General features: G+C 46.6%; 39 protein-coding genes and 3 pseudogenes (2 of these 42 cut by a window edge). 34 read left to right on the top strand and 8 right to left on the bottom strand.

Features of this window, described 5'->3' with window-relative positions:
* The 10 genes from BMZ79_RS25010 to BMZ79_RS24960 all read left to right on the top strand — a co-directional run.
* Positions 1-172 carry the final stretch of an FAD-binding oxidoreductase gene (locus BMZ79_RS25010; protein ID WP_090645497.1) on the top strand. It extends 1,187 nt beyond the left edge of the window, so the window shows 172 of its 1,359 coding nt (coding positions 1,188-1,359); the start codon falls outside the window, past its left edge; the stop codon is at positions 170-172.
* 37 nt (positions 173-209) lie between these two features.
* On the top strand, positions 210-1,334 hold the full coding sequence (gene hppD / locus BMZ79_RS25005) for a 4-hydroxyphenylpyruvate dioxygenase (protein WP_090645495.1): 1,125 nt from the start codon (positions 210-212) through the stop codon (positions 1,332-1,334).
* A 17-nt stretch (positions 1,335-1,351) separates the two neighbouring features.
* On the top strand, positions 1,352-2,533 hold the full coding sequence (locus BMZ79_RS25000; RefSeq protein WP_143089074.1) for an aminotransferase-like domain-containing protein: 1,182 nt from the start codon (positions 1,352-1,354) through the stop codon (positions 2,531-2,533).
* Positions 2,534-2,578: 45 nt separating this feature from the next.
* Positions 2,579-3,289: a thioesterase II family protein gene (locus BMZ79_RS24995; RefSeq protein ID WP_090645489.1), complete on the top strand. Its 711-nt coding sequence runs from the start codon at positions 2,579-2,581 to the stop codon at positions 3,287-3,289.
* A 19-nt stretch (positions 3,290-3,308) separates the two neighbouring features.
* Positions 3,309-5,774: a non-ribosomal peptide synthetase gene (locus BMZ79_RS24990; RefSeq protein ID WP_090645486.1), complete on the top strand. Its 2,466-nt coding sequence runs from the start codon at positions 3,309-3,311 to the stop codon at positions 5,772-5,774.
* A gap of 13 nt (positions 5,775-5,787) precedes the next feature.
* On the top strand, positions 5,788-15,915 hold the full coding sequence (locus tag BMZ79_RS24985) for a non-ribosomal peptide synthetase (RefSeq protein ID WP_177222325.1): 10,128 nt from the start codon (positions 5,788-5,790) through the stop codon (positions 15,913-15,915).
* 40 nt (positions 15,916-15,955) lie between these two features.
* Positions 15,956-17,335 (top strand): MFS transporter, encoded by a 1,380-nt coding sequence (locus BMZ79_RS24980; RefSeq protein WP_090645480.1) that lies wholly within the window; start codon positions 15,956-15,958, stop codon positions 17,333-17,335.
* A gap of 23 nt (positions 17,336-17,358) precedes the next feature.
* On the top strand, positions 17,359-18,093 hold the full coding sequence (locus BMZ79_RS24975) for a 4'-phosphopantetheinyl transferase family protein (RefSeq protein ID WP_090645477.1): 735 nt from the start codon (positions 17,359-17,361) through the stop codon (positions 18,091-18,093).
* A gap of 1,268 nt (positions 18,094-19,361) precedes the next feature.
* Complete coding sequence (locus BMZ79_RS33780; RefSeq protein ID WP_143089073.1) at positions 19,362-19,547, top strand: hypothetical protein; 186 nt, start codon at positions 19,362-19,364, stop codon at positions 19,545-19,547.
* Positions 19,548-19,968: 421 nt separating this feature from the next.
* Positions 19,969-20,211: a chloride channel protein gene (locus BMZ79_RS24960; RefSeq protein ID WP_371263791.1), complete on the top strand. Its 243-nt coding sequence runs from the start codon at positions 19,969-19,971 to the stop codon at positions 20,209-20,211.
* Positions 20,212-20,306: 95 nt separating this feature from the next.
* On the opposite strand, the gene BMZ79_RS24955 is transcribed toward BMZ79_RS24960, so the two are convergent.
* Positions 20,307-21,791, bottom strand: a complete 1,485-nt coding sequence (locus BMZ79_RS24955; protein WP_090645466.1) for an alpha-L-fucosidase — start codon at positions 21,789-21,791, stop codon at positions 20,307-20,309.
* Positions 21,792-21,817: 26 nt separating this feature from the next.
* Complete coding sequence (locus tag BMZ79_RS24950) at positions 21,818-23,878, bottom strand: beta-galactosidase (protein ID WP_177222324.1); 2,061 nt, start codon at positions 23,876-23,878, stop codon at positions 21,818-21,820.
* Positions 23,879-24,047: 169 nt separating this feature from the next.
* Here BMZ79_RS24950 and BMZ79_RS24945 point away from each other — a divergent pair, with 169 nt between their 5' ends.
* The 5 genes from BMZ79_RS24945 to BMZ79_RS24925 all read left to right on the top strand — a co-directional run bounded on the left by BMZ79_RS24945 (position 24,048) and on the right by BMZ79_RS24925 (position 30,925).
* Positions 24,048-25,700 (top strand): extracellular solute-binding protein, encoded by a 1,653-nt coding sequence (locus BMZ79_RS24945; protein WP_177222323.1) that lies wholly within the window; start codon positions 24,048-24,050, stop codon positions 25,698-25,700.
* A gap of 82 nt (positions 25,701-25,782) precedes the next feature.
* Entirely contained in the window at positions 25,783-26,694 is a 912-nt protein-coding gene (locus tag BMZ79_RS24940; protein ID WP_090645457.1) for an ABC transporter permease, read from the top strand.
* 18 nt (positions 26,695-26,712) lie between these two features.
* Positions 26,713-27,582, top strand: coding sequence for a carbohydrate ABC transporter permease (locus BMZ79_RS24935; protein WP_090645455.1), 870 nt, complete (start codon positions 26,713-26,715; stop codon positions 27,580-27,582).
* Between the two features lie 30 nt (positions 27,583-27,612).
* Positions 27,613-29,367 (top strand): sensor histidine kinase, encoded by a 1,755-nt coding sequence (locus BMZ79_RS24930; protein WP_090645453.1) that lies wholly within the window; start codon positions 27,613-27,615, stop codon positions 29,365-29,367.
* A complete protein-coding gene (locus BMZ79_RS24925; protein WP_090645450.1) occupies positions 29,348-30,925 on the top strand; it encodes a response regulator transcription factor in 1,578 nt (525 codons plus the stop codon). Before BMZ79_RS24930 ends, BMZ79_RS24925 begins: the two co-directional genes overlap by 20 nt.
* A gap of 148 nt (positions 30,926-31,073) precedes the next feature.
* Here the strand turns inward: BMZ79_RS24925 and BMZ79_RS24920 are convergent, their stop codons facing one another.
* A complete protein-coding gene (locus tag BMZ79_RS24920) occupies positions 31,074-31,901 on the bottom strand; it encodes a helix-turn-helix domain-containing protein (protein WP_218154777.1) in 828 nt (275 codons plus the stop codon).
* A gap of 473 nt (positions 31,902-32,374) precedes the next feature.
* Between BMZ79_RS24920 and BMZ79_RS24915 the strand changes: the two genes are divergently transcribed.
* The 3 genes from BMZ79_RS24915 (at position 32,375) to BMZ79_RS24905 (ending at position 36,011) form a co-directional block, all read left to right on the top strand.
* Complete coding sequence (locus BMZ79_RS24915) at positions 32,375-34,057, top strand: type 2 periplasmic-binding domain-containing protein (protein ID WP_090645444.1); 1,683 nt, start codon at positions 32,375-32,377, stop codon at positions 34,055-34,057.
* Between the two features lie 121 nt (positions 34,058-34,178).
* A complete protein-coding gene (locus BMZ79_RS24910) occupies positions 34,179-35,090 on the top strand; it encodes an ABC transporter permease (protein WP_256253097.1) in 912 nt (303 codons plus the stop codon).
* An 18-nt stretch (positions 35,091-35,108) separates the two neighbouring features.
* A complete protein-coding gene (locus tag BMZ79_RS24905) occupies positions 35,109-36,011 on the top strand; it encodes a carbohydrate ABC transporter permease (RefSeq protein WP_090645440.1) in 903 nt (300 codons plus the stop codon).
* A gap of 135 nt (positions 36,012-36,146) precedes the next feature.
* Here BMZ79_RS24905 and BMZ79_RS24900 read toward each other — a convergent pair whose 3' ends face one another.
* Positions 36,147-37,007: an AraC family transcriptional regulator gene (locus BMZ79_RS24900; RefSeq protein WP_177222322.1), complete on the bottom strand. Its 861-nt coding sequence runs from the start codon at positions 37,005-37,007 to the stop codon at positions 36,147-36,149.
* Positions 37,008-37,471: 464 nt separating this feature from the next.
* On the opposite strand from BMZ79_RS24900, the pseudogene BMZ79_RS35665 reads away from it, so the two are divergent.
* From BMZ79_RS35665 to BMZ79_RS24855, 9 genes and pseudogenes are all read left to right on the top strand, one after another.
* Positions 37,472-37,959: pseudogene (locus BMZ79_RS35665) on the top strand (amidohydrolase).
* Between the two features lie 22 nt (positions 37,960-37,981).
* Complete coding sequence (locus tag BMZ79_RS24890) at positions 37,982-39,460, top strand: tagaturonate reductase (protein WP_090645435.1); 1,479 nt, start codon at positions 37,982-37,984, stop codon at positions 39,458-39,460.
* Entirely contained in the window at positions 39,453-40,946 is a 1,494-nt protein-coding gene (locus BMZ79_RS24885) for a UxaA family hydrolase (RefSeq protein WP_090645432.1), read from the top strand. Before BMZ79_RS24890 ends, BMZ79_RS24885 begins: the two co-directional genes overlap by 8 nt.
* Position 40,947: 1 nt before the next feature.
* Positions 40,948-41,898, top strand: coding sequence for an aldo/keto reductase (locus BMZ79_RS24880; protein ID WP_090645430.1), 951 nt, complete (start codon positions 40,948-40,950; stop codon positions 41,896-41,898).
* Positions 41,898-42,914 carry a zinc-binding alcohol dehydrogenase family protein gene (locus tag BMZ79_RS24875; protein WP_090645427.1) on the top strand — a complete coding sequence of 339 codons (1,017 nt, stop codon included), beginning with the start codon at positions 41,898-41,900 and terminating at the stop codon, positions 42,912-42,914. Before BMZ79_RS24880 ends, BMZ79_RS24875 begins: the two co-directional genes overlap by 1 nt.
* Positions 42,915-43,152: 238 nt before the next feature.
* Positions 43,153-44,055 carry an IS110 family transposase gene (locus BMZ79_RS24870; RefSeq protein ID WP_256253096.1) on the top strand — a complete coding sequence of 301 codons (903 nt, stop codon included), beginning with the start codon at positions 43,153-43,155 and terminating at the stop codon, positions 44,053-44,055.
* A 220-nt stretch (positions 44,056-44,275) separates the two neighbouring features.
* Positions 44,276-44,788 carry an AAA family ATPase gene (locus tag BMZ79_RS24865; protein WP_090645424.1) on the top strand — a complete coding sequence of 171 codons (513 nt, stop codon included), beginning with the start codon at positions 44,276-44,278 and terminating at the stop codon, positions 44,786-44,788.
* A 217-nt stretch (positions 44,789-45,005) separates the two neighbouring features.
* Positions 45,006-45,425 (top strand): SMI1/KNR4 family protein, encoded by a 420-nt coding sequence (locus BMZ79_RS24860; protein WP_218154776.1) that lies wholly within the window; start codon positions 45,006-45,008, stop codon positions 45,423-45,425.
* 337 nt (positions 45,426-45,762) lie between these two features.
* Complete coding sequence (locus tag BMZ79_RS24855) at positions 45,763-46,530, top strand: class I SAM-dependent methyltransferase (RefSeq protein WP_090645419.1); 768 nt, start codon at positions 45,763-45,765, stop codon at positions 46,528-46,530.
* 213 nt (positions 46,531-46,743) lie between these two features.
* On the opposite strand, the gene BMZ79_RS24850 is transcribed toward BMZ79_RS24855, so the two are convergent.
* The 3 genes from BMZ79_RS24850 to BMZ79_RS24840 form a co-directional block, all read right to left on the bottom strand.
* Positions 46,744-48,942 (bottom strand): M56 family metallopeptidase, encoded by a 2,199-nt coding sequence (locus BMZ79_RS24850; RefSeq protein ID WP_090645417.1) that lies wholly within the window; start codon positions 48,940-48,942, stop codon positions 46,744-46,746.
* On the bottom strand, positions 48,939-49,316 hold the full coding sequence (locus BMZ79_RS24845) for a BlaI/MecI/CopY family transcriptional regulator (RefSeq protein WP_090645414.1): 378 nt from the start codon (positions 49,314-49,316) through the stop codon (positions 48,939-48,941). The genes BMZ79_RS24850 and BMZ79_RS24845 overlap by 4 nt, the downstream gene beginning before the upstream one ends.
* 339 nt (positions 49,317-49,655) lie before the next feature.
* Complete coding sequence (locus BMZ79_RS24840; protein ID WP_090645411.1) at positions 49,656-50,309, bottom strand: carboxylesterase family protein; 654 nt, start codon at positions 50,307-50,309, stop codon at positions 49,656-49,658.
* Between the two features lie 217 nt (positions 50,310-50,526).
* Between BMZ79_RS24840 and BMZ79_RS24835 the strand changes: the two are divergent.
* From BMZ79_RS24835 to BMZ79_RS33765, 6 genes and pseudogenes are all read left to right on the top strand, one after another.
* Positions 50,527-51,814, top strand: a pseudogene (locus BMZ79_RS24835) (IS110 family transposase).
* A 663-nt stretch (positions 51,815-52,477) separates the two neighbouring features.
* A complete protein-coding gene (locus tag BMZ79_RS35660) occupies positions 52,478-52,600 on the top strand; it encodes a stalk domain-containing protein (protein WP_371263790.1) in 123 nt (40 codons plus the stop codon).
* Between the two features lie 519 nt (positions 52,601-53,119).
* The gene (locus tag BMZ79_RS34425) at positions 53,120-53,278 is read left to right on the top strand and encodes a hypothetical protein (protein ID WP_177222321.1); all 159 of its coding nucleotides are present in this window, start codon (positions 53,120-53,122) and stop codon (positions 53,276-53,278) included.
* 50 nt (positions 53,279-53,328) lie between these two features.
* Entirely contained in the window at positions 53,329-54,150 is an 822-nt protein-coding gene (locus BMZ79_RS24830) for a hypothetical protein (RefSeq protein WP_218154775.1), read from the top strand.
* Positions 54,151-54,320: 170 nt separating this feature from the next.
* Positions 54,321-54,611 carry a hypothetical protein gene (locus BMZ79_RS33770; RefSeq protein WP_143089070.1) on the top strand — a complete coding sequence of 97 codons (291 nt, stop codon included), beginning with the start codon at positions 54,321-54,323 and terminating at the stop codon, positions 54,609-54,611.
* A gap of 174 nt (positions 54,612-54,785) precedes the next feature.
* Positions 54,786-55,121: a hypothetical protein gene (locus BMZ79_RS33765; RefSeq protein ID WP_143089069.1), complete on the top strand. Its 336-nt coding sequence runs from the start codon at positions 54,786-54,788 to the stop codon at positions 55,119-55,121.
* A gap of 444 nt (positions 55,122-55,565) precedes the next feature.
* On the opposite strand, the pseudogene BMZ79_RS24825 reads toward BMZ79_RS33765, so the two are convergent.
* A pseudogene (locus BMZ79_RS24825) lies at positions 55,566-56,818 on the bottom strand (IS110 family transposase).
* Between the two features lie 489 nt (positions 56,819-57,307).
* On the opposite strand from BMZ79_RS24825, the gene BMZ79_RS24820 reads away from it, so the two are divergent.
* A protein-coding gene (locus BMZ79_RS24820) for a helix-turn-helix domain-containing protein (RefSeq protein WP_143089068.1) crosses the window boundary here: on the top strand, positions 57,308-57,671 show its 5' portion. The gene runs 1,946 nt beyond the window's last position; only the first 364 of its 2,310 coding nucleotides appear in the window; it begins with the start codon at positions 57,308-57,310; its stop codon lies off the right edge, out of view.

The raw sequence follows: 57,671 nt of genomic DNA, 5'->3' as shown, positions 1-57,671 counted from the left end.
GATCGTCCGCTTTGCATTGGAGCGAGGCGGAACCTGTACGGGAGAACACGGCGTGGGGCTTGGAAAAAGACAATATCTAACCGAAGAGCATGGCGACGCTGTCATGTGGATGAAGAGAATAAAAGAGCTATTTGATCCTAGCGATATCTTGAATCCAGGGAAGATCTTTTAAAGGATTTAGTTTCATATTACGGAGGAGGAGAAAAAAGATGAGCAACGCAAAAATAGAGATGAAAACAGAGCAGTTTGTGAGCGATGTGTTTCCGATCGAGGATATCGATTATGTTGAAATTTTGGTAGGCAATGCAAGACAAGCCGTTTTCTATTATAGCAAGCTGTTCGGTTTTCGAATCGCTGCGTATAAAGGGCTGGAAACCGGTCATCGTGATGTGTGCTCCTATTTATTGCGGCAAGGCGAGATCAATCTTATTCTTACCTCCGCTTATGAACCGGAGCATCCAGTCGCGCGGTTTGTTCATACCCATGGAGATGGTGTGAAGGATATTGCCTTCCGAGTCAAAGAGATCGAAAAGCTCTATCAAACCGCGATTAAAAATGGCGGCATTCCGCTTGAGTCGCCGCATACGATCGAAGATGAATATGGCAAGGTGAAGGTTGCAAGGATTGGCGCTTATGGCGAAATGGTTCATACGTTAGTCGAGCGTACGGAATATGCAGGCTTATTTTTACCTGACTTTAAAGAAGTCAATCAAAGCGTTTCCTCTTATGATACGTGCTTAACCCGCTTTGACCATCTTGCCATTAATGTCGAAAGCATCGACGAGTGGGCGGGCTATTATGCAAAAGTATTCGGTTTCCATTTATTAAATTCATTTGATAAAGATGAAATAAGCTCTGATACCTCCTCATTGATGACCAAGGCGATGCAAAATGATTCGGAACGGGTGAAATTTCCGATCGTTGAGCCTGCCCCAGGAAAAAAGAAATCCCAAGTACGGGAGTTTCTCGACTATAACCGGGGGGAAGGGGTCGGACATATCGCGCTAGAAACAGACGATATTATTAAGTCTGTAGAGAACTTGGAGAAGAATGGATTGAAGTTTCTTTATACGCCGGATGCATACTATCATTTGCTGCCTGAACGTGTTGGGGAGATCGATGAATCCGTCGATAGGTTGAACCGGCTTAATATATTGGTTGACCGGGATGAGGAAGGCTATCTCTTGCAAATATTTGCTCAACCGATGGAAGATCGTCCGACGCTCTTCTTTGAAGTCATTCAACGGAAAGGATCGCGTGGATTCGGGAACGGGAACATTCGGGCTTTATTTGAAGCGATCGAGCGTGAGCAATTAAAAAGAGGGAATCTATAAAGACAGGAGAGGTTCACGTGGCTCATCGGTTAGCGGCTTGGACGAAGGATACAAAGCGTTCTGCCTTACAAGATATGCTTGAGTTAACAAGTGGTCCGGAGTATATCTCTTTTGGTTTGGGATTACCCAATGCCGAGTGTTTTCCGACGGAACAACTGGCCGTATCGGCACATGAAGCGTTGCTCCGGCAATCGGATCCGCTTCAGTATGCGCCTCCGACGGAGCAGTTGAAACGGCAAATTCAATTGTTGATGCGTCAGCGTGGTGTCGAGTGCGGCATTTCCCAAATCTTTCTCACGGCCGGGGCGCAGCAAGGAATCAATTTATTGGCACGTCTCTTGCTTGATCCAGGCAGGGCGGTGCTAGCCGAAGAAGTGACTTATACCGGGTTTCTTCAAGTGCTGGAGCCTTTTCAGCCAAGAGTGCTGACAGTACCAACCGATCCAGTATCGGGGATTGATGTGGACCAGGTAGAGCAAGTCTTGCAATCCGAAGAGCGTCCGGCTTGTATGTATGTGATTCCAAGCGGTCATAATCCGCTCAGCTATACATTGAGCAAAGAAAAGCGGCAAAAGCTGGCTCAATTGGCCGCGGTTTACGAAGTGCCTATTATTGAGGATGATCCGTATGGTTTCTTGGCTTATGAAGATAGTGAGATTCCAGCGATCAAGTCCTTTCAGTCCGATTGGGTATTTTATGTGGGATCGTTCTCTAAGATACTTGCACCTGGCTTGAGATTAGGATGGATCATTGCAAATGACGCGATAATCGAGAAGCTGTCTATCGTAAAGGAAGCAACGGATATTAATACTGCAACGCTGACTCAGCAGATTGCCGCTAATTTCCTCCAAAAAGACGAGTTTACCGAACACCTTCATCATTTGCGCCAGGAATACCGTTTGCGGAGAAATGTCATGATAGATCATTTAGCTAGGCAGTTGGGTGAGGTTGGAGCATGGACGGTTCCTTCAAGCGGTTTGTTTATGTGGGTTCGCTTCCCTGAATCTATCAACACGATGGAGTTATTCAAAGAGTCGATTGCGACGGAGAAAGTGACCTTTTTCCCCGGCAGCGTATTTGCCGTGAAACCCAGCCAAATGGCTTCTTCATCGGTCCGTTTGAATTTTTCATTTAACAATCCGGACAAGATTGAAGATGGGATTGCAAGGTTGTCCCGATTGGTGAAAAGGCATCTCTAGCATAAGAGGATCCGTAGGTCGGTCTAGAACCAGGAAGGGGAGAGCATGGAACGGAAAATAAGGCTGTATTGCTTTCCTTTTGCCGGGGGAACAGCGCAAATGTATCACAGCTGGGCTGCACATGTGAATGCAGCGATTGAACTTGTACCAATTGAGTTGTCGGGGCGAGGGAGGCGGTTCCCTCAACCTCTATTTACTCATTTGGCTGATATCGTAGAAGATGTGCGGTCGTTGCTTCAGCCTGAAATCGATCAGAAGCCTTATATGCTATTTGGCCATAGTATGGGGAGTTTGATTGCCTATGAACTTGCAAAAAAAGTCATGCAGCATGGTAATCAGGGTCCGCTGCATATTTTTTTCTCTGGGAGATCCAGTCCGAACCAGTCTACGGATACAAATCGTTCTCGACTGCCTGACGAGGAGCTGAAGAAAGAGATTATCCAATTTGGCGGTACGCCGAAGGAACTGCTGGATGACCCCGGATTTATCCGTATGTTTCTGCCGATCATCCGAGCGGATATGAAAGCGGTTGAAACCTATCCAACCGAAGAAGAGATTACGCCATTACCTTGTAACATCTCCATATTCAATGGAAAACAGGATCATTTGGTTACGCATCTGGAAAAGTGGAAGCCCTATACAACCAAAGAAATTGAATATCGCTTTTTTGAAGGGGGTCACTTTTATCTTCTCGATCATACAAGGGAAGTTGTGGATGCAATAAATCAAAAGGCGCTTGAATTCTATAACGAATAATCGATCAGAGGAGGGAATTATGATTACGAATTATCGTTATCAATCCATTCGTTTCCCGAACGAGCTTGTTGATGATCTGATTTCGTTTTGTCATAAAGAACACATCGAGGTTCAAGTTGCCTTCTTGGCGGTTTGGGCGAATTTATGGTATCGATATACAGGGTTGGAACAACTCGTTATTGGCGTGGCGAGAGAAGGAAGTCCTGACAAGGTGAGTCCATTGTCTTTTGATTTTTCAGAAATGCACGCTCTTGTCGCCCAAGTACAAGCGGTGCATACGTTGTTGCAAACGAGCTTGAATGAACCACAGATTCACGAACCACACATTTTCCATGCCGGATATCTTGTGCGGGAGGATACTGATTCTGCATGTAGGGATTCTACCGATTCCCTTCGTCATCTGCGAAAAGAAAAAATAGTAACGCTGGAATTAGTGCGGACGGAGACAGAATGGACGGGGTCGCTGTTCTATCATGAAGATCACGTGGAAGAAGCTGCGATTTCACGCATGGCAGGACATGTCCAACAACTGCTCGAAGGCTGCCTGAAGCAACCGCAGGTACCGATCGACGAAATTTCGCTGCTCACCGAACACGAAGCTTCGCAGATGCTGATGGAATGGAATAGCGCAAGCACGAAGCCGGCGGAACATCAATCTATCTCGGATTGGTTCAAAGCGCAAGTCATGCGGACTCCGGATGAAGTGGCAGTCGTTTACGGAAAAGAAAGGCTCACTTATGCTGAACTGGACCAACGCGCGAACCAAACAGCCAATTATTTATTGCAAAAGGGGATTGGTCCTGAGGCCTTGATTGGTGTTCATTTAGAACGATCGATTGACATGATGGCCGCAGTCCTAGGCATTTTGAAGGCTGGCGGAGCTTATGTTCCGCTCGATCCTACGTATGCGACGGAGCGGCTCTCCTATATCTTGGAGGATGCGAAAGCTCCCGTATTGATAACGAAAGAATCATTGGCAGCATCGTTTGTTGCGCATGAAATAGAAATTGTTTATATGGATCGGGATCGGGATGCCATTATGGAGGCAGGCAGCCATACTCCGCGTACTTCGGTGCCGATTACAGGAGATCATTTGGCGTACGTTACGTATACCTCAGGCTCTACCGGAAAACCCAAAGGCGTTGCTGTCGAACATGGGAGCGTCATTGCTTTGATTCAATGGGCCCAAGAAATCTATTCGGCAGCGGAGATCGCTGGTGTATTAGGCTCTACCTCCATTAATTTTGACCTATCCGTTTTTGAAATGTTCGTCACCTTGAGCATGGGTGGAAAACTAATTTTGGCAGAGAATGCGCTGCAGCTCCCTCATTTGCCGGCAGCCGGCGAGGTAACCTTAATCAACACCGTGCCATCCGCGATCAGAGAATTGGTCCGAATGAAGGGGATCCCTGCTGGGGTGCGAACGGTGAACTTATGCGGGGAACCATTAAAGCGCGAGCTTGTTGAACAAATCTACGACGTAGAGACGGTTGAGAAGGTCATCAATTTATATGGACCCTCCGAAGATACAACGTATTCTACATACTGCTATGTTAAGCGGGGGCCAGATCTTCCCGTATATATCGGTCGCCCCATTCACAATACACAAGCTTACGTATTGGATAAACACCTGCACCCTGTTCCGGTCGGAGTGGCAGGAGAGCTGTATTTGGGTGGAGCCGGTCTGGCACGCGGGTATTTGAATCAAGAAGAACTTACGAAAGAAAAGTTTATTCCTAATCTATTTAGTGAGCAGCCGAATGAACGATTATACCGTACAGGTGACTTGGTTCGGTATACGGCGGACGGAAGCCTGGAATACCTGAGCCGAATGGATCACCAAATCAAAATACGGGGATTTCGGGTTGAGCTTGGAGATATTGAATCGACTTTAATGAAACATCCCGACGTGCACGAAGCGGTAGTTGTTGCTAAGGAATTCAGTGCTGCCGATTTACGGTTAATCGCCTACTTTACAACAAAGATTGCAAGTCAAGGTGAACAAGAGAAATCTGATTATCCACAATTGGCGCAAGATTTAAGGGGTTATTTACAGCAAAATCTGCCGGACTATATGATTCCATCCCTGTTCATACCGCTAGAACAAGTTCCATTAACGGCCAACGGGAAGATTGATCGTAAGGCTCTGCCGGAGCCGCAACGGATTCCAGGATCTCTTGCCGCTCCACGAAATGAAATCGAAGAGAGACTGGTTACGATTTGGTGTGACGTGTTACAGCTAGAATGCGTAGGGGTGGAGAATCATTTCTTGGATGTGGGCGGTCAATCGCTATTAGCGGCACAAATCTTGGTGAGGATGCGTACGGCGTTTCAAACCGATTTGACGCAGAGCGCGATTTTTGAAGCGACAACGATTGCTAAGCAGGCGCAGGTCATCGCTGAAGCGCAGAAGCAAGAAATCATGAACAAGACTTCCAATGCCATCGTTGCCCGAAAAAGGGTTGCGCGCCAACTTCAACGATAAGGAGCGGCAAACAATGAGCGAACAAAACAAGCCTGTAAACCAGCAGGATCTAGCAGATCCTGAACATTACTATGTGTTTCCGGCCTCGTATGCCCAGCAAAGCCAATGGCTATTTCATGAAATGGCTCCTGAAAGTCCTTTGTACAATCTGCCTTATCTGATTCACATGCAGGGTGCATTGGATAGTGAAGCCCTAAAAAATAGCCTGCAAGCCGTTGTCGATCGGCATGAATCGCTTCGAACTTCATTTCGTATGGAGCAGCATCAACTGGTTCAAGTCATTGCGCTCGAGCAAGCGATTTCTCTGCCAGTCACCTCTATCGATCGTTCATCCGATATCGATCAGGAAGGCTGGATTGAGGCTTGGGCGCTGGCGGAATCCAGTCGATTATTTGATTTGCATCACGGTCCTTTGCTCCGGGCACACCTCCTGAAAGTGTCGGAGGATGAGCATTATCTAGCCATTACCATGCATCATAGCATTACGGATGGCTGGTCGATGTCTATTTTGATAAAAGAATGGCTGGAGTTGTACCGCCATTTTGTTGAGGGTCAGCCAAGCGGTTTATCCGAACCATCGATTCAATATGCGGATTTTAGCGAGTGGCAAAGAGAAAAAGTTGAAGCGGGTGAATTAACGGATCAGATTGCGTACTGGAAGCAGCGGCTGCATGGCTGCCCGGCAGTACTGCAGCTGCCGACCGATAAACCCCGTCCAATCGTGCAAGTGTACAAAGGAGCTTCTTATTCCTTTTCCATTGGTCAGGAGCTGACAGAGGCTGTATCGAGCTTCAGCAGAGAAGCGGGCGTTACGTTATTTATGACTTTACTCGCGTCGTATCAAACGCTGTTGTATCGTTATTCGGGACAGGATGATTTTGTAGTTGGAACGCCAATCGCGAACCGCAATCAAGCCGGAATGGAAGATTTGATGGGTTTCGTGGCTAATACGTTAGCGCTGCGGAGCCGAATCGGAGAGGGCTCCTCATTTAGGCAACTGGTAGAGCAAACCCGCCAAGTGACATTAGAGGCATATGATCACCAGGATGTTCCGTTTGACAGGGTGGTCGATGAAATGCAGATTGAGCGGAGTGCTGCAAGTTCCCCCTTATTTCAAGTGATGTTTGTTCTTCAAAATACGCCAGTTGCGGCTTGGGATATACCAGGTATGATCTGCACCCCGATTTCTCTCCCCAGCAAGAGCGCGAAGTTTGATTTGACCTTGACCCTCGTAGAAGAGGCGAATGGTTTAGCATGCACGTTTGAATATAATACCGATCTTTATCATGAAGAAACGATTCATCATATGGCCATTCATTTCGGACGATTACTTCAGCATGGCGTAGAAGCACCGGATCAATTGCTGACACGTTTGCAGATGGTCACAGTGGAAGAAAAGGCACAAATAGACGCCCGAATGAAACAAAATATGCGTTATTTTGATGCGGAACATGCGATTCATCACTTATTTGAACAACAAGCTGCCCGCACACCTCATGCTGCTGCGGTTGTTTTTGAGGAGGAACAATATACATACCAAGAACTGAATGAAAGAGCAAATCAATTGGCCCAGGAGTTGGTACAACGGGGGATACGCGCAAATTCGCTTGTTGGGATTTGTATGGAACGTTCATTGGATCTGATTGTTGCGATTATAGGTATCTTAAAAGCTGGAGGGGCGTACGTTCCGCTTGACCCGAAGATTCCATCCGATCGATTGCGCTTTATCCTGGAAGATTCACAAATAAAAGTATTATTAACTCAGAGCGCAGTGAACCTAAACGTGCCGTCGCTATCCGTGATACAGATTCAGCTCGATAGCGATTGGAACGCGATCAGCCGGCATAGCAAACGCAATCTGGAGTTGCCGGTGTCTGCGCGCCAATACGCTTATGTCATCTATACTTCGGGGACAACAGGTACACCCAAGGGCGTAGTCGTAAACCATGGAAATGTGACGCGCCTGTTTGCCGCGACGGAAGATTGGTATGGCTTTACGGACCAGGATGTGTGGACGCTTTATCATTCCTACGCCTTTGATTTTTCAGTGTGGGAGATTTGGGGCGCGTTGCTGTACGGTGGAAAATTAGTTGTTGTTCCTTTCTGGATCAGTCGTTCGCCGGAGGATTTTTATCAGTTACTGCAGCAGGAACAAGTGACCGTATTGAACCAAACGCCATCTGCTTTTCGGCAATTGATTGAAATAGCCAAATCAAATTCTCACAGTCGGAGGTTACCATTACGCCATGTAATCTTTGGCGGTGAAGCACTCGAGCTGCAAAGTTTGCGTCCCTGGTTGGAATTGTATGGTGATCAAACCCCGCAATTAGCTAATATGTACGGAATCACGGAAACCACGGTTCATGTTACCTATCGCCGTATTACCTTGGCGGATCTTGAACAACGAAAAGGCAATGGTATCGGTGTCCCCATACCTGATTTACAAGTTTACGTATTGGATCGCCATTTGCAGCCTGTACCGACAGGCGTAGTAGGAGAAATGTACGTAGGTGGAGCAGGTGTCACTCCCGGGTACTTACTGCGGCCTGAATTAACCGCAGACCGATTTATTACGAATGAAGCCGGTGAACGGCTGTATAAGACAGGGGATTTGGCCCGTTATTTGCCGGACGGTGAACTCGAATACCATGGACGAAGCGATCAGCAAGTGAAAATCCGCGGTTACCGCATCGAATTGGGAGAAATTGAGTCCATTCTGGTCCAATATCCAAGCATTCGTGAAGCAATTACGGCCGTGAAGGAAGATCAGCAGGCTGGAAAACGGATTGTTGCTTATGTCGTAGAAGAACAGCCTGAATTACCTCTACAGATTGATGAACTGCGTCGTTTTTTACTTGAGCGGCTGCCTGATTATATGATACCTGCAGCGTTTGTTGAAGTCAGTGCGATCCCGCTCAACCATAATGGAAAGGTGGATTATCTTGCTTTACCTTCACCTGATGATAAGCATGTACCTAGAATCTATGCTGCGCCCCGCACGGATATCGAAAAGCAATTAGCCGCGATCTGGGAGCGGGTACTGCAAGTTCAACCGATCGGAGTTGAAGATAATTTTTTTGAAGTAGGCGGAGACTCCATTTTAAGTATTCGGATTTTGAATGAAGCGCGCAAATTAGGTTACCCATTAACGGTGCAGGATTTATTTCGTTTCCAGACCATTAGCGAATTAGTTCATCATGTAATGGGAAGTTCAAAAGGGATTGAAGATCACCTGCCTGTAACTGCACCATTTCAACTGATTACGGATGAAGATCGCGCTAGGCTGCCTTCCGGAGTTATCGATGCCTATCCATTGACCAAACTTCAAGAGGGCATGCTTTTTCACAGCAGTTACCATCAAGATGCCTTGACGTATCTCAATATCTCCTCGTACTACTTAATGGCTCCCTACCATCCACAAGCATGGGAGCAGGCTATTTCCAGCATAATGAAAGATCATCCGGTCTTAAGGACTTCATTTGATTTGACCGGCTTTTCGCAGCCTTTACAGCTGATACACGAGGATTTACAAACGCCTTTTGAAGTCGTTGATCTGCGTCACCTATCGTCCTTGCAGCAAGAACAATGGTTGGCCGACTGGAAGGAAATGAAAGAAACGAATCATTTCGATTGGACCAAAGCTCCGTTGTTCAAAATCGTTATCCATCTTCGCACGTCGGAGACCTTTCAGTTTACCTGCATCGAACATCATGCCATTTTAGATGGATGGAGTGTGGCATCCTTATTCGCAGAGGTGTTCCGTCTCTATGACATTTTCATGAATCGTAAAGAGAAAAATGGGCACGCACCACAAGCTGAATTCCGTGATTATGTTGCGATGGAAGGTGAAGCCCTGCAGTCTGAGGAGCATCAACGATTCTGGAAAGAGCAATTATCAGCAGCCCCATTCCATGAGATTCCACGTTGGCAACATACTAAAACGGAACAACAGCATCTCATTCGCGAAAAGCGAGTTCAAATTCCCTCGGCTGTATTAGATTCAGCGAAAAGGCTTGCCAGCCAGATGAAGGTACCCTTGAAAAGCTTATTGCTTGCTGCCCATTTCCGTGTGCTGCAGATGGCGACTGGACAGTCGGAGGTCATTACAGGCGTGCCGTTTAATGGACGCACGGAAGGTAGCGATGGTGAAAGAACGCTGGGGCTTTTCCTCAATGCGCTGCCTTTCGGAATTACATTGTCCAAAGGCACCTGGACGGAGTTGATCCATCAAGTATTTGAACAAGAACAATCCTTTTTACCTTATCGTCACTATCCGCTCGCGCAAATTCAGCAGGATTTAGGCGGTAAACCTTTATATGAAGTGATTTTCAACTTTACCCACTTTCATGTACTGGATTCTTTGCAGGAAATGGACAATTTCCGTGTACTGGAGTTTTCAGAGAGAACCTATAACAATTTTGCACTGTCAACAGAGTTCAGCCTAGATCCGTCAGATCAACTGCAATTATTAATACAATGGGATCAGACACAGTTCTGCGAAGAACAAGTTGCATTGATGTTCGGTTATTATGAGAAGGCGTTGGCATCCATGATCAAAGATCCTATAGCCATGTATGACGAACAGGACTTATTGGCAGAAGTGGAACGAAGTCGGATCATGACGGTATTTAACCAGCCGGAGTCTGAAAACGAGCTGGCTGCTTTGCGATCCAAGACCATTCATCAGTGGTTTGAGGAGCAGGCGGCCAAGACCCCTGATTACATCGCAGTTGTTTATGAAGGGAAGCGACTGACTTACCGGGAGCTAAATGAAGAAGCAAATCGATGGGCTCATTTGCTGCGTGAAAAAGGGGTTGTGCGGGAATCGATCGTAGGCATTATGGTGGAACGCTCCATCGAGATGGCTGTTGGAACACTGGCCATTTTAAAAGCGGGGGGGACTTACCTGCCTATCGATCCCGAGTATCCCGCAGAGCGGATTGAATTTTTACTCGCGGACAGCAAGGCCTCCTTACTATTAACCAAACCGGAATGGATCGATCGTTTCCATTACTCAGGCGAAGTAATTGATTTGTGCCGACCCTCTTATGAGACAAAAAATGCGCATAATTTGGCCGATGTGAATGATCCTTCCGATTTGGCCTATATCATTTATACATCGGGTTCAACAGGAAAACCAAAGGGTGTGATGATCGAACACCGAAGTGTAATTCGATTGGTCATTAATCAAGATTTTATCGACTTTTCCCCAGGGTACCGCTTGCTGATGACAGGCAATTTTGCCTTTGATATCTCTACATTAGAAATTTGGGGGCCGTTATTAAATGGGCTAACGCTCTATTTGCTGGATAAAGAGAAATTGCTTGATCCTGACAAGTTTGAGCGTGAGCTAGTGGATCATCGAATTGATATCGTTCATTTGGTATCGCCTCTGTTTAGTCAATTGTCACAGGCAAATCCAGAGATGTTCTCCACGATACGGACACTATTGGTGGGTGGGGATGTCGTATCTACAAACCATGTAAATGTGGTGAGAAAACATTGTCCGAAGCTCAGGGTGATCCATTCGTATGGACCAACGGAAAATACGACGTTTTCGACAACGTATCATGTGAATCGCGATTTTGATGGTGCTCTTCCGATCGGTAAGCCGCTGCGGCACTCAACCGCTTATGTCGTGGATCCAAGTACGGGAATGCTGCGTCCAGTTGGCGTGCCCGGCGAACTATGGGTTGGAGGGGAAGGTGTCGCCAGAGGATACTTCAATCAGCCTGATTTGACGAAAGAGAAGTTTATCGACAGCCCGTTCCAAATCGGGGAAAAAATATATAGAACGGGTGATCAAGTTAGATGGCTCCCTGATGGTACGCTTGAGTTTCTTGGACGGATGGATCAGCAGGTGAAAATCCGCGGTTATCGTGTCGAAGTTAGTGAAATCGAATACAACTTGCTGCAGCTCGAGACTGTGAAAGAAGCCGTCGTCATCGCTAGAGAAGATCAACATGATAAATATTTGGTCGGCTATGTCATTGGCTCGGAGCCATTAACGGTATCGGATCTGCGAGAACATCTCGCAGGGTCATTGCCTGAGTTTATGATCCCGAGCTATTTCATACAGCTTGAACAGATCCCGCTGACCGCGCATGGCAAAGTAGACCGCAAGCAATTACCGGCACCGCAGGCCGGTGGATATCTCGAACAGGAGTTGATCGCGCCTCGCAATGAGTGGGAGACCAAACTAGCCAGGGTATGGCAAGACGTACTCGGTCTCGAGCGTATTAGCGTTCGGGAGTCGTTCTTTGCAATGGGCGGGCACTCATTGAAAGCAACCATTCTTGTCAGTAAATTGCGTAAAGAATTCCAAGTGGAGATGGAGATCAAAGATATCTTCACCTATCAAACGGTAGAGAGGCTGGCTCAGTTTGTGACGCGGGCGGAAAAGCGGGAGCACCAATCCATTCCGGCCGCCGAGCTGCAAGAGCAAGCGTACTACCCGGCATCCGCTGCACAAAGACGAATGTTTACCTTGGATAAGATGGTAGATAACAAACTGCTCTATAACATTCCGATTGCCGTTCGGATTAAGGGGAATTTGGATCTGAAACGATTTCAAGAATGCTGGACGAGAGTAGCGGCTCGGCACGAATCGCTCCGCACCAGTTTTGAACTGGTTAAGGGTGAAGTCATGCAGAAAATACATCCGCCTGTTCCTCTCCCAGTCGATCTCGTTCCGGTTTCACCAGAATCCGAAGATGAATGGGTGCAGCAGTTGGTCAGTCGATCGTTTGACTTGAAACAAACTCCGCTCTTTCAGGCAACCGTTCTGAAACGTACGAACAAGGACTTCATCCTTGTCATGAATATGCATCATATTATCTCGGATGAAGCCTCGATCGGGATCATCCTTCGTGAGCTCATGGCGTTATATGAAGGACTGGCACTGCCGGAGCAACAGATCCAATACAAGGATTATGCAGCCTGGCATAACGAGCTGCTTCAATCCGAAATGATGAAACATCAAGCGGCCTATTGGGTGGACCAATTCACGGGCGAGATTCCGGTTCTCCAATTGCCGACAGATTTCAAGCGCCCTGCTGTCAAACAATACGATGGGGATTCCGTATCGTTTGTTGCAGATGCATCTCTATTCGCTGGTATAAGGCAGCTAACCGATAATACGGGCACGACCAACTATATGATCTTACTCGCAGCATTCAATGTGCTGCTGGCTAAATATAGCCGACAGGATGATATCATCATTGGCACTCCAATTGCTGGCCGAACACATGCAGATGCAGAGAGCGTAATTGGAGTGTTCATCAATACCCTGGCCATTCGTACAAATCCTAGCAGCGATAAGACCTTTTTACAGTATGTTGAAGAGGTGAAATCTAAAGCATTAGCGGCGTATAGTCATCAAGATTACCCGTTCGAACACTTAATTGATCAATTAAAAGTAAAACGGGATCCCGGCAGAAATCCGTTATTTGATGTCATGTTTTCCATGGAGTATCCGGATATACCGCAAAGCAGTACCGGCGCAATCCGTTTTGAGCCCTATGAGACACCTTATCCGCTCGCTAAGTTTGACCTGAGTCTATATGCGCAAGAAACCGATGAACAGCTCCGGTTTACGTTTCAATATTCAACCGGGTTGTTTACCCAAGCAACGATGGAACGGATGGCTGCGCACTACGAGCTCATTCTTCGATCCATCACCGCTCAGCCAGAGAAGCGTTTGGCGAATATCGAAATGATAACCCAAACAGAGAAACAACGAATCCTTTTCGATTTCAACGAGACCGAGGCCGAGATTCCAACTGACCGTACCATTCATCAGTTATTCGAAGAACAAGTGCTCAGAACGCCAGATAACATTGCGGTTGTTCATCGAGAAGTCAGCTTAACCTATCTTCAATTGAACGAACGGGCCAATCGGCTGGCTTGGCTGCTTCGGCATCAAGGTGTAGCTGCCTCTACAATCGTAGGGTTGATGGTAGAAAGATCGGTTGAAGTGGTTATCGGCATTTTAGCAATCTTAAAAGCCGGTGGGGCATATGTCCCTGTAGATCCGGAGCTGCCACTGGAACGAGTTAGCTATTTATTAGAACATAGCGGTGCGGAAGTGTTGATTACGCAAGGCAGTCTGATTGATCAAGTCGAGTACCAAGGTAAGATTGTAGATATCCATGATCCTACAATGGCCACACTGCCAACGACGAATCCGGAGAGTGAGAATCAGCCGGATGATTTGATCTATGTCATCTATACATCCGGTAGTACGGGTAAACCAAAAGGCGTGATGCTGGAGCACCGGAGTATGGTCAACTATGCTGCGTGGTTTACGGAGACGGCGAAGCTGACTGCTGATGACCGTACGATCCTGCTTTCTTCGTACGCATTTGACCTTGGCTATACCAGTCTGTATCCATCGCTATTAAATGGATGTGTCATTCATATCGCCGATAAAGCATGGGTACAGAATCCGGAGACTTTATTAGCCTACTTGGGTGAACATCAAATTAGCTTTATCAAAGGGACGCCGTCGCTATTCCGTATGATGCTGCATGCCTCTCCAGATCATTGGCGTAAAGCATGTGAAGCCTTGCGTTTAGTGGTTCTAGGCGGTGAACAGATGCATGCGGGTGAAATAAGAAGCTTCCTCCAATCGTATTCGCATGTTCAGGTGCTCAATCATTATGGGCCAACAGAAACCTGCGTCGGTGCGGTTGCAGTCTTTGTCGATGCAGAACAATTAACAGATCGAAGCAGTGTACCCGTTGGAAAACCGATCAGCAACGTTAAAGTATACGTACTAGATGCGCAGCTTCAGCCTGTACCCATCGGGGTACCTGGCGAATTGTTTATCTCAGGTGCAGGGCTAGCGAGAGGTTATCTCCATCGTCCAGATCTGACGGAAGAGCGATTCTTAACCAATCCGCTCGTTGCTGGAGAACGAATCTATCGCACCGGGGATATTGTACGTTTATTGCCGGACCGTAGAGTCGAATTTCTTGGCCGTGCCGATCATCAGGTGAAAATTCGAGGATATCGGGTAGAGCTCGAAGAAATCGAAAGTCAATTGCTTCTTCATCCGTCGATTCGTCAAGCAGCGGTCATCTGCAAGGAAGGTCATACCCTGATTGCTTATATCGTCTCAGAGGAAGAGCTTACGCTGATCGCGTTGCGGGATTATTTGGCGCAGAAAGTACCCGACTATATGATACCAGCACAATTTGCGGTATTGGATCAGATGCCGATTACGCCAAACGGAAAGGTCGACCGCCGTGCCTTACCTGAAATCGAAGCAATCCTCAACTTAGAAGCGGAGCATACAGCACCAGCAGATCAAGTCGAACAAGATTTAATTCAGATTTGGGAGCGGGTGCTCTGGATTGATGGTGTGGGAATGCATCATAACTTCTTTGATATCGGAGGGAACTCCATGTCATTGATTCAAATGCATAGTCTCATTGAGCCTCTATATGCCAACGTGACGGTCACCAATTTGTTTGCTTACCCATCGATTGCACAATTAGCGGCGTATATCCGTCAAACCGCATTCCAAGATCATAACCCGATTATTCAAGCCATTCCCTATCCTGAACCATACTTCGTCGTGGACGCCGGACAATCGAATGGCACATTGAATTTCACCATTGAGGGTGAAAGGTTTGCATCTCTCAAAGAGATAGCAGGAAACATGCAGGTTAAGCAATCGGAATTAATGCTAGCTCTCTTCCTATATCTGCAAGCGGAGTTGAGTGAGCAGGATCAAATTACGATCCCAACGATTGCAGGCTGGAACGATAAAATCAGTTTAGTAACCATCGAGCTTAGTCAAATGGAGCAGATTTCAGATCTGTTCCAACAGGTGAAAACACAGTTAAAAGAAGCGGAAACCCCGAATTATCCGCTAATTGATCTCGCGTTTATGAAGACAGCGAAGATTGAAAATGGATTAATCCCTGGTTTTATGACCAGAAGTGCTTCGATTTCAGAAATGCGATTCGCAGAGAAATGCGACCTGCTTCTCGTGTTACACGAGCATCCCATGCATCTGTATGTGGAGTGTATGTACAATGCCTGTTTAAACAAAGCTAAAATACTGGAAATGATGCAGCAGTATGTACAAGTCGTTCAATCGTTGATGGAGCAGCTTGAACCGAGTAAAGGATGAAAGGAAAATAATTTCGTAACTTGATCCAGTCGATAAATAAATGCATCGACAAGGACGAAGACAGTTCTTCACCGAGCTTACGGTAATAGGCGGAAGTGAAGAACTGTCTTGTCTCTTCGTTGCTGCGGCGGAAGGGGAAGATGACTACAAGATGAATTTCTCCTTATTTAGACAACGTGGTTTTGCGCTATTAATTTTCTCAGAGGCGACATCTTTATTCGGGACGTACTTTTTGAATGCAGCGCTCGCGCTGTATGTGTTGAAACTAACAGGATCACCGGAGAAGTTTGCGTCTATCTTAGCGTTAGGGATGGTTCCCTACCTCATCGTAGGTCCAGTTGCGGGAGTATTGGCGGATCGGTTCGACAAGAAGAAATGGATGATTTTGCTGGATGCATTGCGGGGTCTGCTTTGCATTAGTTTATTTGCCTTTAGCTTTACAGGGGCGATCAGCCTGCCTTTGATCTATGTCACGGTCCTATTCATTTCTACTTGTGAAATCTGCTATGGTCCTGTTTTTATATCTCTGCTGCCCAGTATAGTCAAAGAAGAAGAGCTTGTATCTGCCAATTCATTTGAGAAAACGATTAACGAAACCATGAAAATACTCGCCCCTTTTCTTGGAACCCTCGTATACAGCTTGGTAGGCATAGGACCCGTTTTGTTGGTGAATGGACTTACCTTTTTGATCTCCGCTTTGGCAATCCTATTTATGGTCATCCCAAAGGTGGAGAGTATAGTAACCAGGCAGATTCATTTATTTAAAGATATGTGGGACGGATTCAAGGTATTCTTTATAGACAAACGAATCACTTCAATCGTTTCTAATGCGTTTTTAACTCATTTTTTTATGTATCCGTTTATCTTATTAGGCTTTCCTTATATTATTGTCACAGTACTAGGCGGTAAGGGAACAGATTATGGAATTGTAGAAAGCATTTCAACCATTGGATCGATCTTGGCTATCTTTACTGTGCCTCCTATGAAGAAATTTGGAGTGGCCAACAATATTGGAATAGGTATCCTGGGTATGTGTGTCCCAGTTATCCCATTGTTGTTGTTAGGTAGTCCGGATTTTATCCAACTGTTAAAAGAACATGAATATTATCCTGTGATCTTTTTTGGCCTGATCAGTTTTCTGCTTTTCCTTGCATTTAGTTTTTACCTGGTATTTTTTGCTTCCTTTTATCAAACGGTGGTCCCAAGGGAACTATTTGGGCGATATGGAGCCGGAATGATGGTGCTAAACGGGCTCGGGAGATTATTTGGGTTTCTGATTTTTGGCTATTTATTCAGCTTAGATTCATTACTGTTTGCGGTGGTTTTCTTCGGGATAGGCATGACTCTGAAAATTGTGGTGCATATTCCGTTTATGAGCATGACAAAGAAGTTAGAGCAACAACAGAAGCAGACGGTTTAAAGGGACAAGGGGGTGGAGTAACCGTGAATGCAAGGCAAGCGGGGTCAACACTGCACGTATACTGGGTACAACTCCCTGAGAATATAAACCTTTCAGAATGGATCGATGATCTAGGTTTATTAGATACAGAAGAAAGAACGACCTATGATCGCTATTTGGTAGATCAAAAGAAGATTGAATTTTATACGGGAAGATTGCTGCTTAAAAAGATACTAGGTCAGATGCTGCGAATACAGCCGGAGAAGATCGCGTTTAATAAAAATCCATTTGGAAAATTATATTTGCACCCAAGATGTGTCAATGAAGCGGGAACGAATCCCATCTTTTTTAACTTGTCCCATTCGAAAAGGATGGTTACCTGTGTCCTTTCCTCATTTAACGAAGCAGGCATTGATGTTGAAGGAATGAACAAAAATCCTCTAGAGCTCATGCCCGTCGTCTTTGTAGCCAAGGAGCGATTACTTATTGAAGCAGAGCTAACCTTTGACAAGAAAGTAGAGGCGTTTTACAGGGTTTGGACACGCAAAGAAGCCGTAATGAAGGCGGTTGGGAAAGGTTTTTCACTTCCGCCCTTGTCATTTGCGGTTCCTGTTCACGGTGAAAGAATCAAGGATGAAAATTACCACTACTATACCTTCCAACCGATCGATGGTGAAATCATATCAATTGCTGTACGGAGGACCGAGGAAGCAGAGGTGGATTTTGATTGTAAGGAAGTTGCATTTGCGCATCTGTTGTCCAGCGGGTTTCAAATTTAAAAACGGTGAAACGGCAATTCGGGAGAACTGGGCCTGCTCATTGCGATTCGGTCGGTGACCATCGAAAAACGTCGAGTGGCGAATGCTGTCCTAAGATATAAGTGTTTAAGAACTCAACTTTGAAGGAAGTGAATCGATCTTAAGAAAGTAAAATACGCATTCTTATTACGGAGGATTTTATCCATTAAGTGCTTTATTAAATAGTTTGTCTTAAAAATCTATAAATCTTAACGACTCTTCATGCGATAGGTTTTTGTCGCCAATAATAAACTCGAACTTATTCAAAGTATTCTTATCGTCAAAGTGTAAAGGATTTACTAATCCCTGGACATCTTTAATAACCATGTAATGATTCCCTCCTCTATCGGTAGTTTGAATCATTTTATGAAAAAAAGCTCCTCTAGAGCGGTAATCCAACTTTAGAGAAGCAGAGAAAAAGGTTATGTACGTATGGTACTTAATTAGCAAGTGAAATACCAATTAGAAAAAGTTAACGGGGATTATAATTCACTTATTTCTGTTTAATTTTCTAATACTTTTTGAATTTCATGATAAAGGGGTTTTAACAACAAATCTTATGATATTGTTCTAGTGGATGCTAAACAGCGAAGTATGCTTGGATGGGGTGATGTTGATTAGGAGTGGCTTCACTGGGGCGTTCGTTAACCGGCATGTGGGTGTGGGATCTGATTCGGCTTGTTAATTACATCTGCGAACGTAAAGACTGCGATGCAACGAAAATAGGCTGCGCCGGCTTATCAGGAGGCGGCCTGCAAACGCTGTGGTTGGCTGCAATGGATGAATGGATCCAATGCGCGATCGTCAGCGGGTACTTCTACTTGTACAAAGATTCTTTACTCAAGCAGTCCCATAATTGCGGCTGCCTGCCTTAAAGCTTTGGCTGTTGGGACAGCCCCTTTATTCATTACCGCATTTTGTATGTGTAGTCTTGATCATTACATGAAATGATTATTTCTAATGATTTGTTATCCTTCGATGCTTCTTTTGGTAAATCAGCAATGAAATGCAAGGTTACTGAATGGCTTGAAAGAGTCGACGTCATCTTCGCCATGACGAATGGGACGCATTCAGGTGAAAAGCAAAGTTCGGGCAGGGGACGGAGTCTACGATCTTTTGCCCGTGCAACCCGAAGCATACAAGCTCTCCGTTTGTGACGATTGTCATCCCGTTTTCATGATAAGCGAGACTAATCGGCTAAAATACGCTGTGATAAGATCAATTCATAAGAAAACGAGGGAGTGGTCAGAATGGTCGGAAAAGCAGGTATATTTTGCGGATTATGTATTCTTGCAGGTGGAGAAATCGGCGGTTTATTAGGAGTAAGAGAACAAGGTTACGAAATAGGTACTGCTACATGTACAGTCATAATGGGTATTGCGGTCCTATTGAATCAAAAGCTACGTCATCATGATCGCAATAACAACCGCGTATAAAAGTGGCTAAAACTCCGTCAAGAGATCGCGCATTCTTGTTCGCAATGGGGATTCGATCTTTCAATAAACACTGAACGAGGCTGCCGACATTAATTCGGAAGCCTCGTTATACTATCGAGCACGGCGCGAGCAACGTGGGATTGCTGGGCGATGTCAATGTCGAGTAGTACGAAGACAAAGCTTCTATCGAATCGGCACGTTTAATCGGAGCTACCTTATAAGTGGGTCGAAGTTAATCGCCGAACCGACAGAGTGGGAATTGGTACCCGGAATTGTTTGTGAGCGAATGTTTTTTCAGAGAGCTTAATGAGACGTCATAATAATCCGCCGTAAGGCTAATGACTCCTACCAGTGGAATTTCTGCTGGTAGAAGTCTGTTTTTTGCCTTACTAAAAATGCCTAGAAAGGATGCACGATAAGAATGGCCCCGCTTGTTTTATTCGGAACGCTGGTTACGCATCTATTTGGCGGGTCAGCGGACCGCGAAGGGACTACCATCCAGATGGGAGGCATCTTGGCTGAAGCGCTTGGGCGCACGCTAAGAGTCAGCACCAAGGATCGGAATATGCTTCTGATATACGGAATCAGCGGCGGCTTCGGTTCGATATTAGAACACCGTTTGCTGGAGCTGTGTTCAGTTTGGAAGTGCTCGCGATTGGGTTAATTTCCTACGAAGCTTTGATCCCGACATTTACCAGTATGGTAGGTAATCTGGTAACGACTTTGTTCTGGGAGAAGCAGTCGCAACTTAGAAGCTATTTATTGATGTGGATGGCCAGGATGAGCAAGGACCCCGTCTTTACATTTTAATGCGGAAAAGCTACGGGGTCTCAGATAAACTTCAAACGCCGAGAGAGTAGGGAACAAGCGGGATTCCTCGATCGTGAGCCGAATATGTCTTGCTGAGACTGACGTGAATCGGCAAATGCGCTTGTAGCCAATGGTCGTGCATTCAGTGAGAGGTTTCCAAGTAGCTTGATCCAGATATTCCAGTTTCAGTTTTTCGATTCGTTGACCGGTTAACACATGCTCTTTTAGGACGATCGTGTCAAAGGTCTGCTCCTGATTTAAATCAATTTCGATCGAGGCATGCTCCGTGCCTTCGCGGGGGCACCAAAAGGTACTTTTGTTGCCGTCAAACAGACGATCGACCGCATGGTTCTGGTTGAGTATTTCCGTTGCCGATGCGTGCGCATGCGAAGCAAGATTATGCTGGAACGTAGAACGGATCGTCTGTCCGAGCTCTGCCATTCGTTTCGCATCGTTTTCATGAATTAGTCCACGCTTATCGGGAGGGAGATTCAGGAGGAACGTCGCATTTCCGCCAACTGATTTATAATAGATATTCAATAGCTCCTCCAAGCTCCGAACCTGTTCGTCCTCGGAGGCGTGATAGAACCAGCCTGGCCGAATCGATGTATTCACCTCGGCTGGATACCAGATCAGCTTGTCTTTCCCGTCGATGGCTTCTCTGCTGCCTAAATTCTCGTCGCGGGAATTCGCGCGCTTGGAGAATTCGCCGTCGTCTACATGTTGCGAATTTTCTTGAATTTTTTCGCAATCCTGCAGCTCAGCAGGAACGACGCTCCATTCGGACTCTCGAGTATGCCCCGCCTCGTTGCCGCACCAACGAACATCCGGACCGCAGACCGATATCACCGCGTTTGGTTGACATTCGCGTATGACCTCATAGTAACCATCCCAATCATAAACCTGCTTTAGACCATTTGGCCCCTCGCCGCACGCGCCATCGAACCAGACGCAGAAGATGTCTCCGTATTGAGTCAGTAATTCGCGCAATTGATCTTTGAAATAGTCGTTGTACAACGAAGAACCGTAACGCTGATCATGGCGGTCCCATGGAGACAGATAAACCCCGAACCGGATTCCACCTTCGCGGCAAGCATTAGCGACTTCCTTAACAAGATCTCCGTTCCCCCCGCGCCAAGGGCTGTTTTTAACCGAATGCTCCGTGAAGGCGCTAGGCCAGAGGCAGAAGCCGTCGTGGTGTTTGCAAGTTAGAATTAACCCTTTCATTCCGGCTGACTTGCAGACGTCCACCCATTGTTTCGCATCAAACTCCACGGGATTGAAGATAGCCGGATCCTCGTCTCCCAACCCCCATTCTTTATCCGTATAGGTGTTGACACCGAAGTGAATAAAGGAATAAAATTCCAGTTCCTGCCAGGCGAGCTGTCTTGCGGACGGTACGATTCGGGCTGCGTTTTGGATCTGTGAATTCATATTTGACTCTCCTTTTCGATAGCTGTTTAATTGATCAATAGCTCCACTTCGTAAGCGTCTAACGTTAACGAATTTACGAAGCTTGTGCCTGATAGAAGCCCGCAGGCAGGGGTTTCGAGCTTCACGGTTTGTGTGGCACCGGTTGTATTCACGTAGAGTATGGAGCCGTCTTCCAACGTACGCGCGACTACTCCGATTGGAGTGGCGGGACCGGGCTGGATTCCAAGCGCTGGATAGAAGGATCTTAGGAGCCGTTCAAGAAAATGAGTATTTGCAGGTATAGCGACGTAGACAGCTTCGCCCTTACCATACCGGTTCCGCGTTACAGCCGGTGACTTTTCCAATGTGTTGGAGAATGTCGCCAGGATTTGGGCTGTGCGGACTTCAAGTATTTCATAATAATCAATATCCGGTTGATATTCGCATCCGTCAAGGAAAATGCTTGGTTTCTCACGTTCCAGGCCGAGCTCCGTTTTCTCCAGACCCCCTGCATTCTCTGCAGGGGTATGGCTTCGGGTTCTCATGAATGCGCCGGTGCGAATGCCGAAGACGTCGCTGAGCGCTCCGGGCAACGGTGTGTCGAACACGCGGTTGTGCTCGTCGACTTTTGCCGAATAGGCGGTCATCACAACGGTGCCGCCGTTCTCGGCGAAGGAGCGGATGGTGGCTGCCGATGCCGGGTCCATTACGGCGTGTCCCGGCACGATCAGGATTTTATAGTCCATTCGCAGCTGGCGCAAATTCACGATATTACAGTCGAGATTGGTAACCAAGAGGGCTTCATAGGCGTGCAATACTTGCTGCGTATATTCCGTCTTGTAGAAGCTTCGGTTGCCTGCCATCACTTTCAAGCTTTCATACGAATAGGCGATGGCGATCTCGGGCCGGGTCCTTCTTGGAAGACCGCGATCCTCCAATAGATTAAATTCCTCGGCAATCTGTTTGAACTCCTCGTACTTCCATCCCGGAACGCCGTCATGATCCACTAGACCGAACAAATACTGTTCTTCGCCGCCCAGCATCGAACGCCAGGTCCAGGCGCACACCGCTTGAGCTCTGTGAACGAGGGAAAGGTAAGCGTACATTCTCATAGCTTTTCGAGGTGAACCGTAACCTCCGAAGTCTCCGGTTTGGAATTCAAGGCACCAGATCGGCCGGTCTAGTTCCCCTATCCGGTGATCCATGAAGAAGCATGCCGCTATCAAAGCTCTACGATCTTCCGGATTGGTGCCAGGATAGAATCCGATCCCGGGAAGATCGATAATGTCTTCGTATTGCTTCAGATAGTCGAACCCGTAACCGGGGTTTTCGGACCAATGGTTCGTCGATTCCCGCACATCCGGCGCCAATTGTCTGACAAGCTGGCTTAAATCGTGCATATAGGTCAAGGTTTCGTCGGAATAGAAGCGCCACATGTCCAGTAATCGTTCCGGAGGGCCTTGAATGGAGCCGGAAACTGGCAATACGACGTCGTTAAAGCTGTTCAGCTTGCGCGACCATCGTTGAGTTGTCCACGCCAGGTTCAGTTGTTCGATGGTGTTATATTTGTTCCTTAACCAAGCCTCGAAACGGTCGCGGGCCTTGTAGGAATAAGACGGCGAGCCCGAGCCGAGTTCGTTGCATAAGCCAAAGGCATAAAGCGCCGGATGATTGCGATAGCGACGTACTAGTCGTTCTGCGAATTTGAATGCATATTCCTGAAAAGTCGGATGGCCGATGTCATCCATATATCTCGTTTGCGCTTCTAATCGAATACCGTTCGGATCCGAAAGATCAATCTCGGGATATTTCTTATGCAGCCATGTCGGCGCGGGGCGAGTCGCGATATCAAGGACGACCTTGATACCCGCTTCCTGGAAAAGATCCATTACTTCATCGAACCACTCGAATGTATAATTTCCCTCGGCAGGTTCAAAGCTATCCCAGCACAAATGACCGAGCCGGACGATCTTGAACGAAGCCTTTCGCATGAGATCAATATCTTGTCTCCATCTTTCCGGGGGCCAATCATGCGGATGGTAATTGGTTCCTGCAAATAACAAAGCTATCACCGCCATATAAAAATATTCAAATACATGAGGTATCATAATCTGTGCGATTCTTAAATGAAATATAAGATTTGACATCAAGCATATAAAAAAATGAGTTCGATTTATATCGGCCAATATATTTATATAATTCTCTTATTTTTGATATATATGAATTCTGGCGGAGAAAGATATACTAATCCCAGATTCGTTAATGGGAGGTCATTGGATGAAAAACAGGTTGTTGACTAAGCGGGTGTGGGTTGGGCTTGTAACGGGAGTTGCCCTAATGTCCGTTGTAGGTTGCAGTTCGGCTTCGAAATCCGAGCAAAATGCGCAGTCGAACAATGAGGACACGGGAAGCCCCAAAGAGGTGACGATCTCCTTGGGGAGGGTCGTAGGCTCTGATAACAAATTCAAAAACGGAGAGACCATCGAAGATAATGTTCACACCAGATGGGCCAAGAAAAAATTCGGCATCGACTTCAAGGTCGATTGGACCGTAGGAACCGGGGATGCTTACAATACGAGGCTGCATCTTCTGCTTACTTCGAATGAAAAGCTGCCGGACGTCTTTACGTTGAACGATCAGACGCTGGAGAATCAGGTGGTTGATTCCGGAAAAGTCATGGATATTACCGAAGCATTCGATAAATACGCCTCCCCTCGGATCAAAGAATTATACGCCAAGTACCCCGAAGTTTGGAACAGCGTATCGTACGATGGCAAACACTACGGCCTTCCTACGTTCAATGCCTTGAGCTCCTTCAGCGTGCTTTGGATTCGCAAGGATTGGCTGGATAAACTGGGACTGCAGCCGCCGAAAACGATCGAGGATATGGAGAAGGTTATGGATGCATTCGTCAATCGGGATCCCGACGGCAACGGAGTCAAAGATACCATCGGGTTGTCCATGTCCCTAAAAAAAGGCGTAACCGCCGTAAAGGATTCCTACATGGCATCAAGCGATTTCTTATTCGGCCATTCGGCTATTCCGACCTACTGGTCCGAGGGAGCAGACGGAAAGCTTCAGTATGGTTCCGTGCAGACGTCAGTCAAGGAGGGGCTCGCGAAGCTTAGCGACTGGATGAAGAAAGGCTACCTCGATAAGGATGCAGGGACGATGGATGAAGCCAAGGCGGCGGAAAGTTTCGTGCAAGGAAAATCCGGCATTGTTTTCGGACCCACCTGGATGCCGCAGTATCCATTCAACAGCGATATGAAATTCGATTACGAGCCGGTGCCGATCCCGACGGGGATCGACGGAAAGATGGGGTTCGGGAGCGAACCGCAGTCTTCCGTTCGATTCTACTTCAATAAAGATTTCAAAAATATGAAGGCTTTCTTCGATTATCTGGATGCCATAATGGGGCCAGGCTTCTACGATCCGTCCTCCGAATTCGCCAACGGTTGGGCGGAGGGATACGATTATGTCCTCGTGGACGGCAAGCCCGTATATGATCCGAATAAAATTCCGGGCGGTTGGATCGATGTGAAGAAGTACACGATCTATGGAAACGATATCCAAACACCGAAAAAAGAACTTGAGGTCATGTCGAAGCTTGGCCGGGGAGAAACGCCTGAAACCCCGTACGAAAAGTATTTCTCCAGCAGGCCGAAGAAGTGGGCGGAAGCGGCTGCGGTACTGCAAACCTATATCGACCAAGCCTCGGTCTTCGATCAGTTTACCGGACCCCCGACGGAAACAATGGCTCAGAAGGGTGAATTGCTTCGCAAGATGGAGGATGAAACCTTCCTGAAAATTATCTACGGCCAGGAACCTGTCGATTCGTTCGACAGTTTCGTAGCAAAGTGGAAGGCGTCCGGAGGGGACGATATTACAAAAGAAGTGAATGAGTGGTACCAAGAGGTTCACGAATAAAGGCGTTTATTTAAGGTGGGCCTTACGAATCTCGTTCGTACGGCCTGCCGTTTCTAAACCATGAACAGAGGAGATGTCTTGAATGATGGAGATCAAGAATGGCAGGAGAAGAGGGATTCGGCAACTTCCTCTGCATTTGCTCATCCTGCCATCCGTAATTGGTTTGCTCCTGTTTAGTTATTACCCCATGGCGGGGCTCGTCATGGCTTTTCAGGATTTTAAGCCCAGACTCGGTTATCTCCATTCCCCATGGGTTGGCTTGAGCCATTTTGAATATATGTTTACTTATCCGGACAGCGTTCAAGTGATATGGAATACGCTGCTAATCGCTTCGCTCAAGATAGCGGCTAATATCGTGGTTCCGATCCTATTCGCGCTGCTCCTCAATGAAGTGCGCGCCTTGTTTTTTAAGCGATTCGTCCAGACTCTCGTTTACCTTCCTCATTTTCTTTCCTGGGTTATCTTGGGCGGCATCTTGACGGATATGCTTGGTAACAAAGGGATCGTGAATCACTTTTTATTCGATCTGGGGGCCGATCCCGTCTTTTTCCTTGGGAACGGGACATGGTTCAGAATTACGGTCGTTGTTAGCGATATCTGGAAAGAATTCGGATTCTCCACGATTATCTATCTTGCGGCAATGAGCGGTATCAATATGTCGTTGTACGAAGCAGCGGAAATGGACGGCGCGGGCCGTTTCAAGCAAACCTTTCATGTCACCTTACCGGCGCTGGTACCGGTAATTCTGGTCGTCGGAACGTTGGCGCTGGGCAACATCCTGAATGACGGCTTCGACCAAATTTTTAATTTATACAATCCGCTCGTCTATCGGGAAGGAGATATTATCGATACCTTCGTATATCGGATCGGCCTCATGAACGGTTCGTTCAGCTTCGCAACTGCCGTTGGCTTGTTCAAGTCCGCCGTCGGTCTCGTTCTGATCGTCCTGGCTTATCGGCTTGCCTATCGCTTTGGCAATTACCGAATTTTTTGAGTAAAGGAGGCTAATCGTATGTATCGAAAAACAATCGCGTATCGATGGTTTACTGGGTTGAACACGACCTTGCTGACGCTGATCTCCATTCTGTGCATATTGCCGCTTGTCCATGTTGCGGCCGTATCGCTCAGTTCAAGCTCGGCGGCAAGCGCCAACCAAGTTTTTTTTTGGCCGGTCGGCTTTAATGCGGAAGCCTATACCCGAACGCTTGCGAATCCCTTATTCTTGCATTCGCTGCTCTTATCCGTGGAGAGAACGCTGTCGGGCACTTTACTCTCTATGGCGTTGACCGTGACGGCGGCCTACGTTCTATCGCGTTCGTTTTCCGGACGAGCTTTTTATTCCTGGTTTTTCGTCTTTACGATGCTGTTTAACGGCGGTTTGATTCCCACGTATTTGGTGGTGACGAATCTGAACTTGACGAATACGGTTTGGGCTCTGATTCTGCCTTCTGCCGTTAACGTCTATAATACGATTCTGATGATGCAATTTTTCCGTGCGATACCCAAAGAGCTGGAGGAAGCGGCTCATATGGACGGCGCCGGGTATTTGCGATCCCTGCTAACGATTTATCTTCCGTTATCTCTTCCATCCTTGGCCACATTATCGTTGTTTGCGATGGTATGGCACTGGAATTCGTGGTTTGACGGATTGATTTATATTACCGATTATCGACAATACCCGCTTGCTACGTTTCTGCAGACAATCATTCAGGGCGGCGACATGCGAAGTACGAACATCGATCCCGGGACGCTGCAGGCGTTGTCTGAAAGAACGGTTCGTTCTTCCCAAATTCTCATCGGAGCATTACCGATCTTGCTTGTTTACCCGTTTTTGCAACGCTTTTTCGTTCACGGGTTGACGATGGGGGCCGTGAAGGAATAAAGTTAGGCAAAAACCAGGGAGTCGAAGAGGATGAACAGCCAGGAACGCAGTCTTTTTTCCAAACTAGTCGTTTCACTCATTTTATTGCTACTTCCCGTGCTGATCTTGTTGTTGTATTCCAATAGAGAAAATGAAAAAGTAATCACCGGGCAGATCAAGCAGTCGAGTATCAGTCAGCTTTCGACCTTGTCCATGCAGATGGACAATGTACTGCTGCAACTCGAGACCTTCTCGCGAATTTTGATTCGCGATCCGAACGTCATTGAATTTCAGGATTTATCCTTGCTAGATTCCGGATATTACGATCGAATCAAAAAAATCAAAACCATTCAGGATAAGCTATACCTGCAAAGCGCCTCAGCGGATTGGGTTCACGATATTACCGTTTATTCTCCTCGATCCGGGCAAACGGTATCGACCGTTGACGGCGCTGCATTCGATCCGGAGCGTCTGCAGAAGCTGAGCAACAAAAATTGGAATTTTGTTTTGCATGATGGGAAGGCCGACGAGCAGGCTAAGCTGATCCATCTGACTGTCGAACCGTACGTTAAGGAAGGCGGGATCGGAAAGGCGAATTCGATCATCGAAATTAGCTTTGACTTGCGCAATATCATCCGAACTTTAGATCAATTTAAGTCTCAAGGCAACGGTGAAGCCTTATTTTATAAGCCGAACGAAATTTCGTTATCGTCAAGTTCCTGCCCTCCGATTCTTCTTCGGGAAGCTGCGTTCGCCTTAAAGCGAACGCAGCTGGCGGATCAGGGCGACATGATTTTTCAAGTGAATGGCATTTCCTATCTCCTTGCTTATTCCGAGGTGCGGGAACTCGAGGGATATGTAGTAAACATGGTTCCGCTATCCGAGATTCTGACCCCGTTGCATACGACCAATCAATTCTCCTATCTCGTCCTTGGATTGCTGCTCATCGTTGGCATAGCCGTATCTTGGGTGCTTTACCGCAATGTCCAGGTTCCCTTGCGCGCGCTTGTCAAGGGAGTGCAATTTATCAAAATGGGGAATTACAGATATAGGATCTCGCTGCGGGCTAATAATGAATTCCGGCTTATTATCTCTAGATTCAATGAGATGGCGGAGCAGATTCAGCAGCTCATCGAGAACGTGTTGAAGCAGCGCCTGCATGCGCGGGAAGCTGAACTCAAACAATTGCAATCGCAAATCAATCCGCATTTTTTATACAACAGTCTGTCGTATATCATCAGCATGACCAAGCTGAATCGAAAAGACGCGATTCTGGAGATGGCTTATCATTTGTCGGATTATTATCGCTATGCGACCCTGGTCGAGAATCAAATGGTCAAGCTCGAGGAGGAGCTTAAGAACGCGGCGGACTATTTAAGCATTCATCGGATGCGGATGAATCGAATCCACTTTGAAATAGATGTGAATAACGATATGATGGGCGTTGACGCTCCTCGATTAATCCTTCAACCCATTGTCGAGAATGCTTTGATTCACGGAATCGAAGCGCTGGAGGGCGAAGGGCTTATCTCGATTACGGGCTTTTGCTCGGCTAACGGGTATTCACTGGTCGTAGAGGACAACGGAGGGGCCATGACGAGGGAGCGGCTTTCTATTTTGCAGAAGATGTTAACCAGTTCCAACGATGAATGGTCGGATAGCTGCGGATTACGGAACGTGCATCGACGGCTTCAGCTGCGTTATGGATATGAATCTGGTTTAAGGCTGTCGATAAACGCTGCTTCGGGACTTCGGGTGGAGCTTCTTTGGAGAGAGGAGGGCGACGGTGAAGCTGCTGATTGTTGACGATGAGGAGCATATGGTTGAGAGCATGATCGCAAGCATAGCTTGGGAAGAGACGGGAGTTACCGACGTCTTTCCCGCCTTTTCCGGCAGGCAGGCCCTTGACGTCATCGACAGGGAGGAGCCGGACATTGTCATAACCGATGTTCGGATGCCCGGCATGAGCGGAATTGAGCTCATACGCGCGATCAAAAGCAAACGGCCCCATATTAGATGCATGCTGCTTACAGGTTATGCAGAGTTTGAATATGTTCAAGAAGGGTTGAGGCAAAAGGCTTCACATTATCTGCTTAAGCCCGTCAAGGATGCCGAGTTGCTCGCTGCCGTGAAAGAAACGGTTGACACGTTGCTATTGGAACGGGAGCGGATGAGGGAATACGTACAGTCGAAGGCGATGGCGTACCGCAATCTGCCTTCCTTGCGTTCCAATTTACTCAACAATCTGATTCAGGGACGATTATGGCCGGAACGTAATTTAGCCGAGCAACTGCTTTTATATCAAATCCCGGTTCGAATCGGCGACACCGTATCGTTGATCCTGATTCGCATCGAGGATTACGACCATCGTTACCGTCCTGCTGATATGATTGTGATGGGCTTTGCCGTGACGAACATTATCGAGGAATTGCTGGCTAACGTTTACGAAAGCTGGAACTGCGAGGATTTGTACGGCCATATCTTGTTCGTCGTGAATTGCAAAGCGGGGATGAGGAACGAGCGAGATCTAGAGCGACTCGCAGACGATATGCGGCGAATCGTCAGTCAATTGCTTCATCTGACCATTTCCGTCATTCTGTCACCGCTAGGAACGTTTCCCGCCTTCGTCGAAGATCTGTACCAACGCTGCGTGGCCACGGTACGTTCTCAAATCGGTTACGACAGCGACCTTGTGGTCCGGCTTAGCGGAGATAGCGAGAAGCCGGTGTCCCATGTCGTTGCCTCGTTATATTCACCGCCTTTGTTAGCGCACTTGCTCGAGGCAGGAAATTGGAGTGCCGCAAGCGAAAAGCTGGAGGAAATATTCTGCGAATGGCGGAGAAAGTATTCTGGTTCGAAGGAGCATTTGTCCGAGATTCATTATTCGTTGAAGTCTGCGTACTCCTACTTTGTGCACAAATGCGGTAGACTGCTCGCGGATTATGATTTGCAGGCGGAAATGGATATAAAAGGCGCGGGTGAACTGGAGTATTGGGCCAAAAGCATGCTGGACAGGCTGCAGGGAGAGATGAACACGGAGTTATCCGAATCCCGTCATTCGCTTGTGGCTCAAATCCAGCAATTCGTCCAGGAGCATTTATCGGAAGATGTCTCGCTTCAGGCTATAGCCAATCACGTCTATATGCATCCCACGCATGTATCGAAAGTATTCAAACGAGAAACAGGGGAGAATCTTTCCGACTACTTGCTGCGATTGCGGATGGAGAGGGCCGTATTTTTGCTAAAGGAAAGCCGACACAAAATTTATGAAGTGGCGAGCCTTTCAGGCTATAGAAACCCGACGTATTTCATCAAGGTGTTTAAGGAACATTTTGGCGTTACGCCGCAAGAATTCAGGGATTGATTCCTGACGCCGCCTGGATGTCATGTCATTTGATCTTAAGCCGAGACCGGCTCAGCAACGGTCTCGGCTTTATTGGCGTTCTCGGTGCTCACGTCGATGAGTTCGAGCATTGTGTGCGCATGCTCGGCGGTAAACAAATTACGCGTTGTTATTCATGATTATGATGGATATTCCTATACTGACCCGGAGGTATGTTTTCAAGTTTGCGAAAGGAAGAAACAAAATGGCTCGTATCCAGAAAGCCGACCAACAAGGCGATCGCCTTAATGGTGAGTTTTTCTTCGTTGATTAACATTTCTTTTGCTTTCAGAATGCGAAGGTGGATGAGATATTGGTACGGGCTCATCCCCGTGGCCGTTCGAAATAAGAAGTTCAATTGTTGGGGACTGACGCCGGCATGATCGGCCATATGGGTCAACCCAAGATTCGGATCGGAATAATTCTCGTCTAGGAATCGGAAAAGGGGCATCAATCTGAGATTATGCTGGGAAAGCGAACGTTGATTGTCGACTTGTCCATATCGCTTCAGATTGATCAGAAATCGATAAACGAACGCGGAACCGTCCATTCCGTTGAAATCCAAGTTTCGCAAGGCCAAATTTCGGCTCCTTTTATGCAAGGAAGACAGAGGGGAATGGGGTTCCCAATGAATAACGGTCGAAGTTGCCAAGCCCAGAGAAGAAACAATAAAAGGGGCGTAATTCCCATTGAACGTAATATACCAGGTCGACCAAGGGTGAGTAAGCGTGACATAACGGTGTGGAACGCGTGGCGGCAACAAAACGCCTTGATTCTCGGACAAGGTGATCGTTTTCCCCGAACACTCGAACAAACCTTTTCCGCCGGTAGTCTGCAGCCAATGGTAACAGTGGTAACCATCCGGTCGAACGAATTCCTCTTGCCATTCATTCCATCCCATCAATTCAATGAAAATAGGGAGGGTACGATCCAAGGTCGTAACCATCATCTGTTTCATGAAATGTTGCAACGGATCACCGACTTTCATTTTTTTATATCGTATAAGAATTATACAAGATTTTATATAGGGGAGTCATCCTTTATTATTTAGTTGAGCGTAAGAGGTAGGTTGTCCTTAAGAAGTGAGAAATTAGTTGGTAGTAACGGATTATGTATAGCGGCATTACACGATCAATAATGAAAGCGTATACAATTTTGTTGATGCCGGCATCTTGCTGCGGCTTCCAAGCGCTCGGGATTTTAATCAAATATTTATATGGGAGGATGTGGAGGATGGCTGGTCGGGCGAAGTCGCTGCCTGTTACGTTCGGATGAACGCTTTGAAATCCGAATTGGCGTTCAACACTAAGCAATTTCGAAATTCGATTCGTACATGACGTTTGGGGAAGACATGATGAAAGGAGGGGATTCCGTGCCTGGGAAGCTTGGCACAGCGTATCGAGGTAATTAATCGAAAAAGGGGTGTTTGCGTTGAAAGCAAAAAAATGGATGTCGCTATTCTTAGCTGCTACTATGCTTCTCGTTCTGCTTGCCGCTTGCTCTCAAAATAATTCTGGCAGCGCTTCCAGTTCCAATGGTAGTTCCAAATCACCCGGTTCACAACCGGCATCCAACAGCTCCAAGCCTGTTTCCGTGAATTTATTTGCCGGTACGTCCAGCTTTAACGGTAACCTGGATACTAACTGGTTCACGAAATATGCGGAAGAAAAGTTTAATATCGATATTAACTGGACCGTCGTGCCTAATACGGACGTAGGAACGAAGCAGCCCATTCTTCTTGCAAGCGGTCAATATCCCGATATTTTTTGGGCGGGGTCCTTTAACAACGCGGATTTATTGAAGTACGGCAAGCAAGGCGTGCTCATTCCCTTGAATGATCTCATGCAAAAATATGCACCAAACGTGTGGAATGCCATTCAGAATACGCCTGCTCTGAAGCAAGGGATATTCGCGCCGGATGGGAACGTCTATGGATTACCGTTCTATAACTACTGCTTACATTGCTATTACTCGCACAAGGTTTGGGTGTATAAGCCGCTGCTGGACAAGTTTAATCTCAGTCTCCCAGCGACGACGGAGGAATTCGCCCATATGCTTGAGGTGTTTAAAGAGAACGGAATTTTGCCTTTAACCGGCTCTACGGACGGCTGGAATTCCGATCCGACTACATTTCTCATGAATTCCTTCCTTTACGATGATGGAGGCGATCATCTGAACATTACGGATGGCAAGATCGGATTCTCGCCGATCCAGGATCAGTGGAAGCAAGGGCTTGAATACATTCACGATCTGTATTCGAAAGGTTTGATTAGCACCGCCGCTTTCACCCAAACCAATGACGTGCTGGCAAAACAGGCGATCAACCATGAGGTTGGCGTGGTTCCTTGGGGTTGCATGAATTGCGTTGTCGGTGCCGACCATATGAGCGATATCGTAAATTGGGAGACGATCCCTCCGTTAAAGGGGCCGGACGGCATCCAATATGCCTCGTTCGCAGGAAATGGCGTCAGCGGCGCCGTGTTTGCGATCACGAACAGCGCCAAAGAGGATGAAAAAATCGCAATCATGAAGCTGCTGGATTTCATGTGGACGACAGAAGGAACGACGATCGCCAATCTTGGTCCGGAAGGAAAATATTGGTCCAAAGCCCATGAAGGCGAGAAGGGATTGGTGGGGACTCAGGCAGCGTACAATTTGACATCCCAGCCGCCTAATCCTTTTACTTGGGGTTGGGACCAGCTAGGGCCGTTCAATCAATCGGAAGAATGGCGAAACGGCATTGTGGCCAAGCCTCCTTTCGCGACAGACGGTTCCGGTTCCGAGGCCTTGCTTCAGTATTACACCTTAAGGGATTATGCAGGCAAACAACCGAAGGAAGTGGTACCCGCTTCCATATGGATAAAGCCCGAAGACTCGCAATCCTATGCTCAGTTGAAGACGAGCATCAATAACTATGTAAAACAATGGACGGCCGAATTCATCGTCGGGCATAAATCCCTTGACAAGGATTGGGACGGCTACGTCTCCGGCGTTAAAAAGCTGGGTCTCGATCAGTACCTCAGCATTACCGAATCCGCAATGGTTCAGCCTTTCGATACGAGTACGTTCCAGAAAGACGAGGAAGTGGTTAAGTTTCTGGAGTCTATAAAGTAAGCCCGAACCAGGTCGACCCCTTCCGACCATTGATTAGTATTTTCATGGATCGGCATCATCCTCTTAAGGGGCTCAGGGAGGATGATGCAATTTTTTTAACGAGGGAATGGTGAGTATGAGAATGGGGCTTGCGATGAAGAGGAGTATGGTAAGGCATTGGCCGTTATATGTAATCATAGCGTTGCCAACAGCCTTCTTGATCGCATTTAGCTATTGGCCGATGTTGGGGGTTCAAATCGCTTTTCGGGAATATAGCCCGGTACTTGGCGTATGGAAAAGTCCGTGGATAGGGCTCCACCAATTCCAGTCGTTCATTTCATCGCCCTATTTTTGGCCGTTAGTTAAAAATACGCTGTCGTTGAGCGTTTACTATATTGCCGTTTCGATCCCGAGTGCGGTCATTCTCGCGATCGCCTTGAACGAAGTACGGAGCGTGCGATTTAAAAAAGTGGTGCAGATGTTTACGTATGCGCCGTATTTCATTTCGACGGTCATTCTCGTCGGCATGATCCAGATCATACTTTCTCCGACAAGCGGACCGCTTGCTCTCGTTTTCCATCAATTCGGCATATCCAACCCTCCTAACTTGCTAGCAAGCGCCAGCGGATTTTCCTCCATTTATGTGTGGTCCGGTATCTGGCAAGAGACCGGCTATGGAGCCGTCATCTATCTTGCGGCGCTTGCGGGCGTGAATCCGGAACTCTATGAGGCGGCGAAAATCGACGGCGCGTCGCGGCTGCAGAAAATTCGGTACGTGGACCTTCCGGGGATCAGTCCGGCGATGATCATTTTATTGATCTTGAGCGTCGGCGGTCTGCTGAGCGTGGGATTCGAGAAGACATTTCTTCTGCAGAACAATCTGAATTTGAGCAAATCCGAAATAATCTCGACTTACGTATATAAAACGGGGCTGGTCAATGCCGATTTCAGCTTTGCCTCGGCGATCGGTTTGTTTAACTCTGTCGTTGGATTGATTTTGATCTCGATTGTTAATTATACGGCTCGCAAGGTTTCGGACAGTAGCTTGTTTTAAGAGAGGAGTGGAAGTCCGTTGCAATCCACGATTCGGGAATCCGGGCAAGACCGAATATTTTTATGCTGCGTGTATATTTTTTTGAGCATTATCCTATTGCTGATCTTCTATCCGCTCCTGTATATTGTCAGTTCTTCTTTTAGTTCGGCTGCGGCGGTTCAGAGCGGAAAGGTATGGCTATGGCCGATCGATCCTACATTGGACGGATATATCGGCGTCTTTAAATATAACGCCGTTTGGACCGGATTTTTGAATTCTATTATTTATACGGTCTGCGGAACCGCGTTGAGCGCGAGCCTAACGGTTATGATGGCGTACCCGCTGTCCAGAAAGGAGATGGTCGGGCGCAGCGTCTGGATCTGGGGCATCCTCATCGCGATGCTGTTTAACGGAGGTCTCATCCCTTTCTATCTCGTCGTTAAAGATCTTGGAATGGTAAACACACGCTGGGCAATCATCGTTCCGACCGCCCTTAATATCTTTGCCGTCATTATCGCGAAGACGTTCTTCCAGAACTCCTTGCCGAAAGAACTCTACGAGGCTGCCCAATTGGACGGGTGCGGAGATTTTCGGTTCTTAACGCGCATCGTGCTTCCGCTCTCCAAACCGATACTAGCCGTTCTCGTCTTATGGGGAGCAGTCGGTCAATGGAATTCGTATTTTAATGCTTTGATTTTTTTAAACTCGCCTTCGTTATATCCTTTGCAACTCGTACTCCGTCAAATACTGGTGGAAAATAAAATCGATTATACGAGCATGTCCGCGTCGATGGATACTCAAAAACTTGTGGTTATGCAAAATATGGAAACCCTGCTCAAATATTCTCTAATCATCATTACGACGATTCCGATTCTTTTAATCTACCCCTTCGTCCAAAAGTATTTTGTACAAGGCGTATTTGTGGGCTCCGTAAAAGAATAAACCACTCGAGCTATGGCCAACCTGGAAAGTCAAACTTGGCTGCAATCAACTTAAAGGACAGTTAATACGAAGCGCTCTCATTGACGGGAGCGCTTTTCACATGCTTGACACGCAAAACATTTTCAGCTAGTTCACTTATTCTTGCTTTCGGAATTGATTTGGCGTTACGCCAACAATCTTTTTGAAGACTTGATGGAAGTGAGGCAAGCTTTCGAATCCGCAGTTCGTAGAAACGGTACCTACGTTTTCTTCGGTCTCAAGAAGGAGTTCCTTCGCATATACGATCCGCTTAACGTTAATAAATCTGGTGACATTCATGCCCGTTAATTGTTTAAAGACGCGACTGAAATGGGCAGGACTGACCGAAGCGATGGTACAGAGGCTGCTAAGCCCGATGTCTTCCGTGAAGTGATTGTCGATATAGAGCAGAATATCTCTTACCCAATTAGGTCCTTTAAAGGAAGAATGACCTTTTTGCTGTTTGCCATGGTTTCGATCACGATTGATTTCGAGAAGCAAACGTTGCGTGTTTAACAGCACGGCATGCCGATAGCCTAGCTTCTGCAATCGTAATTCAGCCTCGATATGGTTAAGCAAGTTTTCGATGTCTATTTGAAGCTCGGCGGAACAGGCCGTTTTAAACACGCGATTCTTCCGGCTTTGATCAAAGCATTGCATGTAGGTGAAGGGTTCTCCAAGTGAAGGCTGTTCGAGTAACAGCGGGTTTAAGAATAGGGCTGTAGATGTAACAGGCTCTTCTTTATCTGGAAAGGCCCGATGAATCGTGTTTCCCGGAATAATGAAAAGATCCCCTCTGCGCATTTCATAAATCGTCCGGTCAATAAAGAATGAGCCTTTGCCGCTATGTACGTAGACCAGCTCATACCAGTCGTGAAAATGGTTCGGCAGCTCATTTTGGGGCGTTTTCGTATCCCTAAACGTGAGGGAAAACGGAAAGTCCGGCAGGGATTCAAAGTTTTTCCTTACAGGCTCCACAGCGATATCACTCCTAATCCTTGAAAGGCTTCTCATCAAAGATAGCAAAAAAGTATATAAAATTGCAATATTTCAATATTTATTTGGATTTTTTTGCTGTTAAATTAGAGAGTATAAACTTCATTTCGTATTTGAGGAGAGTCAACGGGTGATGAGAATCGATGCGCATCAGCATTATTGGAAGATACACCGAGGCGATTATGGTTGGATAACGCCCGATAACCGAATGATGTATCGTGATTATTACCGAAGGATCTCAATCCTAGCCTGGAACAGCATCAATTTGATGGTACCATCCTCGTTCAAGCAGCCCCGACGACTTCGGAAACGGCATTTCTACTGCTGCTTGCCGAACGGGAAGAAGCTGTCAAAGGCGCTGTCGGCTGGATTGACCTTCAATCTCTAAATCATTTCGAGAAGCATCAACGGTTTGTGCCAATTCTAAATATGTGGGTTTTCGAGTCATGATTCAGGACATGGCCAACCCCGCAATCATTCTCGAAGTCGGATTCGTGAATGCACTACGGGTATATGCCGATTTAGGCGTCCCTATCGATTTACTTGTAACGTCCGATCAATTACAGCTATTGACCGAATTATTGAAGCAGGTTCCGAACTTGCGCGGGGTCATCGATCATATTGGCAAGCCGCAAATCGCCGAGGAGAGTTTGATCTCTGGGCGCGCAACATGATGGTATTGGCCTCCTATCCCGGCATCTACTGTAAATTGTCCGGCATGGTCACTGAAGCGGCACATCACAATTGGGAATACGACCAATTCGTCCCTTACATCCGCTTCGTACTCGACTGTTTTGGGCAGCAGCGGACGATGTTCGGGAGCGATTGGCCAGTATGCTTGCTTGCGGCAGGGTACGCCGAGGTGATAGAGATCCTTGAACGCGCCTTGCCGGAGACTTGGACAAAGGAAGAGAAGGATCGCTATTCCTATTAAACGCAAAGGAGTTTTATCGTTTATGAGACGGATTCATCGGGAGATCTTAAATGACCCGGATAGACAGGCATACGATGCCGCCCAAGAAAGCCCAGTAACCGTTTTACAAATTGGTGAAGGAAACTTTCTTCGTGGTTTTTTTGATTGGATGATTCATCGATCAAGGGAGCAGGGCTTATTCCGGGGCAGCATTGCTTTGACCCAGCCAAGGCCGAGCGGGAAAGCGAAAATCGAGAAGCTTGCCGTCCAGAATGGCCTGTATACCTTGGTAACCCGCGGACTTGAGAACGGTGAAAGGGTGGAGCGTAAAGAAATCATTTCGTCCTTCTCTCGCGTCTTTGATCCTTACAGCGATTGGAATCAATTCGCTGAGATCGCAGAGAGTCCTTCGCTTCGATTTGTTGTTTCAAATACGACAGAAGCGGGCTTGGTCTATACGCCCGAGCCATTGATGGAAGGAACTCCGGTACGATCGTTTCCCGGTAAAATGACATGGCTTCTCTACCGCAGGTTTAAGGCGCTAGGAGGAGCAGCGGATAGCGGACTGATATTTCTTCCATGCGAGTTGCTTGAACGTAACGGAGATACGCTCCGGCAATGTGTTCTCAAGTACTGTCAAAGTTGGTCTTTGCCCGATGAGTTCATACAATGGGTCATGGATCATAATCGTTTCCTTAATTCGCTGGTCGATCGTATCGTTACCGGATATCCGAGCGAACAGGCGGATGCGTGGTTCATGGAGTGGGGCTATGAGGATGCGATGCTGAATACCGCGGAACCTTATTATTTCTGGGCGATCGAAGCAGAGAAGGAGCTTGAGGCGGAACTGCCGCTGCAGCGCGCGGGATTGAATATAAGGTGGGTGGATGATCTGCGGCCGTATCAGCTTCGGAAGGTTCGGATACTTAACGGTGCCCATACGCTTATGACGCCGCTTGCCTTGCTGCATGGGTTGAAGATCGTGCGTGAGGTTATGGAGCATCCCCGGTTAGGAACGTTCATAAGGGAAACTGTGGCAAATGACATTATTCCTACGATTCCATTGGACGCAGAGGAATTGAATCGTTATGCGGATTCGGTATATGAACGTTTCTTAAATCCATTCATTGATCATCGTTTATCCGACATTGCCATGAATAGCTTGAGCAAGTTCAAGGGGCGAGTGCTGCCAGCGATGTTGACTTATGTCGAGAATGGAGAAGAAATTCCGGATCGCATTATTGAAGCTTTTGCTGCCTTGCTTCGATATTACAAAATAGTCAAAGTCAACGAGCGTTTTATGGGTCATAAACTAAACGGATCTGACTACGAGGTAAAGGATGATAATGCGTTACTTGAACCCATTGCACGGATTTGGTCACATAAGCTGCCTCTGGAAGAAACGGTATTCTTATTGCTGAGCCTAAAAGAAGTATGGGCCTATGACCTATCATCGGTCAATGAACTAGTGTACCGAGTGACGCGTCATATTTTGGATATGGAGGTGAGCGTAAATGAATAAATGGGTTCGACTGCATCCCGACGATCCAGTCGTCATTGCACTCCGGTCAATGACAGAGGGCGAGATCATCGAACTCGAATATGGAGTAGAACTTCAAGTTGTAGAGGATATTCCGAAGGGACATAAATTGGTAACAGCCCCCATAGCAGCAGGTGAACATATCCTTAAGTTCGGCTATTCAATTGGAATAGCCAAAACAGATTTGATTCCCGGATCGTGGGTGCACACGCATAATCTCCAAACAGGGCTAAAAGGCTTTTTGGAATACAAATATGAAGCGAGCTTCAACACCCTTACGGATCTCGCCGGTGCGGAGAGAACCTTCCAAGGTTACGTTCGGGAGAACGGTGACGTCGGCATTCGCAATGAGATTTGGATTATCAACACGGTGGGCTGCATTAATAAAACATGCGAAGCGATTGCGAGAAAGGCTGAGGCAGCGTACGGTTCGCTCATTGACGGTGTCTATCATTTTGCCCATCCGTTCGGCTGTTCGCAGCTCGGAGATGATCTTGCGTTTACGCAGAAACTGCTCGCTTCGCTTGTGAACCATCCGAATGCGGCAGGTGTACTCGTTGTTGGACTTGGCTGCGAGAATAATCAGATTGATAGCTTTAAGCAGGCAATCGGCGATTATGATCCGTCACGCGTAAAGTTCATGCGTTCACAAGATATGGATGATGAGATCGAGCATGGCCTCGCGTTAATCGTCGAGTTGGTCCAGCATGCACAGCGCTTTAAACGCACATCGGTGCCCGTAGCAAAATTAAAGCTAGGATTGAAGTGCGGGGGGTCGGACGGTTTATCCGGCATCACGGCGAATCCTTTGGTAGGAGCCGTATCAGACCGACTCATTGCTGCCCGCGGAACGGCAATATTGACAGAGGTCCCGGAGATGTTCGGCGCCGAGACGATTCTGATGAACCGCGCCGCGGATGAACGGGTTTTTCATGAGATCGTGGCTTTGATTAACGACTTTAAGCAGTATTTTATTCGCCATGACCAAGAAATCTACGAGAATCCGTCACCTGGCAATAAAGCCGGAGGAATAACGACATTAGAGGAAAAATCGCTCGGGTGTACGCAAAAAGGCGGGCAGGCAATTATTACGGAGGTTGTTTCATACGGGGAACGCGCGACCATTCCCGGATTGAATTTACTTGAAGCGCCAGGTAATGATCTGGTGTCCGTAACCGCGTTATCCGCAGCCGGTTCACACATCGTCTTATTCACGACGGGGAGAGGAACTCCTTTCGGCGGTCCGGTACCGACCGTAAAGATCGCTACGAATAGCGAGCTTGCCGAACGGAAGAAGCATTGGATCGACTTCAATGCAGGCAGATTGATTGAGGATCGGAGCATGAATCAATTAACGGATGACTTGTGGGAGCAGATCATAGCGATTGCTTCAGGCGACTTACAGACAAACAATGAGCGAAATGGATTTCGCGAAATTGCATTATTTAAAGATGGGGTGATTCTGTAGCATGAGATACCGTAGACTCGGCAATACAGGACTGGACGTTTCGGTTCTAAGTTTTGGTGCTTCTTCGCTTGGCTCCGTGTTCCGGGACACCAATGAGGACGAGGCGATTCGTACCGTACACGAAGCCATTGACGCAGGCATTAATCTTATCGATGTGTCTCCTTATTACGGCTTGACGAAGGCGGAGACTGTGCTGGGCAAGGCGATTGCGGAGATTCCTCGAGATCAATTCTTCTTGTCTACGAAAGCCGGTCGTTATGGCGCGGATGTATTCGATTTTTCCCGTGAGCGGATCGAGAGCAGCGTAGAAGAAAGCTTGAAGCGATTGCATACGGATTACTTGGATGTGTTGTTTTTGCACGATATTGAATTCGTGCCGGTAACCATCATTCTTGAAGAGGCTGTTCCTACGCTTTTGAAGCTAAAGGAACAAGGTAAGATTCGATTCGCCGGGATCTGCGGACTCCCCATTCAATTGTTCGAGAAGCTATTGCCCCAAGTAAACGTGGATGCCATTATCTCCTATTGTCATTATTCCATGAACGACACGTCATTGCTCGGGCTGCTGCCTTTACTCGAAGAGAACGGAATTGGTCTCGTAAATGCATCCCCTCTATCCATGGGCTTATTAGGAACGCGCGGAACGCCTGAATGGCATCCGGCGAGCCCATATGTAAAAGAGACCTGCATGAAGGCAGCAGAATATTGCGCGGCTCAAGGTACAGACATCGCTAAGCTGGCCGTCCAATTCTCAACACGGAATGAACGCATTCCAACAACGCTCGTTAGTACGGCCAATCCGGAGAATATTCGCAAAAACGCCATGTGGACGGACGAACCCGTTGATGAAGGGCTGCTACTGCACGTATTGGAAATGTTAAAACCCGTTCATAATGAGACTTGGCTAAGCGGCCGGCCTGAATATAATGAAAATATTGGAGTGAGCCGTTAATGAAAGGCATCGTTTGTGCGGAAACGAATCGGTTTGAAATGTTGGATAATTTGCCGGAGCCTGCATGGGAATCAGGGTATGCGATCGTCCAGATTAAACGCGTGGGGATATGCGGCACGGACTTGCATGCTTACAAAGGCAATCAGCCCTTTTTCACTTATCCTCGTATTCTTGGTCATGAACTTGCGGCCATAATCACGAAAATTGGCGAAAATCAACAAGGACTTCGTGCAGGCGATCAGGTAAGTGTCATCCCCTACATGCATTGTGGATCTTGCATTGCTTGTCGTAACGGCAAGACAAACTGTTGTACGGACATGAAAGTACTTGGCGTACACATCGATGGCGGAATGAGAGAGAGGATATCGATTCCGGTCGACCGTGCAATACCGACGAACGGACTTACGCTTGACCAAACGGCAGTTTTAGAGCCTTTGGCAATCGGAGCACATGCTGTTCGGAGGTCTAACGTTCAGCCGGGCGAAACGGTTCTCGTTATCGGCGGCGGTCCGATTGGGCTGGGCGTGATGGCCATTGCCAAGCATTCAGGTGCGAAGGTAATCGCCATGGACGTGAATGAAGAACGTCTTTCGTTTTGTAAAACATGGGCAAAGGCGGATGAGATCGTTAACGCTTTGCATGATCCGAGCAAAGGGATTTTGGAAGTCAATCAAGGCGAGCTCCCAACGGTCGTTTTTGATGCGACGGGTAATGCAAAATCAATGAGCGGCGCATTTCAATACGTTTCACATGGGGGAACACTCGTATTCGTCGGGCTTGTAAAGTCGGATATCGCTTTTCATGATCCGGAGTTCCATAAACGGGAATTAACGCTTATGGGAAGTCGAAATGCAACTCGGGAAGATTTTTACACCGTTATGGAGGCTCTTTCTGCAGGAGCTATCGATGTGAGCAGTTACGTGACGCATCGCGTTCCGTTCGCGGACATGATTGAGCATTTTGAAAGCTGGCTGAAGCCCGAAACAAAAGTCATCAAAGCGATGTTGGAACTGTAGGATTGATCGACAATGCTAGATATTGATACTGTGGCTACATCGAATGCGGTGTAGCCTATTTTGATGCAATGGAAAGAAAATACAAATAAACCCACAAACGACTGCATGGTGACCATTAGGCCACTTAATTATAATGTAGCTATAAATAAAAATGGAGGTGATCGCCATGTGATTAGAAATTAGCTACTTTCGATGAAAGATGCGTAGCGAGCGGAGGTGATTATTCAGCAAACACTGCATGAACACGAAATTAAGGAAATGTTATCGAGAATTCCGACAAGTGGCTCGAACCCAGAATTTCCGGGGCGTGGAAGTAGGGAAGCCGGTAACCTTCGAGAATAGTTTGAATGGGTTTGAGCACTTTTCGCATTGGTTTCATAAGCTCATGGCTGAGCAAGGATATCAAGACGTTATTGTCGGTATGGAACCGACAGGTCATTACTGGCTGAATCTCGTTCATCATTTGAGACAACAAAATATTACGTGCGGCGTAGTGAATCCGCTGCACGTAAAGAGAACGAAAGAACTCGACGACAATTCACCGACGAAGAATGACGTAAAAGACGCACGCGTCATTGCTCAACTGGTCAAAGACGGACGGTACGCCGTACCCAGCCTGCCGCAGGGCGTTTACGCCGAATTGCGAGAGGCGACGAAGATTCGCGACCATCTGTCGACCGACCTGCGTGTAGTGCAAGGGCGCATGCATAACTGGCTTGACCGTTACTTTCCCGAATTTCTGACGGTGTTCAAGGATTGGGAATGCAAATCGGCCATACAGCTTCTTAAACTCAACCTTTTGCCGGCTGAGATCATCCATGTATCCGACGAGTATCTGCTGGAACATATGAGACAGGTAGCGAAGCGCGGCGCTGGTTTGAGCCGAATTCACAGCCTTAAAGAGGCAGCACGCCGCTCTGTAGGCATTGAACAAGGCAAGGGACTGGCCAAGATGGAACTGCAGCTGCTGCTTACGCAGTACGAATTTCTTCAGGGACAGCTCACCGAGTTGCATGCCAAAATGGATGAACTCCTGGAACAGATTCCAAGCAGCAAGCAGCTGTTAGCCATGAAAGGGATTGGGCGCGATACTGCGACTATATCTTTCCTAAGGAGCCACTTTTTACAGCAAGTGGTTTAAGGGGAGGTGTCTTTGCGCTTTCTACGCCCCCAGGAATTTCTTCATCTTGATAACCGTCCCAACTAGTCGTGAGAAATGTGTTCTTGAAAACACCGTATTCGTGAGATAGCGTGAGTAATTCGGAGAAAAGCATTTATTCAAAGAGCGAGGATAGTGTAATTACATCACGAGTAATTTCATTATATAGAGTGGCGGAGGTACTTGAAGGGGAGGGTCTGCTATGGGCATAAGGAATTATCTGATTGAAGGCGTTTCCGGCGTCGGCAAAACTACGGTCTGCAACATGTTGCAGCGGCGCGGATACCATGCCATTCATGGTGACCGTGAATTGGCTTATCAAGGCGACCCAGAAACTGGTACCCCGACGGATGGCTTTGAACCCGAACACCACATTTGGTATGTAGATAAAGTAAAAGCTTTGGTTGCAAATCAAGATGAGGCAATAACATTTTTCTGCGGTGGTTCGCGTAATTTTCCCAAATTCATTGATCTCTTCGACAGCGTGTTTGTCCTTGAGGTCGACCTAGAAACCTGTCTCCGGCGGATTGATGAGCGAGTGGCACTGGACCCAACTGACTGGGGTGGCAGACCAGAGGAACGGGAAATCATTCGGCGCTTGCATCAAACGAAAGAAGGCATTCCCAAAAACGGGATTATAATCGACGCCACCGCACCGATCGGGCACGTCGTTGACGAAATCCTCCATCAAATCGAAGCAAATGAACGCCAATGACATTAACTTAAGAGCGCTCAAGAACAGCCCAATGCATCAGTGCACCTGGATACGAATAGGACGTGCGCGATAGCTCAATTTGGACGACGGCAGCCAGCCTCAAAACGATCGGCTGCCGTCGTTGCGATTGGTGGGTTATTAATGGAGCCTTCTCAACCACTCTCTAGTTGAAATGGAGTTCCGAAAGATGGCATTAACGATAACGTAATTGAAAAGGATGGTTCGTTTATGTGGAAAGATTACCTTTACGCAAGACTACAGATTCAATCCCCCTGCTAACGAAAATGAAATAGCTCAGATCGGCGAGAAACTAGGTGTTGTGTGTCCCGAGGAATTGTCACAGTTACTCCTTGAAACAAACGGAATTGATGATGAGTGGGGTTCACCCTTGATTTATTCAACGTTACATATTGAAGAGAGAACTTCTGAAGACAACAAGGAAATGGGACTATCCTATGATGACATGTTGCTCTTCTCGGATGCAGGGAATGGTGATTACTTCTGTTATATTATAGAAAATGGAGTTATCCAGGATGGAATTTATGTTGGAGACCATGAAGAAGGTAGTAGAACAAAAGTAGCTGCTTCACTTAAAGAGTTTATTAAAGACTGGACATTAGGTGAGATTGCAATCTAAATTCATAACAGTTAGACGTGGCATCGAACAAGTTGAACTTTATTGATTTAACGCTCCAGACCTGTATTAAGATCTTAAACGCTAAATCGTTGAATATACGGGACACGATAGCTCAATCTTGACACGATGGCAGCCGGCCTCAGGCTGCCATCGTTGAGCTAACGGGCAGAAGAGTTGAATAAGATCCAAGTATTTCTAGGTAATATGCTATAATAATTCCAATAAGATAGTCGGGGGTGCATAGTCATGACAGCAATTGTGTTTGGGATGAGGACGGATTTTATTAAAGGGGATCATCGTATAAGTGCCCGGAAAAGACATTTATGGAGAGGTGACTATGTTAGATTACGATAATTTAGAGGGGTATCGGGATACGGATACTTATGACCTATTAAACAATTTAGATGAAGTAGAATGGAAGTTTTATTTGGACCTTGCAGCTCAACAGGGGGGGACGATTCTAGACGTCGCTTGTGGAACGGGAAGGTTTACAATACCTTTAGCAGAACGCGGGTTTGAAATTACGGGTGTTGATATTACTCCAGAAATGTTAGAAGCTGCAAAACAGAAGGCCGAACGTTTAGGGGTCTATGTTAATTGGGTTCATTCGGACGCAAGACAATTTGAGCTAGGGCGTAAGTTTCGGTTTATCTTTACCACTGGAAACTCGTTCCAACATTTTTTGGATAGAGAATCAGTGGACGGATTGTTAAGTACCATTCACAGGCATCTTGATCAAGATGGAGTTTTTGCATTCGAAACTCGGAATCCGATTCTTTCGCGTTTAACGGCAGATTCAAGCATCGAAAACGATGGCGGGACATGGGTTGATAAAGATGGCTATTCATGTAGCAGTACGTACCGTCGCTCGTATGAACACAAGACTCAGCTCGAGCATTACGTCTTCACTGATCGTCGTTGGAAAGATGAGTCTGATGTATCAGAAACTATACAACCTTTTGCACTACGCTACTTCTTCCCCCAAGAGCTTGAAAGTGTACTGTATTATAATGGATTTAAATTAGAAGAGATGTATGGGGATTTTGAATTGGCCTCATTTCAAGCGAGTAGCCCACTGATGGTTTGCGTTTGCCGAAAACGTTAATAATGGTCAGATCGTTTACCTATCTTATTCTTTATAGGTATTTCAATCAACGGGCACGTTAGTTGAACAAAGCGAAATCAAAGAAAGGGCCATCCCGCAAAGGATGGCCCTAAAACTTGCCGTTACAGACAGCGCGGAGAACCGTACCCTAAGTGACGGCGAAAAAACTTTCCTATGCCGCTATGTCCAAAGATATCCCTTTCATCCCAGAAGCTATTGCCCGGAGGTCGAAATGATAGCATTCAGGCTGTCTTCCTGGTACTTTTGCTTGTCTATGCCAGAGAAAACGGCAGTATAATAAACGTCGTCCTGCTTCCACAAGTAATAAGGAAAATTCACTTCGGTGCCGGATGGGAAGTAAACATGGTTATTGTCCTCATAAGCCGTAATTTCGACGCCGCCGAGCTCGAGTTTCCGAGTGAGAGAGAGCTCGGACGCATTAAAAAGCGGATCTTTACTCTGATAAAGCAATAAAGTATCGTTTATATCGTAGCTGGAGGAATCGTTCGGTGCGGAATAGGTCGTCCACAGAGCGTCTGTCGCTTGTCTGAACGCATATCCCGTATTCTGATCGCCGGCTCTAAGCATTATCGAACCGCTCAATTGAAGTCCGTACAATTCCAACGGGATTTTCACCTTAAAGCCGAGAACGTTCTTCGCCGCAAGCAAATCCTCCTCGTCATAAAGGGGAAATGAATTTCCTTCCCCATCGTAACGGACATGCTGAACTTGCTGCGGGAAAACAAAGGATTGTACCATTTTTGCAAGCTCATCTTGCGACATGTGCTCGCTATAATAATCGATTGCGTACGATACACCGCCATCCTGCCAGTAGAAGCTTTTGCCCGTTTCGGGCCTTTGTTTGTAGCGCCTCTTATCGGTGAATAGAATGCCTTTGACATCGCTGATCGTCACGGCTTCCTGTCGGTATTTGGGAGTCTCGTTCGCACGTTGGAAATGAGCCCCCCGCAATTGATTGTGCTCCAACAAATTGCCGTTGCCCTTGGAAGCTTTAATCTCTATGGTTTGTTCATTTTTTTGGCCAAAGTTGGCTACGAAAGTAATGGAGGCTACATCAATAAGATCGGCATCGTTGGGACGGGTGAAATTTCTATAATATAATACATTCTCAAACCGATAACCTTCTGGAAGATAGTCAGGCACTTTAAAGGCATATTTCGGAAAATCGAGTGCGCGGCCGAGACTATGGAACCATCTGAACGAATCATTGTATATCGGATATAGATCCAAACCAAGGTTTGTTGCTTGGGCGGCAACAGCCGACTCGGTACCCTTCCGGGCATCTGTCGCATTCGTGAGCAAGATGGAGCTCAAGACAAGAACGAAGAGAATAGCAGCGGCAGATAGTTTGTACGAATCTTTCTTAAACTTGGCGATCATCATGATTCTCCGTTTCGCTTCATGTTTGCCGTCCCCGAAATGCGATAGGTTGATTAGAGGAGAGAACTGTCGGGAGAATAAGCGCGACAGCATGAGCAAGGTCATGCCATAGGACCTAGCTTCATGCTCGCCCAGCGCTTCAAGAACGCTTGAGTCGCAGGCCACCTCCTGGTCGACCTTCATCTTTCTTAGGGAAAGCCACACAAAAGGGTTATACCAATGAAGCCCTATGGAGAGAATCCACAGGGAGTTGAACCATAAATCTTTACGTTTGTAGTGAATCAGCTCATGCATCAGGATGTGGGTCAGCTGAGTTGAATCGGCGATTGTACCGATATCTTCGGGCAAATAAATCCTCGGCTTCCACAAGCCATAGAGACAAGGGCTGCCAAGACGGCTTGTTTCATAGGCGACTATCCGTTTTTTAATGTTAAGCTTCCGTTTGCACGCCTCAAGAACGGCGAGTACTTCAGCGTCCTCGATCGGTAGGGAGTTTCCGACTCTTCCGCGGAATAACAGTATGCTAAACAGGTAGTATCCTCCCAAGCATAGAAGCCCTGCAAGCCATATTAACGAACCAATCGATAGCCAAGTTAGTCCGTTCGCGGTCCTTGGGGAATAGTCTTGAGAAGAATGTGTTATGGCTGAAATTCGTGGTACGTCCCCCCGGTTCGGGGCGAGCTCGGGAAGCTGTTTTTTTCCATCAAAATCATTTGATTGAACTTCCGAGCCGGCACCTGTCTCAGTAAAGGGAGCGGGCTGCCTACTCGTCTGACCTAAATTCCATTCCATCAGGGAAGATTGCGGCATCACATTAAACAGGCTTATAGGACTCTGTGGAGCAATGGGAACCAGAAGTTTAATCAACATCAGAAACCACAATAGATGAACGACTCTAGGCTTAAGGTACTTGTGTAACAGCCTCCGGATCAAGAGCAGGATCAATGCGATTACCGTCGATGCCAGTGACGCAGCGAACAGAAGAGAGAAGACCGATTCCAGAACCTTCATGGCTTCTTCTTGTTCTCCAAGATTTGTTGAAGCGCCTCAATATCTTTCTCCGAGAGGTTCTCTTCTTCGAGAAATTTCGCGCATAGCATCCCTACGGCTCCTTTATACACCCTATTCAGGAATGAACGGTTCTCGGCTTTTAAGTATTCTTCATGCGAAACCAGCGGATAGTAGAGGTAGTTCCGGCCGGATTTTTCGAATCGAATCGCTTTTTTCTTGTGAAGCCTATTCAGGAAGGTTTTAATCGTCTGATCGGACCATTGCATTTGTTGGGATAATTTAACGATTATCTCGCTGGCGGACAAGGGCTCCTTGTGCCAGAGAAGCTTCATGACTTCGCTTTCAGCCTCGGTAATGTGCGGGGACTCGAGCATCCTATTCACCCTTCTCGACCTTCTGTTTACATTCGTAAACGATATTGCCAGATTACAGATGTAAACGTAACTTGTCAAGCATAAAATGTACTCTTGTAGTTACGAACCTATTCTTAGCCGATGCCCCCGTTAAGCTGAATCTTATCACAAATAACGGCAAGTTCCTGCGAAATTGAGGCGCTCGTTTTTGTTCAAACACCAATTATTCGTTTTACAGGAATTCTAACAGGACAAGATAGTGCAATAAAAAAAAGAATCGACAGCCAGGGCAGGTCTGCCGATTTCTCGTTTATAAAGGAAGGAAATAAGCTAAAAACGGTGCTGTGGAATTGAAGCCATTTACAAAGAGTGCTGAAGCAACCATTCATACAATTTCGGATTCTCATACGTTTCCGTCCAAGAGTCATGATCAGCATCCGGGTAAACGGTCAATTTCACATTGCCACCAATAGCTTGTAATGCTTCAACCATATTCTCCGATTCAGAAATAGGCACGACTTTATCTTGAGCACCGTGAAAGACCCACACCGGCGTTTTCTTTAATGCCTCGACTCGCTTTGGATTGCCTCCCCCGCAAATCGGAACGATAGCAGCGAATCTGTCAGGATGAATGGCTCCTAACTGCCATGCCCCATAGCCTCCCATGCTTAGCCCCGTCAAATAAACCCGGGTCGCATCGACATTGTGACTCATAACGATCTCATCAAGTAGGAGTATCAAGGCATCCATTTCGGCGCCCCAAAAAGAATCTTCCGGACACTGCGGAGACACAGCGATGAACGGGAAATCGGTTTGTTGTTGTACGATCTTGGGGATTCCGTGAATGGCTACTCGCTCCACGTTGTCACCGCGTTCGCCGGAACCATGTAGAAACAAAATCAGAGGCCACTTTTTAGTAGAATCTTTCTCATAGCCGTCAGGAATATGCAGCAAAAAGTTTAAAGATACCTTCTTCAGAATTTCTTTCTCCATCCGACGGGCAGTTTGCGTCATCTAACATTCTCCTTACCAAAAATTTCTTTATTTCCTTTATTGTAACACATTCAAGGGGGCTTGTTCTTGAAAAGCGAACTTGATTGGCAGAGGACCTTTATTAAAATAAACATTCCTGTTAAGGCTAAGAAATCACCTTTGTCAAAAAAGGAGCGCCTCGGTATGATGGGTTTGTCCAAGGGTAATTACCCAACACCATCAAGGAGGCGCTCTTATCATGAAGTTTAAACAATCAGAAGCACAAAATCAACGAGTCGAACGAATTACGCCCTCGCATTTAATTGTAGGGATCGACATGGCAAAAGAGACTCATGTGGCACAGGTTACAAATTATCGTGGGATTGTACTGACGAATCGGCATCTATCATTCAGCAACACCATAGAGGGGTTTGAAAAGCTGCAGCGGTGGATGGAAGGTATTCAGCAAAAGCACCGTTTAAGTCAGGTAATCATAGGCATGGAGCCGACAGGCCACTATTGGTGGAACCTAGCCAACTGGCTTACACATAAAGGGTTGCAAGTGGTCTTAGTTAATCCAGCAACAACAAAACGCAATAAAGAAAACCGTGACAACTGCCAATCGAAGAGTGACCCAAAAGATGCGCTTGTCATTGCAGATGTAGTAAGCCGAGGCTACTACTATGAACATACGAAAAAGACTCAAGTATTTCAACGCCTGCGAACACTGATGAGCGATCGAGAGTTTTGGGTTGCCAATAGCGTCCGGCTACAAAATCGCATTATTCGGTGGCTGGATATCCGGTTTCCTGAGTACAGTTCGGTTTTTAAGGATTGGACCGGCAAACGTTCAATGGCTACTTTGAAGGAATTCCCTGCACCTGTGGACCTTGCAAACTGGTCAGTACCAGAGATCATAGTGATCTGGAAAAAGCATATGCAAAGGGCAGGCGGTACTACAGGCACTCAAAAGGCGGCTGAGCTAATTGCGCAAGCTAAGCGGAGTGTGGGAGACGTTACAGCTTTAGCCGTAGCAAAGCTAGATTTGGCACGTTTAATCTCAGAGTATGAACGAATTACGGAGATGTTAGCAGACATCGAAAAGCAGCTTCACGTATTGTTAGGTGAGATACCCATGGCCATTCAGATGCGTTCCATAAAAGGCCTTGGATCCATCTTCGTTGCGGCTATCTTAGCAGGTGCAGGTGAATCTTAGGCAGTACGCACATGGGCGTCAGTTACTGCGCAAAGCCGGTCTGAATTTGGCTGAAAGCACATCGGGGAAGAGGAAAGGTCAGATCGTTGTCTCCAAACGAGGGGACTCCAGTTTAAGAAAATATCTGTATTTGGCGACAATCCAGCTCATTGGAATTAATCCGGTCTTTCAAGAATTACATCGACACAATGTTCAAGTAAAGCACATGAAAAAGCAACAGTCTGTCTTTAAACTCGTGGGTAAAGTAGCGCGAATTTTGATCGGTATGGTCCAGCGCGTAGAAACATTCTCTCCCGAAAAGGCCAGCCATCTCGTTTCACAAGCAGCATAGGGCATTGATCGATCACGTATATTGACTCATTCGCGGGATTTTGAAAAAGAAAGCACGGAGAACCGAGTTACTGCCCGAAAAGGGCTCAGACCCGTCCGCTAAACGCAATCGGTCTCCACACCTTGGATAAGTATGACGATGGAATGTGAGGGCCTAGACCCGTCGAGCCATGGGATGGTAAACACCAGGGCACTTGTGGAGTTTGCGTGCAGTAGAGTTAGGCAGAAAGGAATGGCTGAAGCAATTCCTTTGTTCCCGCATACCCAGTTACTGGGCTAACGGCATCCGCCCATAGCTTTCTCCACCTCCATATCTATTTCAAGGTGATGAAATCCTGCGAATGAGTGAGTATATGTGAGATAAACCCTTAAAACCGAGGGACGGGCAGTATAGCTCAATGGATTGTCGAAAAATATAGCGATTTGCTTCATAATATTTGGTATGTAGGTGATCGTGTTGGGTACCCCATTTCATTTCCTGCGTCCTTCTTACAAAGGAGATGAATTGCATTGAAGATCCAAACATATAATCGGCCTTGCATCGAACTGTTGCATGGTCATCCTGCTATTGAGACTTTCATAGCATTGCCAGACTGTTTCATGCTAAGTTCGTGAAACAAATCCCAGGCATCCTACTGTATAAGTTGACCATAAGGTACTCATTTTGAAGCAAAATCGTTTGTATGTGTCGCTTCGTGAGATTGCATTACTTATGCATGCCGGAGTGCGCTATGATTCGGCTACTCACACGGTTGCAGTCACCTATGGCGAGCACTCTGCCGCGTAGTAGCCCTTCGCTACGCTAACGAGCAGTGTAGTTCCAATATGTGGTATTATATGATGCAGGAATGGGGGGGATTTTGATGAGTAGAAAGATAGTATTCGTCCTATTTCTTATTTCATTTTTATTAACTGATCTTGTACTAAGAAACCAAGCATTGATATTTTCGATGCAGTAGGAAAAACTGAGGTTTCTTTTAAAAATCTTGATGGAATCGCTTCAACAGCATCTTCGTTTGACGGTAAAAAAGATGTTAAATTCAGACTTATGATTGAGGAGAATCTTACAGAAACTGAAGCAACTAAATTATTCAGACGCATAATGGATACTATTGCCGAGTTTTCGAATCGTCCAGATGTCTGGGATTATTACAATGGTTGGTTACTTTGATATCAATAATTATGATTATGGTGTTATTTATGAAGGAACAAAGCTGATTGGTGAAGATTTAAAGGTCCAGTCGAAATGAAATTCTATTCCACTAACGGGACACGATAGAACGAAAATAAGGGAAGGTGACTTGAAATGCAGCAAGCAATCGTTGTGAATTACACATCCGAAAAGAGAAACAACCTGGATGAATTAAATAAATTGCTTGAGAATGGGTGGAAAGTAATAAACCAAAGACCGATGGGTGGTCAATGTGGTGCCGCTGTTTATTCATTAGTCATTCTCGAGAAATAGCTAATGTTCATTGAGCTAACGGGACACGATTGTTGAATATTTCTCTTCCCGTGTTATACGATCCAGTCATTGTCGCTTTTGATACAAAATGGAGGGCGCGAACGGAAAGCGAACACTGGGCGCAACTTATCGTGCGGAGGAAGCGTATATTTGATTGGAAAAGGAAATTTCTGGGGGTGGATGAAGTCAAACGGCACCTTTTACTGGTATTGGTTATCGTTGCAGCTGCTGGCACAGCATTCCTTATTAATCATAGGAACACGGGCATTTCGGCGAACGAAGCGGAGCGAATTGCTCTTCATCAAGCCGCGCAGGACGGTTACGATAACGCGAAGCTTTGGACGCGTTTTCAAACAGAAACCAAGACGAAGTACTTCTACTCGGAGACCGATCGGAAAGATGTGCTTGTATGGGAGATCGAAGTTGACGCTGCCAATAACCCGCCGATCAAGAATGCGCCTGCCGTCATTTATTACATCAAGATGAATGACGGTTCGGTCGTGAATACAATCAAAGGCTTGACGCGAGTGGGCATGGATCTACATGTCAGCCATACGGAGGTTAGAGAAGGGAAGTATTATTTCAAACTAACTAATAACGGGAACATGGTATACACGATAGTATCGATCGAACCAGCCCTGAATTCGAACCTCCAAACCGAAGCGATCCGTAAGTTACTTCCAAAAATCAAATTTCAGAAGACGATTCCTCCGCACACCGAGCTCTCCGTCGATGAATCATTTGCATCTGATCCGCAATGGCCGACGAATAAACAAGATATCATCATTGGATTTATCATCCAGACCCAAGAAGAGTCCTTACCTTCACTGATCGTGGACGATCGATATCTGCCTGTAGCTGAGGTTCCGTGAAAGCCAGTCGGCCAGCAAAAGGGAAACACTTCTACACGAAGGCAGCCGGCCAGAAACGATCGGCTGCCTTCGCTCAACTAACGGGCAGGATTGTTGAAGAGGAAATTCATGGATATCCAACGAATATAGTAAGATAAGATTTAAGCTAAAAATGAATGGAGGACCAGGAAGTGAGATCTTTTAATTCTATTGTTGTATCTTTACTAATAATTTCTGCCGTTATAATGATTAATGGTTATGTGCAACTCAATAACTCCGTTGTGTGGGGAATGGATAAGGCAAATACCTATATGCGAGAACAAATGGGGGGGAGTATGGATACAAATCAATTCAATATAATGTTGCAAAATTTTATTGATCAATTGAAATGGAAAGGAAGTATCTTATTAAGCCTTAGTGGAATTTTATTTATCACTTGTATCTTTAGTTTATTATTTAAAAACAGTTCAAGATTAAACTAACGGGCACGATAGCTGAATGTACACGCAGGTAGCTCTAATCAGAAAGGGGCTGCTGGTTCGTGATCTTATGCGCAGGTTAGTTAAAACAAATTGCGAATATTTTAAGTACGTAGAATAAGAAGTTAGCAGACTAACTGTTTAAAGCTGACGTAAATACTAACGAAAGGACTAATAATGAAAAACTCAATAAATAAATACTTATACCGTACAGGTTTGGCTATTGCTGCTAGTTATGCTATCTACATACTTCTTACAGGTTTGCTTGAGAAACCTAAATATCTTCTGCTCGTCTATAACAGAACAATAAACTATGATGTTCCAATTGAAGGACTCGAAGATCCAAAACATAGGATAAATATAGTTACAAATGGGATGCCAGAGATTGAAGTAAGAGTAAATGTTTCTTCTGCACCTTTATATGTACTAATCAGAGAGAAAAAACACGATATCGAATTTGTAACAGACAAAATAGATAATTTAAATGACTTTCTTAAGTATGAAATCAGGTAATTTGAGGATCACTTCAAATAGGTTAGCAACATCATATCCCACTGCATTCATCGCGGCTCTCGTTAATTCATTACGCTCCCTCGAAATGATTCAGTTTCCTCACTCAGACTCATGAATTCGCAGGATTTCACCCTTTGATGATGATGGAAGAAGAAGATATGCTGGAGCTTGATACCTTGATGAAGTGAAAGGGCATGCGTAAATAAAGGTGAGGAAACCTTCACCCACATTGTTCCATTTACGCACGTCTCCACTTCGCCTTAGCGATTTTCGCTCCCATGTCTCAACGGGTCATAGCCCTTTCATTCCTTCGTCACATCTAACTAAGGGGTGGAGGTCGGTTTTTCTAACGGAACGGGTCCGAGCCCTTTTGCGTAACGTCTCCCGATACTCCGTGCTTCTTGTCATCCTGCGAATGCTTGAGCTGGTGAGGTACGAGTGGTCTTAAGCTGCCTGAAGGAACACTCGAGTTGAATCGTAAGCCTCGCTATTCTTAGCTAAGCCAACTAGCAAACGCGCTACTTTACTACATAACTTCATGATGGATTTCATTTTCTTCAGCTTCTTGATTTCCACATTGTAACGGTGCAAAGCCCGGATTTCCGGGTTTGTCATGACCATGCACATCGTCATGAGATAGAGGAAATGGCGCAGGCGTGGCCGCCCCCGTTTGCTAAGCACCATCTTTCCTCGCCACTTCCCAGAACTGGCCTCAGCAAGATTCAATCCAGCATGCCGCAACAGCGCATTTCCGTGCGAATAACCACTTAGATCACCGGCCTCACCAAGCACACCAGCTAGACTCGTTGCACTCACGCCCCGTATTTCAAGCAGCTTTTGTGCGTAAGGAATGCGCCCAAGAATAAGATGGAGCTCGCGTTCGATCTGTTCAAGTTGGCACTGGGCCAGGTCGTATTCTTCAAGCAAATGCCTCAGATGAAGCTTGTAAGCATGGAGTGCCTGGGTGGTTCCAACGCTAGATTTAGCAAGTAAAATGAGAAGTTCAGCACGTTTAACGCCAGCATGACGTTTCACGTATTGCTTCCAGCCGTCGAGGATTTGCTCGGTGTTTAACCGACTAATTTCTCCAGGCAAAGGGAAGAGTCTGAGCTGGTGCAGGTTAAGATTTTAAAGACCTGGCGCAGTTCGGGAAAGACAATGTCTACCCAACGATGAATCTGATTAACCGCGGCGTTGAGGCGCTTGGTAACCGTTTCTCGGTTTGCCATGAGAATTCGCAATTCTTCAAACGCTTCCGGATGAAAACGAACAGGAGAGTAATACCCGTTTTTAATCATATCTGCAATGACAATGGCGTCCTTACGATCGCTTTTAGAAGGTGTATTGTCCCGGTTTTCTTTATTCTTTTTGACTAAATGTGGATTAACCAAAACAGCTTCAATACCTTGTGTGGCCAGCCACCGTGCTAGGCTAAACCAGTAATGCCCGGTGGGTTCCATTCCAACGATGACATTGCTCAGTTTGTGAGTGTTGAGCAGATCTTGAATCCAACGTTCGAATAACTTGAACCCTTCACGATGGTTACCGAACTCGAGTGGAGTCCCCAAAGCAATGCCTCGAAAGCTAACGGCGCGGGCCACATGGACTTCTTGGGCGATATCTACGCCGATGACAAGGTGAGAAACGGTAATGTTTTCAATGCGTTGATTTTGCTTATCCTGTGCTTTAAAATTCATAGTAGAGCGACCTCCTGATGGGCTTTTTGAGGCTTTTGACCTCGTGCGTAACCCCATCGTACAGAGGCGCTCGTTTTTGTTCAAACGCCAAATTATTCGTTTTACAGGAATTCTAACGGGGAACGATAGCTCAATCATGACACGACGGCAACCGGCCTCATACGCTCGGTTGCCGTCGTTGCGCTAACGGAAAGGATAAATTAAAGTTGTTTCTCAATATTAAGCAAACAGAGATTTTGCTTAGTTGGTAGCTGATTTGCAGTACCTTCGTAATTGGCTGACCCTACGTTAACATTCGACTGCTATGCTGTGAGCGGGAGCGTCATGCTTATCCCGTTCTTTGACTTGCGTGGAATCGCAACAATTGCGGATTATCCAAGCCAGTGAATTTAAATCAATAGATATGACGATTAAGCACGGATACGCGCCAATTATCGGTAAAAGAAGGTGGCAGCTATCAAATCTTGGTTTTCGAGCCGAAGTCTACGCGTGGGGAAACGAACGGAACGCGGACGTCTCTTTCGAAAAAATCTGGCGATTGTGCTGTTCATCTCCAGCGTACCGATGGCGCTAATTGCCTTCAGCACGTATTTGATTAGTTCGAAGCAAATCGAGCGGGAAGTCGATTATACGCATCAGCTTCGACTGATTCAGACGGCGGATCAGCTGAAGGAACAATTCGGTCAGGTAGAAATCATCGTCAATCAATATGCGCAGCAGGATTTGTTTCAAAATCAGCTGAATCACGAATCATATCAGGATAATTTTCGCCTGGCGCAAAATATGTTCGAGTTGCTTACGCGCCTTAACTCTGCCGATCGGATGATCAAGCGGGTTCAATTGTATGACAAGC

This window comes from Paenibacillus sp. UNC496MF (assembly GCF_900113915.1).
Classification (GTDB): domain Bacteria; phylum Bacillota; class Bacilli; order Paenibacillales; family Paenibacillaceae; genus Paenibacillus_Z; species Paenibacillus_Z artemisiicola.
The sequence above is the reverse complement of the archived record's forward strand: the minus strand, read 5'-3'. Positions and strand labels throughout refer to the sequence as shown.

Excerpts from the sequence above, each read along its gene's own strand:
- BMZ79_RS24940 (WP_090645457.1), top strand. The coding sequence starts at position 25,783 with ATGATGGAGATCAAGAATGGCAGGAGAAGAGGGATTCGGCAACTTCCT.
- BMZ79_RS24960 (WP_371263791.1), top strand. The coding sequence starts at position 19,969 with ATGGCCCCGCTTGTTTTATTCGGAACGCTGGTTACGCATCTATTTGGC.
- BMZ79_RS34425 (WP_177222321.1), top strand. The coding sequence starts at position 53,120 with ATGCAGCAAGCAATCGTTGTGAATTACACATCCGAAAAGAGAAACAAC.
- BMZ79_RS24890 (WP_090645435.1), top strand. The coding sequence starts at position 37,982 with ATGAGACGGATTCATCGGGAGATCTTAAATGACCCGGATAGACAGGCA.
- BMZ79_RS24935 (WP_090645455.1), top strand. The coding sequence starts at position 26,713 with ATGTATCGAAAAACAATCGCGTATCGATGGTTTACTGGGTTGAACACG.
- BMZ79_RS33765 (WP_143089069.1), top strand. The coding sequence starts at position 54,786 with ATGAAAAACTCAATAAATAAATACTTATACCGTACAGGTTTGGCTATT.
- BMZ79_RS24840 (WP_090645411.1), bottom strand. The coding sequence starts at position 50,309 with ATGACGCAAACTGCCCGTCGGATGGAGAAAGAAATTCTGAAGAAGGTA.
- BMZ79_RS24930 (WP_090645453.1), top strand. The coding sequence starts at position 27,613 with ATGAACAGCCAGGAACGCAGTCTTTTTTCCAAACTAGTCGTTTCACTC.
- BMZ79_RS24920 (WP_218154777.1), bottom strand. The coding sequence starts at position 31,901 with ATGAAACAGATGATGGTTACGACCTTGGATCGTACCCTCCCTATTTTC.
- BMZ79_RS33780 (WP_143089073.1), top strand. The coding sequence starts at position 19,362 with ATGGTCGGAAAAGCAGGTATATTTTGCGGATTATGTATTCTTGCAGGT.
- BMZ79_RS24845 (WP_090645414.1), bottom strand. The coding sequence starts at position 49,316 with ATGCTCGAGTCCCCGCACATTACCGAGGCTGAAAGCGAAGTCATGAAG.
- BMZ79_RS24850 (WP_090645417.1), bottom strand. The coding sequence starts at position 48,942 with ATGAAGGTTCTGGAATCGGTCTTCTCTCTTCTGTTCGCTGCGTCACTG.
- BMZ79_RS24870 (WP_256253096.1), top strand. The coding sequence starts at position 43,153 with ATGAACACGAAATTAAGGAAATGTTATCGAGAATTCCGACAAGTGGCT.
- BMZ79_RS24950 (WP_177222324.1), bottom strand. The coding sequence starts at position 23,878 with ATGATACCTCATGTATTTGAATATTTTTATATGGCGGTGATAGCTTTG.
- BMZ79_RS24990 (WP_090645486.1), top strand. The coding sequence starts at position 3,309 with ATGATTACGAATTATCGTTATCAATCCATTCGTTTCCCGAACGAGCTT.
- BMZ79_RS24885 (WP_090645432.1), top strand. The coding sequence starts at position 39,453 with ATGAATAAATGGGTTCGACTGCATCCCGACGATCCAGTCGTCATTGCA.
- BMZ79_RS24875 (WP_090645427.1), top strand. The coding sequence starts at position 41,898 with ATGAAAGGCATCGTTTGTGCGGAAACGAATCGGTTTGAAATGTTGGAT.
- hppD (WP_090645495.1), top strand. The coding sequence starts at position 210 with ATGAGCAACGCAAAAATAGAGATGAAAACAGAGCAGTTTGTGAGCGAT.
- BMZ79_RS24910 (WP_256253097.1), top strand. The coding sequence starts at position 34,179 with ATGGGGCTTGCGATGAAGAGGAGTATGGTAAGGCATTGGCCGTTATAT.
- BMZ79_RS24945 (WP_177222323.1), top strand. The coding sequence starts at position 24,048 with ATGAAAAACAGGTTGTTGACTAAGCGGGTGTGGGTTGGGCTTGTAACG.
- BMZ79_RS24995 (WP_090645489.1), top strand. The coding sequence starts at position 2,579 with ATGGAACGGAAAATAAGGCTGTATTGCTTTCCTTTTGCCGGGGGAACA.
- BMZ79_RS24955 (WP_090645466.1), bottom strand. The coding sequence starts at position 21,791 with ATGAATTCACAGATCCAAAACGCAGCCCGAATCGTACCGTCCGCAAGA.
- BMZ79_RS24855 (WP_090645419.1), top strand. The coding sequence starts at position 45,763 with ATGTTAGATTACGATAATTTAGAGGGGTATCGGGATACGGATACTTAT.
- BMZ79_RS24860 (WP_218154776.1), top strand. The coding sequence starts at position 45,006 with ATGGTTCGTTTATGTGGAAAGATTACCTTTACGCAAGACTACAGATTC.
- BMZ79_RS24880 (WP_090645430.1), top strand. The coding sequence starts at position 40,948 with ATGAGATACCGTAGACTCGGCAATACAGGACTGGACGTTTCGGTTCTA.
- BMZ79_RS24985 (WP_177222325.1), top strand. The coding sequence starts at position 5,788 with ATGAGCGAACAAAACAAGCCTGTAAACCAGCAGGATCTAGCAGATCCT.
- BMZ79_RS24980 (WP_090645480.1), top strand. The coding sequence starts at position 15,956 with ATGCATCGACAAGGACGAAGACAGTTCTTCACCGAGCTTACGGTAATA.
- BMZ79_RS24865 (WP_090645424.1), top strand. The coding sequence starts at position 44,276 with ATGGGCATAAGGAATTATCTGATTGAAGGCGTTTCCGGCGTCGGCAAA.